53 protein-coding genes and 1 tRNA gene are annotated in these 52,228 nt (G+C 42.3%); 23 read left to right on the top strand and 31 right to left on the bottom strand.

Annotation, left to right across the window (positions count from 1 at the left end; all coding sequences use genetic code 11):
* Positions 1-119 precede the first annotated feature (119 nt).
* Positions 120-578 carry a hypothetical protein gene (locus tag AC1DRQ_RS14995; RefSeq protein ID WP_477425508.1) on the top strand — a complete coding sequence of 153 codons (459 nt, stop codon included), beginning with the start codon at positions 120-122 and terminating at the stop codon, positions 576-578.
* A gap of 165 nt (positions 579-743) precedes the next feature.
* Here the strand turns inward: AC1DRQ_RS14995 and AC1DRQ_RS14990 are convergent, their stop codons facing one another.
* Positions 744-2,546 (bottom strand): DNA polymerase III subunit gamma/tau, encoded by a 1,803-nt coding sequence (locus AC1DRQ_RS14990; protein WP_477425507.1) that lies wholly within the window; start codon positions 2,544-2,546, stop codon positions 744-746.
* A gap of 76 nt (positions 2,547-2,622) precedes the next feature.
* On the bottom strand, positions 2,623-2,838 hold the full coding sequence (locus AC1DRQ_RS14985; RefSeq protein WP_477425506.1) for a hypothetical protein: 216 nt from the start codon (positions 2,836-2,838) through the stop codon (positions 2,623-2,625).
* A gap of 158 nt (positions 2,839-2,996) precedes the next feature.
* On the opposite strand from AC1DRQ_RS14985, the gene rpsF reads away from it, so the two are divergent.
* The 4 genes from rpsF (at position 2,997) to mtgA (ending at position 4,956) form a co-directional block, all read left to right on the top strand.
* Positions 2,997-3,362, top strand: a complete 366-nt coding sequence (rpsF, locus tag AC1DRQ_RS14980) for a 30S ribosomal protein S6 (protein WP_429398600.1) — start codon at positions 2,997-2,999, stop codon at positions 3,360-3,362.
* Entirely contained in the window at positions 3,362-3,625 is a 264-nt protein-coding gene (gene rpsR, locus AC1DRQ_RS14975) for a 30S ribosomal protein S18 (RefSeq protein WP_022833472.1), read from the top strand. Before rpsF ends, rpsR begins: the two co-directional genes overlap by 1 nt.
* A 15-nt stretch (positions 3,626-3,640) precedes the next feature.
* Positions 3,641-4,084, top strand: coding sequence for a 50S ribosomal protein L9 (gene rplI, locus AC1DRQ_RS14970; RefSeq protein WP_429398602.1), 444 nt, complete (start codon positions 3,641-3,643; stop codon positions 4,082-4,084).
* A gap of 113 nt (positions 4,085-4,197) precedes the next feature.
* On the top strand, positions 4,198-4,956 hold the full coding sequence (gene mtgA, locus AC1DRQ_RS14965; protein WP_477425505.1) for a monofunctional biosynthetic peptidoglycan transglycosylase: 759 nt from the start codon (positions 4,198-4,200) through the stop codon (positions 4,954-4,956).
* A gap of 74 nt (positions 4,957-5,030) precedes the next feature.
* On the opposite strand, the gene AC1DRQ_RS14960 is transcribed toward mtgA, so the two are convergent.
* Positions 5,031-5,636, bottom strand: coding sequence for a YdeI/OmpD-associated family protein (locus AC1DRQ_RS14960; protein WP_477425504.1), 606 nt, complete (start codon positions 5,634-5,636; stop codon positions 5,031-5,033).
* A gap of 95 nt (positions 5,637-5,731) precedes the next feature.
* Between AC1DRQ_RS14960 and AC1DRQ_RS14955 the strand changes: the two genes are divergently transcribed.
* Positions 5,732-6,820: an alpha/beta hydrolase gene (locus AC1DRQ_RS14955; RefSeq protein ID WP_477425503.1), complete on the top strand. Its 1,089-nt coding sequence runs from the start codon at positions 5,732-5,734 to the stop codon at positions 6,818-6,820.
* A 176-nt stretch (positions 6,821-6,996) separates the two neighbouring features.
* On the opposite strand, the gene AC1DRQ_RS14950 is transcribed toward AC1DRQ_RS14955, so the two are convergent.
* The 3 genes from AC1DRQ_RS14950 to AC1DRQ_RS14940 form a co-directional block, all read right to left on the bottom strand.
* Entirely contained in the window at positions 6,997-7,647 is a 651-nt protein-coding gene (locus AC1DRQ_RS14950) for a hypothetical protein (RefSeq protein WP_477425502.1), read from the bottom strand.
* A 129-nt stretch (positions 7,648-7,776) separates the two neighbouring features.
* Complete coding sequence (locus AC1DRQ_RS14945) at positions 7,777-8,067, bottom strand: YciI family protein (RefSeq protein ID WP_477425501.1); 291 nt, start codon at positions 8,065-8,067, stop codon at positions 7,777-7,779.
* A 74-nt stretch (positions 8,068-8,141) separates the two neighbouring features.
* On the bottom strand, positions 8,142-8,624 hold the full coding sequence (locus AC1DRQ_RS14940; RefSeq protein ID WP_477425500.1) for an ABC transporter ATPase: 483 nt from the start codon (positions 8,622-8,624) through the stop codon (positions 8,142-8,144).
* A 45-nt stretch (positions 8,625-8,669) separates the two neighbouring features.
* On the opposite strand from AC1DRQ_RS14940, the gene AC1DRQ_RS14935 reads away from it, so the two are divergent.
* Positions 8,670-9,155, top strand: coding sequence for a hypothetical protein (locus tag AC1DRQ_RS14935; protein ID WP_429398616.1), 486 nt, complete (start codon positions 8,670-8,672; stop codon positions 9,153-9,155).
* Here the strand turns inward: AC1DRQ_RS14935 and AC1DRQ_RS14930 are convergent.
* The gene (locus AC1DRQ_RS14930) at positions 9,150-9,953 is read right to left on the bottom strand and encodes a (Fe-S)-binding protein (protein WP_477425499.1); all 804 of its coding nucleotides are present in this window, start codon (positions 9,951-9,953) and stop codon (positions 9,150-9,152) included. The two genes, AC1DRQ_RS14935 and AC1DRQ_RS14930, sit on opposite strands and share 6 nt — an antisense overlap.
* A gap of 114 nt (positions 9,954-10,067) precedes the next feature.
* On the bottom strand, positions 10,068-11,369 hold the full coding sequence (locus AC1DRQ_RS14925; protein ID WP_477425498.1) for a 4Fe-4S dicluster domain-containing protein: 1,302 nt from the start codon (positions 11,367-11,369) through the stop codon (positions 10,068-10,070).
* 217 nt (positions 11,370-11,586) lie between these two features.
* Between AC1DRQ_RS14925 and AC1DRQ_RS14920 the strand changes: the two genes are divergently transcribed.
* Together AC1DRQ_RS14920 and AC1DRQ_RS14915 are read left to right on the top strand one after the other, a co-directional pair.
* Positions 11,587-11,659: transfer RNA gene (locus AC1DRQ_RS14920), tRNA-Phe, on the top strand.
* Between the two features lie 189 nt (positions 11,660-11,848).
* Positions 11,849-14,206, top strand: coding sequence for a tetratricopeptide repeat protein (locus tag AC1DRQ_RS14915; RefSeq protein WP_477425497.1), 2,358 nt, complete (start codon positions 11,849-11,851; stop codon positions 14,204-14,206).
* Between the two features lie 454 nt (positions 14,207-14,660).
* Here the strand turns inward: AC1DRQ_RS14915 and AC1DRQ_RS14910 are convergent, their stop codons facing one another.
* Positions 14,661-17,336: a carboxypeptidase-like regulatory domain-containing protein gene (locus AC1DRQ_RS14910; RefSeq protein ID WP_477425496.1), complete on the bottom strand. Its 2,676-nt coding sequence runs from the start codon at positions 17,334-17,336 to the stop codon at positions 14,661-14,663.
* Positions 17,333-18,265, bottom strand: coding sequence for a GLPGLI family protein (locus tag AC1DRQ_RS14905; RefSeq protein ID WP_477425495.1), 933 nt, complete (start codon positions 18,263-18,265; stop codon positions 17,333-17,335). Before AC1DRQ_RS14905 ends, AC1DRQ_RS14910 begins: the two co-directional genes overlap by 4 nt.
* 233 nt (positions 18,266-18,498) lie before the next feature.
* Between AC1DRQ_RS14905 and AC1DRQ_RS14900 the strand changes: the two genes are divergently transcribed.
* The 3 genes from AC1DRQ_RS14900 (at position 18,499) to AC1DRQ_RS14890 (ending at position 20,985) form a co-directional block, all read left to right on the top strand.
* Positions 18,499-19,647 (top strand): sensor histidine kinase, encoded by a 1,149-nt coding sequence (locus AC1DRQ_RS14900; protein ID WP_477425494.1) that lies wholly within the window; start codon positions 18,499-18,501, stop codon positions 19,645-19,647.
* Positions 19,644-20,333 (top strand): LytR/AlgR family response regulator transcription factor, encoded by a 690-nt coding sequence (locus AC1DRQ_RS14895; protein ID WP_477425493.1) that lies wholly within the window; start codon positions 19,644-19,646, stop codon positions 20,331-20,333. Before AC1DRQ_RS14900 ends, AC1DRQ_RS14895 begins: the two co-directional genes overlap by 4 nt.
* Positions 20,334-20,559: 226 nt before the next feature.
* Positions 20,560-20,985 carry a DUF1801 domain-containing protein gene (locus tag AC1DRQ_RS14890; protein ID WP_477425492.1) on the top strand — a complete coding sequence of 142 codons (426 nt, stop codon included), beginning with the start codon at positions 20,560-20,562 and terminating at the stop codon, positions 20,983-20,985.
* 253 nt (positions 20,986-21,238) lie between these two features.
* On the opposite strand, the gene AC1DRQ_RS14885 is transcribed toward AC1DRQ_RS14890, so the two are convergent.
* From AC1DRQ_RS14885 to AC1DRQ_RS14865, 5 genes are read right to left on the bottom strand one after another with little or no spacing between them, the layout of a single operon-like run.
* Entirely contained in the window at positions 21,239-21,679 is a 441-nt protein-coding gene (locus AC1DRQ_RS14885) for a hypothetical protein (protein WP_477425491.1), read from the bottom strand.
* Positions 21,680-21,694: 15 nt separating this feature from the next.
* On the bottom strand, positions 21,695-22,102 hold the full coding sequence (locus AC1DRQ_RS14880; RefSeq protein WP_477425490.1) for an SRPBCC family protein: 408 nt from the start codon (positions 22,100-22,102) through the stop codon (positions 21,695-21,697).
* Positions 22,071-22,484 (bottom strand): LIC_13387 family protein, encoded by a 414-nt coding sequence (locus tag AC1DRQ_RS14875; RefSeq protein WP_477425489.1) that lies wholly within the window; start codon positions 22,482-22,484, stop codon positions 22,071-22,073. Before AC1DRQ_RS14875 ends, AC1DRQ_RS14880 begins: the two co-directional genes overlap by 32 nt.
* Entirely contained in the window at positions 22,481-22,939 is a 459-nt protein-coding gene (locus AC1DRQ_RS14870) for an SRPBCC family protein (protein ID WP_477425488.1), read from the bottom strand. Before AC1DRQ_RS14870 ends, AC1DRQ_RS14875 begins: the two co-directional genes overlap by 4 nt.
* 2 nt (positions 22,940-22,941) lie before the next feature.
* Positions 22,942-23,274 (bottom strand): ArsR/SmtB family transcription factor, encoded by a 333-nt coding sequence (locus AC1DRQ_RS14865; RefSeq protein WP_477425487.1) that lies wholly within the window; start codon positions 23,272-23,274, stop codon positions 22,942-22,944.
* A gap of 138 nt (positions 23,275-23,412) precedes the next feature.
* Between AC1DRQ_RS14865 and AC1DRQ_RS14860 the strand changes: the two genes are divergently transcribed.
* Positions 23,413-24,078, top strand: a complete 666-nt coding sequence (locus AC1DRQ_RS14860) for a DNA alkylation repair protein (protein ID WP_477425486.1) — start codon at positions 23,413-23,415, stop codon at positions 24,076-24,078.
* A 2-nt stretch (positions 24,079-24,080) separates the two neighbouring features.
* On the opposite strand, the gene AC1DRQ_RS14855 is transcribed toward AC1DRQ_RS14860, so the two are convergent.
* Positions 24,081-24,581 carry a VOC family protein gene (locus AC1DRQ_RS14855; RefSeq protein ID WP_477425485.1) on the bottom strand — a complete coding sequence of 167 codons (501 nt, stop codon included), beginning with the start codon at positions 24,579-24,581 and terminating at the stop codon, positions 24,081-24,083.
* 321 nt (positions 24,582-24,902) lie between these two features.
* Between AC1DRQ_RS14855 and AC1DRQ_RS14850 the strand changes: the two genes are divergently transcribed.
* Positions 24,903-26,039, top strand: coding sequence for a YncE family protein (locus AC1DRQ_RS14850; RefSeq protein ID WP_477425484.1), 1,137 nt, complete (start codon positions 24,903-24,905; stop codon positions 26,037-26,039).
* Positions 26,040-26,328: 289 nt separating this feature from the next.
* Positions 26,329-28,224, top strand: coding sequence for a patatin-like phospholipase family protein (locus AC1DRQ_RS14845; RefSeq protein ID WP_477425483.1), 1,896 nt, complete (start codon positions 26,329-26,331; stop codon positions 28,222-28,224).
* A gap of 453 nt (positions 28,225-28,677) precedes the next feature.
* On the opposite strand, the gene AC1DRQ_RS14840 is transcribed toward AC1DRQ_RS14845, so the two are convergent.
* Genes AC1DRQ_RS14840 through AC1DRQ_RS14830 form a run of 3 tightly spaced genes read right to left on the bottom strand, consistent with a single transcriptional unit; the run spans position 28,678 to position 31,985 of the window.
* The gene (locus tag AC1DRQ_RS14840; RefSeq protein ID WP_477425482.1) at positions 28,678-30,831 is read right to left on the bottom strand and encodes a xanthine dehydrogenase family protein molybdopterin-binding subunit; all 2,154 of its coding nucleotides are present in this window, start codon (positions 30,829-30,831) and stop codon (positions 28,678-28,680) included.
* Positions 30,832-30,861: 30 nt separating this feature from the next.
* A complete protein-coding gene (locus AC1DRQ_RS14835; protein ID WP_477425481.1) occupies positions 30,862-31,515 on the bottom strand; it encodes a hypothetical protein in 654 nt (217 codons plus the stop codon).
* Positions 31,512-31,985 carry a (2Fe-2S)-binding protein gene (locus tag AC1DRQ_RS14830; RefSeq protein WP_429400526.1) on the bottom strand — a complete coding sequence of 158 codons (474 nt, stop codon included), beginning with the start codon at positions 31,983-31,985 and terminating at the stop codon, positions 31,512-31,514. Before AC1DRQ_RS14830 ends, AC1DRQ_RS14835 begins: the two co-directional genes overlap by 4 nt.
* 130 nt (positions 31,986-32,115) lie before the next feature.
* Between AC1DRQ_RS14830 and AC1DRQ_RS14825 the strand changes: the two genes are divergently transcribed.
* Positions 32,116-32,679, top strand: a complete 564-nt coding sequence (locus AC1DRQ_RS14825) for a dihydrofolate reductase family protein (RefSeq protein WP_477425480.1) — start codon at positions 32,116-32,118, stop codon at positions 32,677-32,679.
* 48 nt (positions 32,680-32,727) lie between these two features.
* Here the strand turns inward: AC1DRQ_RS14825 and AC1DRQ_RS14820 are convergent, their stop codons facing one another.
* From AC1DRQ_RS14820 to AC1DRQ_RS14780, 9 genes are all read right to left on the bottom strand, one after another.
* Complete coding sequence (locus AC1DRQ_RS14820) at positions 32,728-33,723, bottom strand: helix-turn-helix transcriptional regulator (RefSeq protein ID WP_477425479.1); 996 nt, start codon at positions 33,721-33,723, stop codon at positions 32,728-32,730.
* Between the two features lie 103 nt (positions 33,724-33,826).
* Positions 33,827-34,387 carry a biliverdin-producing heme oxygenase gene (locus AC1DRQ_RS14815; RefSeq protein WP_477425478.1) on the bottom strand — a complete coding sequence of 187 codons (561 nt, stop codon included), beginning with the start codon at positions 34,385-34,387 and terminating at the stop codon, positions 33,827-33,829.
* A 27-nt stretch (positions 34,388-34,414) separates the two neighbouring features.
* On the bottom strand, positions 34,415-35,689 hold the full coding sequence (locus AC1DRQ_RS14810) for a S41 family peptidase (RefSeq protein ID WP_477425477.1): 1,275 nt from the start codon (positions 35,687-35,689) through the stop codon (positions 34,415-34,417).
* A 10-nt stretch (positions 35,690-35,699) separates the two neighbouring features.
* Entirely contained in the window at positions 35,700-36,710 is a 1,011-nt protein-coding gene (locus tag AC1DRQ_RS14805) for a hypothetical protein (RefSeq protein ID WP_477425476.1), read from the bottom strand.
* A gap of 169 nt (positions 36,711-36,879) precedes the next feature.
* Positions 36,880-37,518 carry a hypothetical protein gene (locus tag AC1DRQ_RS14800; RefSeq protein WP_477425475.1) on the bottom strand — a complete coding sequence of 213 codons (639 nt, stop codon included), beginning with the start codon at positions 37,516-37,518 and terminating at the stop codon, positions 36,880-36,882.
* 243 nt (positions 37,519-37,761) lie between these two features.
* Complete coding sequence (locus tag AC1DRQ_RS14795; protein ID WP_477425474.1) at positions 37,762-38,727, bottom strand: hypothetical protein; 966 nt, start codon at positions 38,725-38,727, stop codon at positions 37,762-37,764.
* A gap of 17 nt (positions 38,728-38,744) precedes the next feature.
* Positions 38,745-39,539, bottom strand: a complete 795-nt coding sequence (locus AC1DRQ_RS14790; RefSeq protein WP_429400518.1) for an HmuY family protein — start codon at positions 39,537-39,539, stop codon at positions 38,745-38,747.
* 31 nt (positions 39,540-39,570) lie between these two features.
* A complete protein-coding gene (locus AC1DRQ_RS14785; RefSeq protein WP_477425473.1) occupies positions 39,571-40,242 on the bottom strand; it encodes an HmuY family protein in 672 nt (223 codons plus the stop codon).
* Between the two features lie 4 nt (positions 40,243-40,246).
* Positions 40,247-42,604 (bottom strand): TonB-dependent receptor, encoded by a 2,358-nt coding sequence (locus AC1DRQ_RS14780; RefSeq protein WP_477425472.1) that lies wholly within the window; start codon positions 42,602-42,604, stop codon positions 40,247-40,249.
* A gap of 362 nt (positions 42,605-42,966) precedes the next feature.
* Here AC1DRQ_RS14780 and AC1DRQ_RS14775 point away from each other — a divergent pair, with 362 nt between their 5' ends.
* From AC1DRQ_RS14775 to AC1DRQ_RS14755, 5 genes are all read left to right on the top strand, one after another.
* Positions 42,967-43,485 (top strand): HmuY family protein, encoded by a 519-nt coding sequence (locus tag AC1DRQ_RS14775; protein WP_477425471.1) that lies wholly within the window; start codon positions 42,967-42,969, stop codon positions 43,483-43,485.
* Positions 43,486-43,551: 66 nt separating this feature from the next.
* Positions 43,552-44,427 (top strand): heme/hemin ABC transporter substrate-binding protein, encoded by an 876-nt coding sequence (locus tag AC1DRQ_RS14770; protein WP_477425470.1) that lies wholly within the window; start codon positions 43,552-43,554, stop codon positions 44,425-44,427.
* The gene (locus AC1DRQ_RS14765; protein ID WP_477425469.1) at positions 44,424-45,464 is read left to right on the top strand and encodes a FecCD family ABC transporter permease; all 1,041 of its coding nucleotides are present in this window, start codon (positions 44,424-44,426) and stop codon (positions 45,462-45,464) included. Before AC1DRQ_RS14770 ends, AC1DRQ_RS14765 begins: the two co-directional genes overlap by 4 nt.
* A gap of 1 nt (position 45,465) precedes the next feature.
* The gene (locus AC1DRQ_RS14760; RefSeq protein ID WP_477425468.1) at positions 45,466-46,284 is read left to right on the top strand and encodes a heme ABC transporter ATP-binding protein; all 819 of its coding nucleotides are present in this window, start codon (positions 45,466-45,468) and stop codon (positions 46,282-46,284) included.
* Between the two features lie 2 nt (positions 46,285-46,286).
* On the top strand, positions 46,287-47,321 hold the full coding sequence (locus AC1DRQ_RS14755; RefSeq protein ID WP_477425467.1) for a hemin-degrading factor: 1,035 nt from the start codon (positions 46,287-46,289) through the stop codon (positions 47,319-47,321).
* Here the strand turns inward: AC1DRQ_RS14755 and AC1DRQ_RS14750 are convergent.
* From AC1DRQ_RS14750 to AC1DRQ_RS14740, 3 genes are all read right to left on the bottom strand, one after another.
* Complete coding sequence (locus AC1DRQ_RS14750; RefSeq protein ID WP_477425466.1) at positions 47,298-47,609, bottom strand: hypothetical protein; 312 nt, start codon at positions 47,607-47,609, stop codon at positions 47,298-47,300. The genes AC1DRQ_RS14755 and AC1DRQ_RS14750 overlap by 24 nt on opposite strands.
* 106 nt (positions 47,610-47,715) lie before the next feature.
* Positions 47,716-48,726 (bottom strand): class I fructose-bisphosphate aldolase, encoded by a 1,011-nt coding sequence (locus AC1DRQ_RS14745; RefSeq protein ID WP_429400509.1) that lies wholly within the window; start codon positions 48,724-48,726, stop codon positions 47,716-47,718.
* A gap of 117 nt (positions 48,727-48,843) precedes the next feature.
* Positions 48,844-49,554: a helix-turn-helix domain-containing protein gene (locus AC1DRQ_RS14740; RefSeq protein WP_477425465.1), complete on the bottom strand. Its 711-nt coding sequence runs from the start codon at positions 49,552-49,554 to the stop codon at positions 48,844-48,846.
* A 279-nt stretch (positions 49,555-49,833) separates the two neighbouring features.
* Between AC1DRQ_RS14740 and AC1DRQ_RS14735 the strand changes: the two genes are divergently transcribed.
* Both AC1DRQ_RS14735 and AC1DRQ_RS14730 read left to right on the top strand, forming a co-directional pair.
* Positions 49,834-50,574, top strand: coding sequence for a tetratricopeptide repeat protein (locus tag AC1DRQ_RS14735; RefSeq protein ID WP_477425464.1), 741 nt, complete (start codon positions 49,834-49,836; stop codon positions 50,572-50,574).
* A 419-nt stretch (positions 50,575-50,993) separates the two neighbouring features.
* Positions 50,994-52,228: glycoside hydrolase family 95 protein (locus AC1DRQ_RS14730; protein ID WP_477425463.1), on the top strand; the 1,235-nt coding region annotated here is incomplete at its 3' end.

Below are 52,228 nucleotides of genomic sequence, written 5' to 3'. Positions count from 1 at the left end.
GTGTAACATCATACAGAAAGCAAATACATTATTAATATCGCATTTAACCGGTTTTTAAATTGGTTTATTTGCTTTTTTTGGCAAGGTTTTTAAGGTATATTTATGTAAAATATACTCCTATGGACAATCAGCATATAACCCCCGAATTTGATGATGACGAAAACGATGACGCATTAAATGATAATAGTGCTGACCGTGACAGAACATTAAAGGATGAATTAGGTGAAACTATTGATAAAGAGGATCTTAATTACAATCCTGATGATAACAGCTTTGAATATGATGTAAAAAGTGATGACCCGGATTATGATCATCCTGATCCATATGATACCTCAGTAAAAAACGGGAATGATATGAATTCAACTTATGATGAGGCCAACCCTTATGATACAGCAAATGAATATACCGAAAAAAGATCGCTCGAAACAGATGTAGACGACCTTGGCATGCATATTGACGATGGCGATATTGTAGAAGTTGACCCAACAGATGCTGCATTAGCACACACTCCTGAAGATGATCGTGATGATCTTGACGATGAAGGTTATCCAAAAAATGATACTGAATTTCTTAAATAGTTTTTAATGATGAGTAATCCCTGTGGTCATCCTGAACTTGTTTCAGGATCTCTCAGGATAGTTAATGAAGTATAATAACTTAGCTTATGAGATGCCGAAACGAGTTCGGCATGACAAATATAACGAAACAAGGCAGGCTTTAACCTGCCTTGTTTCGCCTCTCATTCAATCAAAATCAAGATTAAAGCGGTTTCTTAAATCAACAAGTTGTGGGTTCCTGGCAGCCATGTGCTGAAACTTTTCCATAGCGGTGTAAGGTTTTCTGATCACTTCCTGCTCATCAACACGTGCATTTACCTCAATACTGAAATTATTTAGTTTACTGCGCAAAAAATTATGCATTTCAGGTCGCTCCTCCCTAAATAAGTTTTCCTGTACTTTATTCCCTACCAAAATCTCAAATTCATATGGCTTTAGCATACGCGGCGCGTTGGAAGTAAAGATCGTAACCAGATTTTTCTTACCCTCGGCCTTTACTTTTGCTGCAAAATCGCTCCAGTACCTTAAAAAACTATCCATGGTAAAATCCTCGCGGGCATCACCCTTTAAATAAGGGTCTTCCTCTTCTGCAATCTCTTCCTCGGTTTTACCGGTATCAGTAAGCGAAGGGGTTGATAATCCTAAACTTGGCTTAGGTATAAATACCGCGGGCTTTTCGGTAGCTGGTGCCACCGCTTTTACCTGAGTTGCCTGATTATTTTGAGGCTGGGGCGCAGTCTTATTATAAGTAAGCGGCGTATCACTTAATACAGGGACCTCATTACTGATCTTATTTTCCTGAACCGGAGCTGTTATTGCTGCGGTATCAGGTTTTTTTTTTAATGACCCGTCGGTAACGGGCGTTGCGGCAAGTGGTGAAGTTGCCATGTTAAATGCCGAGGGCAAATGGCACATCTTGAGCAACGCCAATTCAACCTGCAATCGCTGGTTTTTACTCAGCTTGTAACTAATATCGCACTGATTGGCAATATTCATGGCCGAAAGTAAAAAAGATACCGAGCCTGTTTGTGACTGCTGCAGGTATTTATTTTTTATGCCCTCGCTTACTTCCAGTAATTTTAAGGTCGACTGATCTTTACTTACCAGCAGGTTACGGAAATGCTCGCTCAGGCCGGCAATAAAATGAGCCCCGTCAAACCCCCGGGCCAGTATCTCATCAAAAAACAACAATACTTTGGCTGTATTTTCCTGAAGTAAACTATCGGTTATATTAAAATAATAGTCGTAATCAAGTATGTTCAGGTTATCAATTACCGACCGGTAGGTTACCTTACCGCCCGAAAAGCTAACGATCTGATCAAACATGGATAAAGCGTCCCTTAAACCACCATCAGCTTTCTGGGCTATAATATGCAAGCCATCGGGTTCATAGCTTATATTTTCTTTCCCGGCGATGGAAGCCAGGTGACCGGCCATATCATCAACCTTGATACGGTTAAAATCAAATATCTGGCAGCGCGAAAGTATGGTGGGCAATATTTTATGCTTCTCGGTAGTGGCCAGTATAAATATGGCGTAGTGCGGAGGTTCTTCCAGCGTTTTTAAAAAGGCGTTAAAAGCCGCCTGCGACAGCATGTGAACCTCATCAATAATATATACCTTATAACGCGCGGCTTGTGGTGGTATGCGCACCTGCTCAATCAGGCTGCGGATATCATCAACCGAGTTGTTTGATGCCGCGTCAAGTTCATGAACGTTAAATGAGTTGCCATTTTCAAAAGCTTTGCACGAAGCACATTCGCCACAGGCTTCGCCATTGGGCTGTAAATTTGTACAGTTAATGGTTTTTGCAAGTATGCGCGCGCAGGTGGTTTTGCCCACACCGCGGGGGCCGCAGAATAAAAATGCCTGCGCCAGCTGATTATTTTTAATAGCGTTTTTGAGCGTATTGGTTATATGTTGCTGACCAACAACGGTTTCAAAAGTAGCCGGGCGATATTTACGAGCCGAAACAATAAAATTATCCACAGCTACGAAGTTAACAAGAAAATGCTTTAAGTTAAAGTACCAATGAAACGATTATGTAATTAAAAACTACGTTGCTTTATTGCAGGTCATCATCAGGGAGATGATCATCATCTTCTGGATCGGGTATACCGGGAATAAATTCGGCGTCGAGCCTGTCGTCAAAATCTTCGTCATCTTCGTCGTTCCAATCCCCTTCTATCGGTCTATCGCCGCGGGGCGCAGACAGTACAACTGAATCCGATGTAAATAACTGAAATTTAGAACTTTCAATTTTGCAAGGTGTAATCAGCATAACAAAGTATCTGTTTAAATCCGGTAATTAGCAAAATAAGTATAATTCAGCTAAAAATACTGCTTTTTATCATTATAATTGATTTGATTAATCCAAATTTCTTCTTACATTTGCAGCCCCGTAATAGCGGGTAATTAATTAAAAATCAAAGTATAATAATGCAACAGTACGAAATCGTGATCGTTCTAACCCCGTTGTTATCAGAAGAAACAGCTAAAGAAGGCATTGCCAAATTTAGCAAGATCTTAACTGATGGCGGAGCCGAAATTGTCCAGGAGGATAATTGGGGTTTGAGAAAATTAGCGTACCCTATTCAAAAAAAGACTACAGGGTACTATCACTTAACTGAATTTAAGGCTCCAGGTGATTTAATTAACAAATTGGAGGTAGAGTTAAGGCGCGATGAGCGTGTTTTGCGTTTCCTGACCATTGCTTTGGATAAACATGCCATTGCTTACAATGATAAAAAACGCAGCGGTGCTTTTAACAAAAAACCAGCGGCTAAAGTGGAGGACGCAAACTAATGGCTAACGAACAAATTAAATACGTTACCGCTCCCAAAGTGGAGGATAACCGTAAAAAATACTGCCGTTTTAAAAAGAATGGTATTAAGTATATTGATTACAAAGACGCTAACTTTTTATTAAAGTTCATTAATGATCAGGGTAAAGTATTACCACGCCGTTTAACCGGTACTTCATTAAAATTTCAGCGTAAAGTGGCTCAGGCTGTTAAACGTGCCCGTCACATCGGTTTATTACCTTACGTTACAGATTCATTAAAATAATAGGAGATTTAAGAAATGGAAGTTATTTTAAAACAAGATGTAAAAAACCTGGGCGATAAAGACGATGTAGTAAACGTTAAACCAGGTTATGGCCGTAACTACCTTTTACCAAAAGGCTACGCCATATTAGCTACTGAAAGCGCACGCAAAGTTTTAGCTGAAAACTTGAAACAAGCTCAGTTTAAACAAGAAAAGATCCGTAAGGATGCTGACGCGATAGCTGCCCGTTTAGAAGGTGTTAAACTTAACATTGGCGCTAAAGCCGGTGAAAGCGGTAAAATTTTCGGTGCCATCAACACTATTCAAATTGCTGATGCATTGAAAAAAGAAGGCTTTGAAGTTGACCGTCGTCGTATTACTTTTGATCAGGAGCCTAAGTTTGTTGGTGATTACATCGCAAACGTAAACCTGCACAAAGAAGTAAAAGTACAGGTTCCTTTCTCAGTAGTAGCTGAGTAATTTATATTTCGAAATTCGGATTTTTGATTTCGGATTTTGAATAAATTTTAGAATTTTTAAAAGGTGTTTCGCTAAAGCGAAACACCTTTTTTTATAGATAATTATTAGTTTTCGTGAAACGGACATCACCATCAAACAAAAAACCAAATCAGAGATCAAAAAACAGAGGTTCCCAATCAATGTTCGGCGGTATATTTAAACTGATCTTCAGGGCATTTAAACTCGCGTTTTTACTTTTTGTAGGCTTAAGCCTGTTGGGGGTGCTTTTTTACCGTTTTGTACGCCCGCCTTTTACCTGGCTCATGATTGAACGCGGTTTTCAGCAAAAGGCACGTGGTAAGGAATGGAAGATAGATAAACAATGGGTAAGTTTTGATGAGATATCTGATAACATGAAACGTGCCGCCGTAGCCGCTGAGGACCAAAGCTTTCTGGAACATCATGGTTTTGATTTCAGGGCCATTGAAAAGGCCATTGAAAAAAACGCGCACAGCAAAAAATTAATTGGCGGCAGTACCATATCGCAGCAGGTAGCTAAAAATGTTTTTTTATGGGAAGGGCGCTCCTTATTAAGAAAAGGGGTTGAAGCTTATTTTACCATACTGATAGAGGTTTTTTGGAGCAAGAAACGCATCATGGAGGTTTACCTGAATGAGATTGAAATGGGCGATGGTATTTATGGTATTGAAGCTGCCTCACAAGCCTATTTCCATAAACCGGCAGCCAAACTAACTAAACATGAAGCAGCAGCCATCGCGGTAATATTCCCAAGTCCGCTAAAATGGTCGGCCACCCACCCTACCCGGTATTTAAGGCACAGGCAATATTTGATCATGAAAAACATGAAAAGGCTGGGGCCATTGGATTTTTAGAAGCCCCCTACTCTGAAGGGGGAACAAAAGTTTATATACTCGCGATACTTCCCCTTTAGGGGATTGAGGGGTTTCTATTTATACTTCCACATCCTGGTTTTACCTTCAGATAGCCATTCAATAGCAGTATCTAATCGCTTTTGGCGGGTGGCATCGGTTTTGGCTTCGGTGAACCACTCTACGTACTCCTTTTTATTGGAATAGCTAAACCCATCAAACACTTCTTTAGCTTTAGGATAACCAGTTAAAAGATCAGTAAAATAATCCGGGATAACTAATTCGGCTTTTGCGGCAGGGGCTTTGGGGGGTGCTTTAACACCTTTTTCGTTCAATGCAATACACTGCAATATGTAATCAGTCAGTATTTCTTTTGAAGGCAAATCGGCAATGCTGGTAAGGCGGCCAAAGCTCCCCATGGCAGGTTCTTCGGTATTGTTCAAAACAAGGTATGGATCCTTAATAAGTGATGATCTCCAGAAACCGAAAGCGCAGTGCTGCTTAAAGGCAGCCATATTACATATGGTGCCTTTATAATCAAAAAAAGGCATCCCCCATTTTATTGCTTCCCCAATAAGCGGTGAGGCTTCATGAACTACCCACCTGATATGTTCCAGTATTGGCTTTGCAAATTCGGCAGACTTAGCAATATATGCATCTATCCGGCTATCGTATTGTCCCATACAATAAATTTATACATATTGTTTTCAATTACCAATATCCCTTAATATAATATTAACTTTTTAATTAGTTTTATAACAAGTTAAGCCACAACGACATGATATCATATTTATCAAAATTTACATTTGGTTTATTAGCTATTACAATACTTGGTACCATATCAGGATATTGTCAGGTTAAAAGCGTTTCGCCCAATCCATTTTGCGAAAAAGAGATAGTATCGTGGGATTATAGCTCAAAGGTTATTGGTGAAGATTATACCATATATATTCATTTCCCACCCGGATATGATACCACTAAAGCCAAGTATCCGGTATTGTATATGACCGATGGAGATTGGAACATGACTGTAGCCATGAATTGCTTTAATATGCTGCGACAGGATTATGAAACAACAGAACCGCTTATTGTTGGGATTGGCTATGGCTCCCGGCCCAATAAACGGGGGAGAGATTTAAACCCAGGCACCGGTGGCCCTAAGTTTTTAGATTTCATTCAGCAGGAAGTGATGCCATTTATACAAAGCAAATACAGGGTAAGCGATAATAAAGCACTATATGGCTATTCATTGGGCGGTATGTTTACCACCTATGTTTTATTTGAGCATCCAGATTTGTTCAATATGATCTTTATAGGTGCTCCCGGCAATGGTGGCAGTGAATTGATACCTGCAGCGCAAAAGTATTTTACTACCCATAAGGATCTTAATTGTAAAGTTTTTGCAGGCGTAGGCTCCTACGAACACATGGGAGTAAATAACATTGCACAGTTTAAAGCTTACATGGAAAAACAAAACTGCAAAAACCTTGAAATCGCTACAGGTGTTACCCCTAATGCCGGACATGGAGCGGCGCTGGCCCAGGTAATGCAAAATGCCATAGCATTTGCCTATTGCAAAAAACATAAACCTATTACCTTAGCGGCAGCAGATCTGGAAAAATACACAGGAAGTTATACTATTGCTGGTGATACCAAAAATAAATTCAAGTTATACGTAGATGATAAAATGCTTTATTTTAAACAAAATGAAGAGTCTCCCATTCAATTGGTTCCTTATACTAAGGATGGCTTTTTTATGTATGAAAGCGAGAGAGCAGACATATCATTTAAGGAAGAAGGCAGCAGGAAATATATACTTTTCGCTTTCCCTAACGAAAAGCCTACACGGTTGGATAAGACCAATTGATCAGTTAACTTCATCATTAGCTCATCCCTAACAGGCTTTTGTTCTAATCGCATATTTCAATAACAATTACTACCTTTTCTTTCAATCATAATGGAGAAAATATCGCTTCAATTGTTCCCTAATAGAATTTTAAAAAATAAATCAATAAACAGGCATTTCTGTTTGCCCTGGAAATATCAAAAATCAACAAGTTTATTCTTACTTCTTTGCTGAAAATATCTAATCCAAGCCACCGAAAGAGATAGATTAACACTAATTGGCAATATCATAAGTGGCATGTGTGTAAAGCAAAAACCAAGAATCACTAAAACTGTCAGCGTACATAAAATATATAATGTTTGCTTTCTCGCGAATATCGTTTCTAAGTGAACAATGTTAACTTTATTTTGAGCCTTATAGCTTTCTATAGCCGACTGAAAATCAGATAAAAATGTCTTTAGCAAATCATTGTTGCAGAAATTATTGTTAGCCCCTATTTTGAATTTAGTACCATCTAAAAACCCCAGGGTAAACACAATCCCATTTTTTCCATCGTATATATAATAATACTTCAAATCACTAAAGGGAATATGGATTGTTTGATTCAACTCTATTGTCAAATCGGTCATAGAGAGCTTTGCAATTCCTATTCTTTTAATTCTATGCTTATTTAACAAAAAGAATGCTATCGCTAATCCTATCAGTGCTATTACCCCTATACCTGGCGATATGATGCCCGTAAATAAAATTCTAAAAGGAAATAAGCCTAAAACTATAATTGCAAATGATAATCCAAACAAAAGATAAACAAGGCCTTGTCTAGTATATTCGAAGGTATAATCTTTCATGCATTATAAAAAGCGAAGGTCGAAGTGTGGTAAGTATAATAAATTACTGCTGACTTTCAGAAAATCAAACAGTCCTTAAAATTATCAATTAAAGTAACAAAAATGTTTTTTACATAAAATCTGGATGCTTCAAAGCCCTAGAATACCTTTGAGTTCGGGACGATATTTAGAAGTTAAAAATTCTGTTACTGTGATCTCCGCCAATCCATGTATGTAAAACGGATCTTCGGTAATGATTTTTTCTACCTCCTGTTTGGTAGCAGCCAAAGCCAGGATAATACCGCCAGTACGCGGCTCTTTACGTCCCCATATAACAAATATTCCTTTATCGTAATATTTTTCCAGGTGTTCAACGTGCGGAGCCATATATTTATCCACCTCCTCAAGCGGCACAATATAATTAAGATCGATGATGAACATAGTTTTAATTATTAAGCTATTACCGTTATTGTTTTCATAATTAATTGAATGAGCCAACTAATTATAATGATTTGTTAATTAACAAGATCCCTGAACAATTGTATATGCCAGCTGTTTTTAAATGGCACCTCCCATTTGCTTTCCAGTTCGGTTATATTTTGTACCATGTTGTTGTAAACAATCGTTTCGGTATTTATCTTTCCTTGCTTCAACATATCCTCAAAAGCATGGCGGGGTAGTGATTTCACCTCTTCCCCTTCACGATAGGCCAGGTTAAACCTGTCGAACAGGTTAACATTAAAACGCTGCTCTATCTGCTTCATAAAATGAACTGATTTATCAATGGAACATCCGCTGGCACCAGCCTGACTTTCATCAACTATCAAAATAAAAAAACGGTTATATCTAATCTCGGCCCGGGCTTTTAACTGGTTGTTATGGGCTGTCCAGCCGATGGTAAAATTATCCAGTTCAGGCTGTATCTGCTGCACTTCCTGGTCAGATAGTTTTCTATCGGCCTGGTATATCCAAACTCTTGAGTGTTGAGAAAATTCCATTTACAAAAATATCAATTTATTAACTTCGGGTTACATTTTGTTGTCATGAAAAAAACACATCTGTCGCAAACAAAAAAAATGCTGTTAGTTGTCTGCATTTTGCTTGCAGGTTGGCTTAATTATAGCTTCAGACCACAAACAGACGATCAGGAATGGCTGGATTGGAGTAACAAATGCCTTTCAGAATCGTACAACCCGCTGCCTGATGTTAAATTAAAAAAGTGGGAACTCACCCTTACAAACGATTATTTTTTACGGCTCCGAAAAACTTATCAACATGGTAAACAGGTGTATTACTCCTTTAATTTGCACCGCTTAAACGATGTAGGATACCAGGGCGACGACAAAGCAGGAACTCTGCAATTGAGCACCGCTGCCGATGATATTATTGTGCAAACTTATGAGGATCCAAAGGGGGATATCGACTCCATGTCGACCGTGCTTGACCTGCCCGTTAAGAACATGAGCACAGAGCGATTGGACAGCCTGAAAAGCGCGTTGAACTACTTTAAAACAAAAGCCGATTTATAACCCATTTGCCCTAACGGTGATCTCGGCAATATCCAGCACGCGTATCTCCTGCTCTTTATCCTGATGTTTTACGCCGTCGGTAAGCATGGTCATGCAAAACGGACAGGCAGCAGCCACAACCTGTGCATTAGCTTCCAGAATATCCTCCATGCGCTCCATATTGATGTCTCTTTTACCTGGTTCGGGTTCTTTAAACATTTGCCCTCCCCCTGCACCACAACACAAACCGTTTGATTTGCAGCGTTTCATTTCCACCAGTTCAGCATCCAAAATTTCGAGGGCAGCACGCGGCGCCTCATAAACATTATTACCCCGGCCCAGGTAACAAGGATCATGAAAGGTGATCTTTTTCCCCTTAAAACTTTCACCACCTTCGGCCTTCAGCTTCCCTTCATCAATCAGTTGTTGAATGAGCTGGGAATGATGGATCACCTCATAATTGCCCCCCAAACCCGGGTACTCGTTTTTAATGGTATTAAAACAATGCGGACAACCGGTTACTATCTTTTTGATGTTGTAGCCATCAAGCACCTGTATATTGGTCATGGCCAGCATCTGGAACAAAAACTCATTACCGGCACGCTTGGCGGGGTCGCCGGTACAGCTTTCCTCCGTGCCTAAAACGGCATAACTGATGCCTACATGCTGCAGGATCTTGCAAATATCACGGGTTATTTTCTGTGCTCGTTCGTCAAAACTACCTGCACAGCCCACCCAGAATAATATCTCCGGTTCTTTTCCCTGTGCAGCCATCTCGGCCATGGTAGGTACTTTTATTTCGGATATCGAGTTTTCCATATCAGATTTATTATTGGTAGATGGTCAATAGTCCATAAACCATAGTTTCCTTTATTGTTTTATTATAATTGGTTATAAGCTATCGTCTATGACTATTGACCATCGACTACGGACTTAAGGCTTCTCAGCCCAATTAAACCTGTCTGCCTGGCTGTATTTCCATGGAGCGCCATTATTCTCTACATTTCCAAACATATTGTTCAGACTTGCGGGAGCCTGCGATTCTTCCATTACAATATAGCGGCGCATTTCGGTGATGATCTCCAACGGATTAATATTTACCGGGCAGGCCTCCACACAAGCATTACAGGTGGTGCAAGCCCAAAGTTCTTCGCGGGTAATGTAATTATCCAATAAGGTTTTACCATCGTCATGATCTTTGCCGTGCTTATCCAGGTTATTACCCACTTCGGTGATCCGGTCGCGGGTATCCATCATAATTTTACGGGGCGATAATAGCTTGCCGGTAATATTGGCCGGGCACACCGAAGTACACCTGCCGCACTCGGTACAGGTGTAGGCTTCCATCAGATTTTTCCAGGTAAGGTCTGTAACATCCTTAACCCCAAAACGTGCTGGTTCGCCCGTGTTTTCAGGTACAAAAGAAGGATCAAGCATAGCTTTTACCTCGTTGGTAACCGATGCCATGTTGGTAAACTTCCCTTTTTTATTCAAGTTGGAATAATAGGTATTGGGGAAAGCCAGCAGGATATGAAAATGCTTGGAATAAGGCAGGTAATTTAAAAATGCCAAAATACCAACAATATGAAACCACCAGCATACCCGCTCAACAAGTACCAAGGCACCTGAACCATCAGGCAGCAAAGGGGCTATCAGTGAGCTTACCGGGAAGCTGCCGGCTTTAACGTAGTGACTAAAATGTAATAACTGTAATTTATAGTCGGCCGCGTTCATGGTTAAAAAGGCGGTCATCAGTAAAATTTCGGTAATAAGTATATAGTTGGCATCTGACCGTGGCCACTGTGTCATCTCGATACCGCTAAAGCGTTTTAAACGCACAATATTACGCCTGCACAGGAAAACCACACAAGCAACAAGCACCAGCACAGCCAGCCCTTCAAAGCCACCTATCAGCAAACCATACAAACCACCAAGCGGATGAGAAAATATACGATGCGATCCGAAAATACCATCAATCATGATCTCGAGCACTTCCAGGTTAATGATCACAAAACCTATGTAGATAAAAAAATGCATAATGGCCGCTACCGGACGTTTTACCATTTTAGTTTGTCCCAGGGCTATTTTTGCCATTACCTTCCAGCGTATGGCTGGCTGGTCAGAACGGTCAGTATCTTTTCCCAACAATATGTTGCGCCTTATTTTACCGGCGTTTTTGGCGAACAGGTAAATAGCCGCTCCTAAAATGATAATAAATATAGCCTGTGCAATCATTATGCGTGCATAGTAAGTTTTTCAAAGTTAATTGAATTGTTGAAACAGAAAAATGTTTTGAGGCCGAAAAATCCTATAGCAGCTAAGTAACTGATTAAGTGGATAATTGTTTAAGTTTATAATTAATACCTTACTCAATCATGCTTTTTTGAAAACTTTTTTCAAAAAAAACTTTTCAAACATAAAAAAAAAGTTACATTTGCACTCCCCAAAAGGAGGTATCATAGCTCAGTCGGTAGAGCAAAGGACTGAAAATCCTTGTGTCGCTGGTTCGATCCCAGCTGATACCACAAAAAATTCACACTGTGTTATATATAGTGTGAAATTGTTCAAGAAGTTTTTATAAAGCCTTTAGATGAAAATCTGAAGGCTTTTTCTTTGTCGGTTAATTCATAAACGCTATTTCTGCATTGGTATGAATTTCTTATTTTTAGGCGGTTTATCATGACCAGTTCAAAAATCCTAAGACCTTTTTACTAATGAATTTCAAACCTTTATCATTAAAATACACTTTGGTGGGCTTACTTATGTTGATTTCGCTAAGCGTTTCAGCTCAAAAAAAAGAGCAGACACGTATCGATTCGCTGCTCAAACAGCTACCGCCCGCCAAAGAAGACACCAATAAAGCTAACTTGTTAATAAATCTGGGGCGAACCTATTCAACGCTCAAAAAAGCAGACTCTGCCGTTTATTATCTGCAGCGTGCCCGGTTACTGGCAGAAAAGCTTCCATGGCAAAAGGGGGTGGCCAGATTATATTATTATCTGGGAGACCACTACTATAGCCAGACAGATTACGTCAAAGCGCAAAACTATCTGAAGGAAGCTACTGAACTGAGTTTTAAGATCGGCGATTACCAGTTTGCCTTTAAATCGGTTAGCTACCTTGCCGGCGCGATATATGCGCAGAAAAAAGGTTCCGCGGTGATCAGCTACCTGTTGCCTGCCGCCGGGCGTTTTAAAAAAAACAACCAGACGGGACTACTGATAAATACGTATGTGCTGATAGGGAATTGCAGCCTGCATGAATTTAATTACAATGCAGCCATGGATTACTTTGATAAAGCATTGAAACTGCAGGCAGCCACTCCGCATAACTATTTGAGTACATACGATTTGGTTGTGGTAGCCAACTTCTATTTTCGGCTGCACAATATCAAAAAAGCAAGGACGATCTTTCTGAAAGCCGCCAAAATGGCTGAGCAGACCGGCGATGAGGGCGGCATTGTCGATGTTTACATTGGTCTGGCGCATTGTGCCGATGTGGAGCATGATTATTCCAGGGCAATGGTCTATTATAATAAAGCGATACAAGTAGCTCAAAAAGCAAATAACTACAACAGTTTGTGCGCGACAGAAAATGAGATCAGCTGGGATTATTTTGTAATGAAAGACTATGACAAGGCCTGGCTGCATTCTAAACGCGCGACATCGTATGTAAAAGCCGACTCATCAATATTAGCTTATGCATTATCTACTTTGGGCAGTATTTACAGGGAAGCGCCAAATTCTGTTATGGAGAAGGCAGGCTTGAAACCTGGCCAGCAGTATGAGAAATCGCTTGCTTTATTATCTGAAGGACTCAACTATGGCGAAGCGCACCGGGATTTTGATTTGGTGAACGAAAGCTGGAGGGAGTTAAGCCTGACCTACGAAAAAATGAACCGTTATGCCGACGCTTTTAAAGCCTACAAAACCTATATAACCCAAAGGGATAGCACAGACAGTTTAAAGAACGAAAAGGCTATTTTACTGAAAGAGGCGCAACTTAACTATTCGCATAAAGAAGATTCGCTTAAATATAATCAGAACATCACGAACGCTCAACTGAAACAAAAAAAGCAGCAAAGTTATTTTTTTATAGGAGGGATAGCCGCATTATTGGTTTTATCGCTGTTTATCGCGCTGAATTACAATAACCAGCGCAAGTCGAACAAATTGCTGGCTGCCGCCAATGACCAGGTCACCAATGCCAATCATGAACTGAGCGAGCAGCGCGAGGAAATAACCGCCCAGCGTGATCAACTGGAGCATACTCTTGCCAATTTAAAAACGGCCCAGCAACAACTCATTCAAACAGAGAAAATGGCATCCCTTGGTGAACTTACGGCAGGTATAGCGCATGAAATACAAAACCCGCTGAACTTTGTAAACAATTTTTCGGAGGTAAGTATTGAATTATTAGATGAATTAAAAGAAGAAGCGCGGGCTGGTAATCATGAGGATGTGATAGCCATAGCCACTGATCTTACCCAAAACCTGGAGAAAATAAATCACCACGGCAAGCGTGCAGACGGCATTGTCAAAGGCATGCTGGAGCATAGTCGCCCCTCAACCGGCCAGAAAGAACCAACCGACCTGAACAAGCTGGCTGACGAATACTTACGACTGGCCTATCATGGTCTCCGGGCAAAAGACAAAAGCTTCAATGCCGAACTGATCACTCATTTTGAACAAAGCCTTCCACGGGTAAATATCATCCCGCAGAACATTGGTCGTGTTTTGCTCAACCTATTCAACAATGCTTTTTATGCGACACAACAAAAGCGAAAAATAGCTAACGAGGATTATAAGCCGACAGTTGAAATCACCACTTTACTGTCCGTAGATAATATCGTTATTCATGTAAAAGATAATGGCATAGGCATCCCCGATGCTATTAAGGACAAGATATTACAACCATTTTTTACTACAAAACCAGCCGGCGAAGGCACAGGCTTGGGATTGTCACTTAGTTATGATATTGTGGTAAAAGGACACGGAGGAAATATTGCCATAAATAGCACAATTGCGGAAGGGGCCGAATTTATTGTTCAGATACCATACTTTGTGACATAGATCACCCCGGATCACTTAACTACAACAATTTGAACCAATAAATTTATTGGTTCAAATTTGCAATTAGCTGCAAATCCGAAAGAAAATAGTTCGAGATTTGTACAGTAGCCACCACAAAATAAAAAACAAAAGCCTTAACTTATTAAAAGTTAAGGCTTTGTTTTTTACATCAATGCCAGATTTGATGTCGGTTCTGATTATAAAACCACTCCTATCTTTAAGTAAGGCCATTAAGCTTATCAATCTTTATTCTCAATATAATCTTCGAATTCACCCCACTCAATTCTTTCTTCGGCTTTATCATCTACTGTAATAAACGTGACACTGAGGTATCCTGTAGCCATTATAACCTTGTTGAAAGCGCATATTCCCACGTGGACAAACTTGAATTACGTTTCACATAATCATGTACTATCGAAAGCTTACGTTTGTGAATAAAACCAACCAATGCAAATCAAATATTAAACAGCAATTTGAGCAGTATAATCCTTCCCGGCAGGGTATATGAACTGGCTGTCAACGTATTGGCTGATAAGTAAAGCGCGTTGTACGTTTTTATATTCAGGAAGTTGACCGCACTCAGCTCCAGGTCGGTTTTCCATTTTTCGATCCTGAATTTTGCTACGGCGTCCGCAAAAAAATATTTCAGATCGGGGTTGCCTTGTTGGCGGGTGAAGTAATGCTCACCCGATAATTTGAACTGCAAATTGGCAGTAGGGTTATAATTGATTGAGGCCTGCTGAAGCAACTGGTTGATATGAAAAGCTGATGCCCCCACTGCCGAATGACTGTCTGTTTGGGTAATGGTCGCCTTGTAGCTAAAGTTTACCTGCTCGTTCACTTTGGTATCGGCGCCTACATTAACGGTTTCCGAAATGGTGTTGAAAGGCAGCAGTGCATTATTCTGTATCTGCACCGACCTATTACTTTGCCATTGCACGCCACCGCTAAAAGTGGTCTTTAATATAAAGGAATATTTGCTCACGGTACCGTTCACCGTCCACGAATCGGTGCTGTTTGGGTATGGCAGCACCACGCGCTGCTGCAGGCTGTTGGTGATCACTTGCGAAGCAATATTATTGGAAGCGATATGGTTATAAAGGATGTTCAAGCTGGCGAAAAACAGTGTAAGCGCCTTCCGGTAGTTAAACCCAACAGCTGCCAACTGGTTCCGCCGTTGGGTCAGGTCGGCATTATTGGCGTAAAGCGTCCGGTAATCCTTCAGGATATAGCCCTGGTACACATCTTCTATCGTACCCGTTTCATTGCGATAACTGTATAGGAAACTCAGATAATTCTCGATCCCGGTTTGATATTTCACCTTTAACTGCGGGTTGAAATATAACCTTGATAAACGCCTGCTCAGCGCATACAGGCTATCCGAATAATTGATCTGCTGCAGGCTTACCGGCAAGGTCAGGTTCACTTTAAGGATACTGCCTGGCAGATCGTAAGCCGCTTCGGCATACAATTTTTTCCTGGTCCAGTTCAAATGGTTGATGGAGCTGTCCGATTCCTGGTTAATCCTGTTATTAGCCTGCACAACGCTCAGGTTTGATGTTAATGTTTGCGATTGTATATTAAAACCCGTTCTGAAACTTTGCGTGATGAGGTTCGACGGTATTTTGAACGAAACATAGTTATTGGTGAACCAGGTAGGCACATTCACATTTTGCACCAACTGAGCGTAGGGAATGTTGTTGTTAAATATCGCATTGTTATAGTCAAGCCCAATTGTCCTGCTCTCCGGCTCGGCCGAATGACTGATATAAGAATAGGCCTGAATAATGTTGTTCGATCTTAACGATTTGATCAGGTTAAATTCATTGGAGAAACTCAGCTTATTATCCTTGAATACTTGGTTCACGCCAGTGCCGTTGGTGTTCAGGTCCGAATAATTGATTGACCGGTTATTATCCATCAGCAGGGCATCGTTCAGGTAATATTTATCCTGATTAATGTTCAGCGTAAATTGAGTATGCAGTATATCCGGGTGGAAACGGTTGTACTGGGTTTCGTTATAGCGCACAGTGTCGCCGGGCAAAAAAATGGTGGTGCGCTGGCTGTAATCCTGCCGCTGGGTATCATGCAAATACCAGGCGTTGATCTTTAGCTGCACATTCTTTTTAAAGTTGACCAGGTTATTGAGGTTGAGGATACCCGACCGATCGAACAAATACCGGTTACGCGATAAAGCCGGGTCGCTCACCGAGCCAAGTGATAGCACGGTGGCCGGTACATTGTTATCAATCTGCTGCATATAATCAGCAAAATTGTGCGATACCAGGTCCTCCTGCAGGTCGTTACCTGTGTTATTGCCTTTGAGGTAATTAATTGCCTTATACTTATCCTTAAACATCATGGCGTTCAAATCCACGTTATAATTGCCCGGCAATCCCGCGCCGATGCTCTCCTGCCCTACCATCTGTAATTTAGCGCCTTTTTTGAAGCTGAGGTTGAGCGCCACATCGTCACTCATTACTTTATTTTGGAGCGCTTTAATAGGTTGATGATTTTCGATCACCTGCACCTGGTCTACCGCGCCCTGCGGAATAGTGGTAGTAGCGATATTATATTTATCATCCAGCAGGTTATCGCCGCCGATGTACAGGCTTGAGATCGGTTTATTATTATAGCTGATCTTACCATCGGCAGCAACCGTTATACCCGGCAGTTTTTTGATCACATCGCCAATAACCCTGTCCTGTGCACTGCTGAAATCGGACACCTTATAGCTCAGTGTATCGCCGCTCGTCCGCAGCACCGGCCGGCTGCTTTTGATCACTACCGCCTGTAACTGGTTAATCGAAACAGATAAAATAAAATCGACAGGTGCCTGCACATCCGTAATGCTTTTGCTCTGATTTTTATAACCCACGCAGCGCACCTCGATCACCAGGCCGTTCACAGCCATATTAGCCGGGAGCGGCAAAGCATAGGCGCCTTTGGCATCAGTAATGGTATAACTTACGATACCGTTAGTGGCGGGATTTTTCAGATTAATGCTGGCGTAAGGCACAGCTTTCCCGGTAGTGTCCTTCACGATACCCTTGACACTTTGAGCAAAGCCCGGGGCCGAAAATAGTAACGTAATAACCAGTAACCCCACATATCTTATAGCCTGGCTCATTTCTTTTCGGGCAATTCGATTGGGTTATTAATAACAGGCTGCGGCCCTACTTTTATATTGATTTTCGGCGCCGGCCTGCCACCGCCCTGACTCGCCGCTTGTGCATTTACCATCGACTGTGCAAAAGCGTTAGGGTCTTTGCGCATGGCCTCCTGCAGATTGGCAAACTCCTTTTGGGTAGTTTTGATGGCCTTGGTAGGGAGCTGGATGATATTAGGATCGCTATCCTGGTCGTCCATGCCAATCATGACGGCCATTCGCCCCTGGTTATCCGACGCTTGATTGGCTGGTCGGTCATCCTTTTTTGTGGAAATGACCGCTTTTTCAATCCCGTCGAACTTAAAATCGACTTCTTTTTTAGTATCATAAGCCTCCACGATCACACCCGGCAGTCCGTTGAGTTTCCACGGGCCTATATGCAGCGGCAGATCAGGACTAAACCAAGCGGTATAATCCCTTCCCTTAAAATGAGTTGTCGCTTTCTGGCAATGCAAACCGCCAAACGTGGCAGTATCGCCGCTTATTTTCCAGTCGATGGCGGGCAAAGCGTCTGTTATGAGATAATTATTGAACAGCAGCGGTTCTTTCCTCACCATTTTTTTCCCGTTCGGAAACTGGTAATATTCTGCACCCGAACCCGACGACCTTCGCTGGATGTTTACATGTCCGTCGACAGAATTGGCCTCTTGTTCCTGCATCTGTTTTTTGAATAACGCATCCTGCAACTGCTTGTCATAACTTTTGTAAGCGCCCGCGTTTTTACCTACAATCAAAACCATGTTTTCGGTATAGGGGTGCTCCCGGTTGGTAGTATCCCTGATATGGGAAAACTTGTAATGCACCAGTAATTGCGCGGTATCAGGCTTTTGCGCCCGGGCCATAACGTTGCATGATAATAGAGCTGTACACAATAAAAATTGCTTTTTCATATTTTGGATATTTTTAAGCAATAGTACTTTGCCCTTTCAACCAAGCGAAAACTATGTTACGAACACCACCTTCATACAAGCGAAAAATAGATATTTGTTATCCGTGGTTCTATCAGGAACAAATTGGTGAAGGGCGGGAGCCCGGATTTCAAAAATTGATAGTTTACCCGCCAAATCACTATATTGACATCAATAGTTTATGAATAAACCAGGCTTAATATACCTTTGACAGAATGCGCCGCATCAAAGCCAAACATATCATCGAGATACTGATCCACCTGGCATTCTGGATAGGTGTTTACTATACATTGAACTCGTTAACCAGTTCAACTATTAAAGTGCGGGTAAATCACAACGGAAAGATCATAGAAAAGAGCGCGGTGGATACCATTTTCCCTTATTCGCGCTTCACACTCGCGTTTCTGGCCATGCTATTCTACGGCAATATATTTTGGATATTTAAAAAGGTGCTCCGCTATAAAAGCTTAACTGCGGGCATCGCTATAGCCGTCGGCTGGTTTATACTGATCTTTATGGCCAACTATATTTTAGTTGGGTCTAAATTAAACCATAATCTCCCCTTTGGGGCTCCACCTCCTGGTTTTGATCAAGGCAAGGGCAGTTCTGACCATTTTATGCTGAATCGGGACGCGTTTTTTGCAATGGGGAACTGGGTGCATATGCAGCTCAGCATGCTGCTTATTTTTTTAACCGCAGCCGGGCTTTCTATAGCTTATTTCTTTCTGAAGGAATGGTCACGAAATGAACTGGTACGCAACCAACTGGAGGCTTATCAATTAAGCACGGAGATCAAATTCCTTAAATCGCAGATCAATCCACATTTCCTGTTCAACACACTCAACAACCTGTTTTCAATGGCCCAGGAAAAGGGGAATGATGAGCTTGCCGATGGTATCTCAAAACTCTCGGGTATGATGCGCTATATGATCTATGATAGCAATGCCGGCAGCGTGCCGCTGGGTAAAGAAATAGCCTACCTCGAAGATTGTATCACCCTGAATAAACTGCGTTATGCTGATGATGAGGTAAAAGTGACATTTGATTACCCGGCACAAACCGGAAGCGCCACCATTGCCCCGATGCTGTTTATCCCTTTCGTGGAAAATGCCTTTAAACATGGCGTTTCTATCGGCCAAACTTCCGGGATCGATATTGCCATCACGGTTTCAGATCATACATTGATCTTTACCTGTGTGAACACAAAATATAGCGCTATCAAAAAAATGGAAGACGAAAAAAGCGGCATCGGGCTCGAAAATGTAAAGCGACGGCTCGATCTGTTGTACCCCGGCAAGCATAACTTGCTGATAAGTGAAGATGATGGAAAATATATTGTTAAGCTCGAAATTGACCTGATATGATAACCTGTATTGCTATTGATGATGAGCCGAAGGCGCTTGAAGTGATAGAACGCTATTGCAACAAAACCAGCCTGGTTGACCTGAGAGCCACTTTTCGCGAACCAGTAAAGGCGATCGAATTCCTGAACCGCGAAAAAGTGGATCTCATTTTTCTCGACATTAATATGCCCGATATCAGCGGGATGCAGCTGGTGCAAACCTTATCGCCCAGGCCAATGATCATTTTCACCACTGCCTATAGCCACTACGCCGTGGAAAGTTATGACCTGAACGCTCTCGATTACTTGCTGAAGCCCATCACTTTCGAGCGCTTTCTTGCGGCAATAAATAAAGCCGGGGCAATGTCTTCAAAAAATGGTGTAAGCAATGAGGATGAGCCCACCGTTTTCATCAAAAGCGGTCCGCAAACCTACCAGGTTAAGGTAGACGAAATATTGTACCTGGAAAAAGACGGTAACTACATCACCGTTCACCTGAAAGACAGAAATATCCTGATCCGTGAAAATATGGGAGATATTTTTGACCTCGTACCGGCATCGGATTTTTTACGGATACACAAATCGTACGTGGTGGCCATTAAACATATTACCATGATCGAAATACATCAGCTTGTCATTAACGGTGAAAAAATCCCAATTGGCAGCACCTACCGCGATCCTTTGCGCAGCAGGCTGGGGCTAAAATAATGCCCGCTGCTTTATTGTCTTTGTTGTAAAATGCGGCAGCACCAGCCCCCGAATTGACAGAGATTATCACTTCCAGGTTTATTGCGCAACAAACTTTTAGTTTGATGGAAACCAGCAAAAAACTATAACAACGGGCAGCCACAAAATGTATATCCATCACGTTTTATTATTGGTGCTGGAAATTTGATATTTTCGTAACACGAACGCAAACAAAGCATAGTTTCAAATGGCTGAAAAAAAGACAAAATTGGCTGAAATAAAAACAAAACCAACCTCGGCAAGCGTGGAGGAATTTATCAATGCTGTTGACGATGAACAAAAGCGTAAAGACTGTTTTGTGCTTTTGGAAATGATGAAAAAAGCAAGTGGTGAAGAGCCGGTATTATGGAGCAACTCCATTATCGGTTTTGGTAATAAAAGATACAAAAGTCCCACCACAGGCAGGGAAGTTGATTGGCTCCTGATCGGTTTCTCTCCCCGTAAAGCGAATCTATCGTTGTACATTAGTGTGGGTATTAAAGCGCATGAAGATGCTCTTAAAAAGCTTGGCAAGCATAAAACGGGCGTCGGCTGCCTTTACATCAATAAGTTGGAGGAGGTTGATCTGAAAGTTCTAAATGATATGATAACTGCCTCATTAAAACAAAAGTAAAATACTTATCGCTTTTATTGGAGATTTCTGCCACGCGCTATCCGCGCCGACAAAAGATTGAACCTTTCTACAAAATTTGCCGCTAACTTTAGACCGATCTTTGTGTTGTTAAATACAATAAATGGAAAATTCTAAAAAAGATACCCCGGTGTTAAATCTCGATGCAAACCATTGAAGTCGGCATTAATGCAGTTGAAAACGATCATCGGATCAGCGGTGACCTCAATGGCGGTATGGTACCTTTGATCTTGCATTATTCCATTTTTTTTAATGCCTCTTTGATCTTGGCCATATCCGGGCCGCTACCGGCCCCTTCATAAAAGGATAGGTCTTCATCGGTTGCAACCAGGCGCAGGCACTGGGCACCCGGGGCTTGAAAATACAAATGCGGATCGGGCACCTCCAGCTTTCTGACAAGGCCCGAGTCCAGTATTCTCCGCTTTGTTTCTGCCACGTTATCTGACTTGAGTTCCAGCCAAATGGCGCGCGCGCTGCGAAGGAATTCGCTGGCGTCATCCACCTCTCCATAAAGAAAGGCTATAAAGAAATCATCGCCCAAACGGATAAAATCCCAGTCGGGGTCGGCCTGCATGAGCTGTCCGCCCAGTACCCCGCAATAAAATTGACTGATATTCTCCCGCTCTTTGCGGGGAACGAGAACCGATGAATGGTTCCCAAAAATCACTTTTGTCATGATGCTTTGATATAATTAAAATAACCAGTTTTTGATGACCATATCCCAACCCTTGGTACACTTCGTATAACATTCCTTTTCAGGAATCAGACCTTCATGAATAAACTTTAGTTCGGTTGTAGTTCCTTTAGAGATCAATTCAAAGATCATTGTTGTACCTGTCCATTCCGTTTTGTCTTGCTCCAGCCAGTTCAGTTCGCTCTTCGTCACCAGCCAGACTATTTTCTGGCCAGGAATCGCTTCAATGAGCCGTTGTTTGGAATAATGACGGCCGGGATGGTTAATGACAAATTCGTCACCGACTTTGTTGCTGCTGCCTTCAAAGTCTTTCGACCACCATTGGCTCACCTCGGTGAGACGGTTAAACACCTCAGCTGGCGTAGCTTCAACTTCAATGCTGGTATAATAACTTTGATTTTCCATAAGCCAATAATGTGCTTATCCCTGCCAATAACGAAAACGCCGCGGCAAAAGGGAAAAAATAAACGAATTCAATGATACCCAGAAACAATAGAAACAAGCCCAATACCAAGATAAAGCGCCGGTTTTGCTCAGCAGCCAATATCCATAATAATATACTAACCAGTAATAATACACCGATCATACTGAACCCGTAACCATCAAAAAAAGCACCCAGTGATACCGAGCGGCCCATAAAATCAAAATGCTCCTTTTCCATTCCGGTGATGACGGTGCCCACACGGGCATTTGGGGCTTCTTTCCAGGTCAGCGCCCCTATCGTGTGCCCTAAAGTATGCAGCAGCATCAACACTGCCGCGATCCTTAGTAATAGTTTTGCTTTCATTGTTCCACTTGTTTTTTGTAAAGTTCCATGATGGTGCCCCAACCTTCGTTCATGCTTTCTACGGCTTTACCGTTGCCCAGTTTATGGAGGTCCTTATGTTCAAATTTCACACGGGTGGTCTTTGGCCCTTCGGGTATAAATTCCGCTACCACTTCCGTGATCAGGTCCGGGTCGCATTTAAAATCACCGTTGATCTGCCAGGCCAGTACAAACAGGTCATAGGGCTGGTAAGTGAGTACGTAACCGATATTGGCTTCTGTGCCATCGGTGTGTTTAGTATACCAGCGCCCGTTCACGTAAGGCTCTACAACCATTTCGGTCATTTCCGCGCTGCCGATGTGGTGAGTCCGCGGCCACCAGAGATCCATTTTTTTGGTAAATACTTCAAAGGCCGTCTCCTGCGAGGCTTGGACCATGAGCTCTTTTTTGATGGAGGTTAAACTGATAGTTTCCATAATTATTGGTTAAGGTGTTTGTTATTTTCTTTTTCAGTGTTTTCGGCAAGTTTTTTGAAATTGACCAGTGCATTGTCCCAGAATTTGTCGAGGTATTCGCGCATAGCTAAAATACCTTCCCGGTTCACTTCGTAAATATTCTTTGTGCCATAGGTTTTAATGCTGATGAGCTTGGACTCCTTCAACACTTTCAGGTGCTGCGATACGGCAGGGCGGCTTACCGGCAAACCGTTAGCAATGTCGACCACAGCCAAAGGCCGGTCACGTAGTTTCTCGAAGATGGCCCGGCGGGTTGGATCGCCCAGGGCGTTAAAGGCACTGCTGCTTGCACTCATGATCACACTCATTAAAGGTAAGTATTAACTTACCGTAAGTACAAACTTACCAATTATTTTGAAATATGCAAGGCTTTGTAAATGAATATCATTTATTTTTTTTGATAACTTTAATCAGGGATTAATCAATTAATACATATGACCGTTACAGAAACTTTAACCAAACTTGAGGCCATGGGGAACGAAAGAGTGCGTCTCCAAAATATTAAACATGGAGCCCGTACTAACCAATTTGGCGTAATGCGCGGAGACATCCGAACGCTGGCCAATATGATAAAGACCGATCATGAACTGGCCAAGGCATTATGGGAAACCGGGAATATTGATGCAAGGTTCCTGGCGATACTAATTATTGCCCCAAAGCGGTTATCTATTGCCGAATTGAATAGCATGGTTCGGTCCGAGCGGTTTGCCGAGGTGATTGACTGGCTGTATGCTTATGTGATCAAGGAACACGCGGACAAGGAGCAATTGCGACTGCAATGGATGGTAGATGAAGATGTGATGGCAGCCCGCCTGGGCTGGAGCCTCACCAGTGGCCGCATAGCGAGAAACTCAGAAGGGCTTGATATAACGGCCATTCTTGACCGTATCGAGTTGGAAATGCCGGCTGCTACCCCCGAGGTGCAATGGACCATGAATACCACACTGGCGCAAATTGGCATACACCATCCTGCTTACCGGGAGCGTGCCCTTGCTATAGGAGAACGACTGGGCATCTACCGCGACTACCCGGTATCCAAAGGCTGCACTTCGCCCTTTGCCCCTATCTGGATTAATGAAATGGTAAAACGGCAGGGTTGATCTTATTTGGTCGTCATAGTTCCCATTTTCGCGTACTCCGCATCGTTGGGTTCCCATAACTCAATCTTATTACCTTCCGGGTCCATCAAGTGAACAAAACTGCCATAACTGGCTTTTTCAATGGTATCCGTTGGCAGGATGCCCGCCAGTTTCATTTGGGCTAACAGTTGGGTCAATCCTTCCACCCGGTAATTGATCATGAACTGCTTTTCAGACGGCTGGAAATACTTGGTTGTTTCTTTAAAAGGCGCCCAAAGGGTAAACCCCTTCTTTGTACTGTCCATGCCCTGGTGCCATTCAAAATTGGAGCCATACCCGCCCATGCGCATACCAAGATGTTTACTATACCAGGTTTTCAGTGCTGCGGGGTCTTTGGCCTTAAAAAAAATACCGCCAATACCAGTCACCCTCGGGCCTGTATTAGCGGGGTCAGTTAAACGGCTGAAGCCATAGCCCAGCAGGAAAGTAATAATCAGCAACAGCGCGAGTGCAAATCTTTTCATAATGTATGATTTTAAAGCTTAAATATAATCAATTCATTAAATCAGGTCATGCAATTCACTCCCTTATTCATGGTTTGCGATATGCGGGGCCGCCATTGAATGTTTCGATATCAGTGATAAAATATAACGCAATTCTCAATGTTCGGACTTTAGTTCCCTTTAGAAACAGTTTCTTATTTAAATCAATACTAATCAGTTTTTTTACCCCGTATATGTTTCACAGGCTGGTTACAAACTATTTTCCATTTACACATAATAAACATTGCAGGTATTCAAATCACTTGTTAAGTTTGATAGTAATTATACCTAAACAATATACCTATGAGAACACGATTTAATGTTACTATTTTATTTCTATTGGGGATAGTCACGCTGCTTACAGCTATGAGCCCGGTTAATAAATCCCTTAATCACAGAGAAAAAGCACCTCTCTCAGGCCATTATTTGTTTGTAGCAGTGCCTGGAATACGTGACTACCTGGGATACGGTGGTCATGGTTTACTTGTATTTGATATGGATAACAATCATCAATTCGTAAAGCGGATTGAAACACGGGGTTTTCATTCAAATAAAAAGCCTTCGAATGTTAAGGGAATCGCTGTAAGTATTCCCCTTAACAGTATCTATATAAGCACTATTGAGTCACTGCAGCGTATCGATCTCAATACCGGAGAAATTATATGGGAAAAAGATATTGAAGGGGGCGCCGACCGGATGTCTATATCCCCGGATGGTAAAATAATGTATCTCCCTTCTTTTGAAAATAAAACGTGGAATGTTGTGGATTGCAAAACGGGAGCGGTTATTAAAAAGATTCCAGGCTTTATAAGATCACATAATACGCTTTATGGCCTATCGGGCAATCACGTTTATCTGGACGATCTGGCGTCGCCCTGGTTAAAAGTAGCCGATACCAAAACGCATACCGTGGTTAGTAAGGTAGGCCCGTTTGGAAATTTTATCCGCCCGTTTACCATTAATGGAAAAGAAACAAGGGCTTACGTAACTGTTGATAGTTTACTTGGGTTTGAAGTAGGTGATTTGAAAACCGGAAAAAAGCTTGCACGGGTAGTTGTAGAAGGTTGGGATAAAGGGCCTGTAAGGCGTCATGGCAATCCAAGTCATGGGATAGGTCTTACTCCTGATGAGAAGGAGTTATGGGTATGCGATGGATTTAATATGCGCCTGCATGTTTTTAGTGCTGCAGAACCTTATCAGCAATTAACTACCATACCATTGCAGGATATGCCAGGCTGGGTTACTTTTAGTTTAGATGGGAAATATGCCTATCCTTCAAGCGGGGAAGTAATTGATGTTAAAACGCGTCATATACTTTCCATACTTAAGGATGAGTTTAGTAATAGCGTGGGCAGCGAAAAAATGATTGAGGTAGATCTCGAAAACGGACAAGCTGTAAAGGCAGGAGATCAATTCGGCATAGGGCGGGTCACGCAATAATCAAAGTTTTGTATTAAAATATATCAACCCTAAAACGCTTAGATCAATTATTCTAAGCGTTTTTTAAATTTCTATTCCCCCCTCTTTTATCCTTATTTAAGGTCATTTTGATGATCAAACCGTGAAAATATGGGCAAATAAATGTGTTATTATTTTATTCTATAAGAATTTAATAATCAGTGTTTTAATTGTATTTTTAAATAGTATTTCATTAGGCGCCAATTAAGGTGTGGCTTATTGGGTTTTATTGGGCCTGTACATTCTGAATAAAGATAATTAGCATCAGTATATGGAAAGTCAAAGTAAAAACGATACGTTTCATGCAGGAATTTGCATGGCCGGAGCTGTATCTGCAGGTGCTTACACTGCAGGAGTAATGGATTATTTGTTCGAGGCGCTGGAACATTGGGAGAAAGCTAAGAAATTGCAGGAGGAGGGTAAACTGAAAGGAATACCAAAGCACAACTTTATTATTGAAACATTAGGCGGAGCATCTGCCGGTGGAATGACTGCTGCCATTACCGCGGCGGCGCTACAAAGTAATTTTGAACCGGTTAAGCAAAGTGATGCAACAAATGATGCTGTAACTCAAAAAAATCCATTGTATAACTCCTGGGTGAATTTGATTGAAGATGATAATAATGACATGATGAGCTATATGCTTGATACAAGCGATATAGAAAACGATTCGGAAACAAATGTGTGTAAGGAGGTAAGGGCAGGCTTTAATTCGTCGTTTATAAAAAAGATTGCCGGCTCGGTACTTGATACACGTGTAGAAAATATTTATGACCGTCCTTACCTGGCCGATGACCTCGATTTTTTCACAACCATCACTAATCTTAGAGGGTTCAGTTATATGATTTCTTTTGATACCGCCAGTGGTACAAGGGAATATTACATGAAAATGCATCGCGATTATGCTTTTTTTAAACTGAGCGAAAAGCCTTATGAACAGGATGGTCGTATTCCCATCAATTTTAAAGCATCAACGGGTGGTACGGTAAACGACCAGAATATAGAGATCCTTAAAGCCGCAGCCATGTCAACCGGGGCATTCCCGATAGGTTTGGAAAGCCGTACCTTAAGCCGGCAAAGGGAATATATTGAAGACAGCAAATATTTGAACCTGCGGATTGCGGGGCAGGACGATAACCGGGTTAAATATCATTTTTTACCCGAAGGTAATTTTGTTTCACTTAACGTTGATGGCGGCGTGATTAATAATGAGCCGTTTGAAGTGACCCAGCAACTACTTGACGACCGCCGGCGGAAAACGATGCCGGCGAAGGAAGCGGAAAATTACACGCCTAAAACTTCGCCTGCTGAGTTTGATAGCCTGGTGCTCATGATTGACCCTTTTCCCAGTGAGGATACGCCAGCGTCAACTGTTTTTGTCCCGCAACAGGCCTGGAAAAATGTAGTACCATCGGTCTTGTCAGCCATGTTAGGGCAGCTGAGGCTGAAAGATGAGCAGGTTAAACGCGCGTATCTTGATGATGATTATACCCGTTTTTTGATTATGCCGGTCCGCTCTGTAAATGGCGAAAATCAACCTTATACAATTGCCTGTGGGTCTTTAGGCGGATTTGGAGGCTTTTTTTCCAAGGCTTTCAGGAAACATGACTTTTACTTAGGGCGCAGAAATTGTCAGCGTTTTTTACAGGCCTACTTTACGGTGCCGGAAGAAGCGAAAAATCCAATTTTGGAATATGGATACGAAGGCATTACCGATTTTAGGTATGTTGTGAACAAGCCGGATAAAAGCACTACCTATATACCACTAATACCCGATCTGCGGGTAGCAGAAGATGTAGCTTCAGGAACTTTTAAATATATAACGCCGCCGGTAGAATCGGAATATCCGTATCCCCAAATCAGCCTTAGTTATTTGTTGGGTTTAAAAGATAAAATAGAGAAGCGCATCCAATGTATATTGAATAATGTTCAAAACGCTGTGGCGTTTCAAACAGCCGTACCTAAATGGGAAAGCATCATTGTACCCCGGATCCGTAAAAAATCATGGTTTGGGAGGATATTTTCAAATGTGGTAACCAATAACCTCGCTAAGGGGTACCTGAGTTTAGGCAAAACGTTTGGTAAAGGCGCTGCTGCAGATATGGCCATTGATACAATAATAAAAGATATGGAACAACGCGGGTTAATAAATGATGATTACAAGTAATCGATAAATTAAAGCTCACTCTGGCTTATTTAAAACCCGGAGTGAGATTATCTGATCTTATTACGGTTATTGCCATGAAGTCCCATAACTGGCTCGGTGAATTTATAGGTCTTTGATGTCCTTTGCTACCAAATTTAGATTGTTACCGAGCTGGTGCCCGCCGCTTTCAATTTCGCGAAAGGTTGCCACTGGAAGCTTATGCCTGTAAGATGCAAGATGATCAAACGGTATCTCTTCATCGTAGCGGCAATGGTAAAAGAAGATTCGACTATTTTTTGGAAGGCTTTCGGCGAAATCTTCTTGAAGTTTTAATCCCTGCACCCATTCCTCATTACGGCTTTTCTGTACTACAAACCATCTGCGTGCACAATCGTTGCAAGCGCAGTTTGCTTACCCGCCTCCTGTGCGTTATCATACACCCACAATGTCTTTCAGCTCTTTCAAATCCTGCTTTTATACGGTTGCCATATCAAACGGTAGTTTCCTGATCCGCTTACCTGTGAGGTCAAAAATGGCAGCAGTTAAGGCAGGTGAAAAAGCAGGCAAGCCCGGTTCGCCAACACCTCCCGCGTCCGCATCATTATCGATTACATGCACCTCTATAGGCGGGATATCCGTTATTCTCGGCATCGGGTAATCATAAAAGTTTCGCTGCTGTACGAGCCCGTCTTTAAAAGTGATCTCGTGAATAGTAGCTGCCCCAAGGGCCATAACGATGCTTCCTTCAACCTGAGCCTGTATAATGTCGGGGTTCACATACCAACCGCAATCCATCACCGCCCATACTTTATCGATCTTCACTTTCCCGTCTGCCTTTCTGGATACCTTTACGATCTGACCAACAGTACTTGCAAAGCATTCCGTTATCGCCACACCGTAGCCTTCATTCTTTTTCCGGTTTTTCCAGCCGGATACTTCCTCCATTTTATCTATCAGTTTTTGGCAACGATCCTCCTTCAGATAGGTTCTTCTGAAGTCAAGCGGATCCTTTCCCGCTTCGTGCGCCAACTCGTCGATAAAACTTTCGTAAGCAAAGCCATTTGTTGATGCGTATACCGATCGCCACCACATGTTGGGAATAGGTATTTCAAACGGAACATCGGCAAAACTTATATTTTTTATGCTTTCAAAATACGGCGCTAAAAAACCTTCGGTTGTGCTGCTATTGGCTTCACCACGCTTGGGACCGCTCCAGTGATCTATATTCTGTCCCGCCATTCTGAATTTAACCGCAGTGATCTGACCATCGGCAATTGCACCCTGTGCCCTGTACGACATACCTGCGCGGTAAGGCCCTTGCGTTGTGTCATCCTCCCGGCTCCATATCACCTGCACAGGGCCACCGATTTGTTTGGAGATCATGGTGGCTTCATACGGATAATCCAAAAATGCTTTACGACCGAAACCTCCGCCTAAAAAGGTCATGTTAACTCTCACGTTATCTATGGGTACGTCAAACTTTTTACTGATATCACCCTGTACCCAATCCGGTGCCTGGATAGGTCCCCATATCTCCACCTTATCTTTCTGGTAATGAGCGATACAGTTTACCGGCTCCATAGCACTGTGGGCCTGGTAAGGCGTTTGGTAAACAACATCAAGCGTTTTTGCAGCTTTTGCAAGGATGCCGTCCGGGTCGCCCTGCTTTTTAAAGGAAAGCCCCTCTTTTTTAAGCTCCTGTTGCTGGCGCAGATAAACATCGGCTATATTGATATGCTCAAAACCGGTATCATCCCACACCACTTTTAAAGCTTTTCTACCTTGCATAGCTGCCCAGGTACTGGTTGCCACTACCGCAACACCCTCACGAATGGTATTAAAAACCTCCATTTTTACCACAAAGACGTGCTTAACACCAGGTACCTTTTTGGTCGCGGTAGCATCAAAACTTTTAACCTTACCGCGAAACCGTGGGTTACGCTCAACAACTGCATAAAGCATACCTGGCAGTTTTTTGTCCAAACCAAATATGGCAGCACCATTTGTTTTTAAAGGCGTATCCTTGCGGTGCAACGGTTTGCCAATCAATTTATAATCCGACCGCTTTTTGAGTACAATGTTCTTTGGCGCTTCCAGTTTAGAAGCATCGGCAACCAGTTCGCCATAATGGAATTTCTTACCCGACGACCGGTGAATAACATTACCTGATTGGGCAAAGCAATCTGTAGCCGGAACATTCCACCTGGCTGCCGCGGCAACAATAAGCACCTCGCGTGCCATAGCACTTAACTTTAACAGATTTTTGTAGGCGCTGCGCACGGTTGAACTGCCGCCGGTTATCTGCCCGCCGTATTTTTTTGGGTCGCCCTGGGCAAAAATAACGTTCACATCTTTCAGGTCCACTTCCAGCTCCTCGGCAATGATCTGTGATACCGATTGATAAGACCCCTGCCCCATCTCTGCCCGGTGGTCTACTAAGGTAACTTTACCGCTGGCATCTATTTTGATCCAGGCGTTCATTTCGATAGCCGACTGATCCCCATCAGCAGCCACGATAACTTTAGCTTCTTTTCCATCTGATGAAAAAGTGAAGCCCAAACAAAGTGCAGCCCCGGTGATACCGGTAGTCCGCAAAAAATTTCTTCTGGATATCGTACTTGTACTCATAAATCAACGAGTTGAGTGGTGATTGATTGTTTATTTCCCTCTAGGTGCGTAGGCACCGGTCGTCAGCCAGGTGACCCAGGCTTTTTTAAATGCTGCATGGCTCATTGGCGGGAGTTTACGGCCTTCACCCGGGTTCCAAGCGGCCAGTACTAAACCATCATCGGCATGCGCTATCAGTTTCTTCATGTCCTTATGGCCGTTTTGCTTTGGATCGATGAGTTGTTTAGCCAGCTGGCGCGGCGTCCTGCCCTGAAACACCATTTTCATATCAGCTGGTGGTAAATGCCAGTTAGGATTACCCGGCGGCGTATGCAGCCCGGGCGTATTGGTTGGTTGGTGACAATTGGAACATTTCATGGCATACACGCCTTTACCATCAATACCGCGCTTTGGCAACATGGTATGCAGGTGGTTGTCATCGCCCTGAAGCGGTACATCTCCCGAAGGATGACAATTCATACAGCGTGAACTCATCAATACCGTATAAACCTGCTTAAAAGCCTTAACAGATGCAACGCTGTCTTTCTTAACAACCGGTAGTGGTGATCCGGAATCAACTTTTGCACCATTACTATCGTTTATTACGAAGGCCATTATACCTATCATGGATAATAACACGCCGATAACGGCGAATGCCTTCAAAGGAATCCGGTAAATCCATTTGTTTTTTAGCTGCTGCTTCATTGACTTGCACTCTCCTTTCTCTGCAATTCCGCAGCCAGGTGAATAGCCTTCCTGATACGCAGATAAGTACCGCAACGACATATATTACCAGCCATAGCACTATCAATGTCGTTATCAGTTGGGTTAGGGTTTTCCCTTAACAGAACAGCAGCCGACATGATCTGTCCTGAATGGCAATACCCGCATTGCGGGACATTTTCTTCATTCCATGCCACCTGGGCCGGATGGTCATTATCTTTCGATAACCCCTCAATGGTCACTATCTTCTGGCCTTCGGCACGGCTCACCTTAGTGACGCATGAACGGACTGCTTCTCCATTCAAATGAACGGTGCAGGCACCGCATTGTGCTACACCGCAGCCATATTTGGTTCCGGTCAGGCCTATTATATCCCTTATTACCCATAACAACGGCATGTTTGGATCGGCATCTACCTGATAGGTCTTTTGATTTACATTTAGGGAAATCATAATGATTTTCTTTAAGTGATGTATGTCATAAAGTTAACAAAAAGAAATGTTTGTTTTTACAAATTTCAATCAAACTCTTTTTTACCTTCAATATTTATTTTTAACTAAATTACTTCACAGTAACGTATAAATGGCGACAGACACATTTAAAGTAACCATACATATGGTTTCAAGTCTTGACGGCTATATTGCCAAAAAAGACAATAGCGTTTCGTGGTTTGAGACAGCAGACAACTACGAGAAAGGAGTTAATGTTACTGAGCAAGATGCGCAGGAATTTCTTAAAAAGATAGACTGCTATGTAATGGGGGCCCGCACATATGAACACGCTTTGGAACTTTCAAAATCTTATGGGTGGGTTTACGGAGATGTGCCGACTATTGTATTAACGCACAGAAAACTGCCGATTGACAGACAGAACATTGAAACTTATTCGGGCGATCTGAACAAATTGGTGAATGAACGACTAAAACCAAAGTACAAGAATGTTTGGCTTGTAGGCGGCGCTAAACTTACTAAGGATTTCATCCGTTTAAACTTAGCAGACGAAATAAGACAGTCAATTCTGCCTGTTATTTTGGGCGACGGAACACCGTTTTTTGATCAAATAGGTCAAGAACAAGCATTACACCTAAAAGACGTGACAGCCTACAAAAGCGGAATGGTGGAGCTACATTACGAAATAAGAAAATAATAGAATGTTCTGCAAAACAAGGTAATCTTTAATTGCAGCTACCTAAAATTATGCAGTTAGCTTGACCTCGCTTGGCAAGATACCAAAATATTTCTTAAACGCCTCCGTTAAATGCGCCTGGTGCTTAAAGCCTACCGCCTGGGCTACCTCACCAATGCTTTTACGGTCATAAAGGATCATTTTTTTAGCGGTTTCCATTCTAAGCCTGGTGATGTAACCATATACGGTAGTTCCATAATAAGCCTTAAACCCTTGTTTCAACTTAAACTCATTTAAACTGATCTGCCTGGAAAGTTCCCTGATCGTGGGAGGATTGGCGTAATCCCTGTCGAGTAATTCTTTTGCATGGTAGAGTTTTTCCATATCCTCTGCCCTAATCAACGTTCTTCCGGTTTCTTCTCCACCCAACTGCATCTGTTCAAGCTGCAGCATTAACAATTCCAGTATTTTTGACTCTGTAAATAACCGCTTAAGCTCCCCGGATTTTTTGCACTCACAAATATCATTGATCACCCGCCTCATTTCCATAGTAACGGCAAGGTCTTGTGCGGCAAGAGAAGTGTAACGCCCTTCCATAATGGCCATTACAAAGGCTGAATGGATGAGGGAATGCCGGTCAACCAGGTGGAAATAATATTCCTTTGAAAGCACCATCAAAAAGTAATTGTACTCCACGTCGGGTACCACTTCATACTTTCCTTTTGACGAAGGGATATACCGGATATTGTGACGGTTGCTGCTATGGATGCTTTTTTGATGTGGTATTTTCAGGGGCATATCACCACCCTCATAAAATATAAACTGTGAGGTAACTGTTTCTCCTTCTATATCAGATAAGATACGGACAGGCTCATTGAACTGCATATTAGCATGCATTAAGAACATTCCTCCTGAACTGATCTGGTAACAGAGCAGTTTTTTAACCGGTTCTTTTTTGATGGATATATGCTTTTCGGATAATTGCCTGACTGCCGAATATGCGTCAGGCAATTCCTCTATAAACAACCATTCATCCATTCCTTCTATTTTAGATTTGATCTTCATTTGTAATTCGGTTACAGGTTATAATTAATGCCCTTGTTTATAAAGGATGATCTTGTTGCTTTCAGAATTATAGGTTAGCAGGGTTGTTCCAATTGATCATCAACTAAGCAGCTTCTACCTGCTCAAACATTTCGGCGAAACGGGTAAACGTTTCATTGGCTGTCTTGATCATCACCGCTTCCTCTTCTTCGTTATCCGCCAGTTTATCCAATATGGCCACAAATGTTCCCCACTTTTGCCCGGTTGCAGGACCATAGCCTGAAAAGAAGGAAACGCCTTTTGTTATACCAGCTTTACCCAGCATTTGTACAATGATGCTGCCACCCATAATGGAGCCTTCCATAACGTATAAAGCACCCAAAGCCTGTAACGTACTATGGATATCGGGAACAGTTGCTACTGGCAGATTGCCGGTGTTTCCTCCTAAAGCCTCGATATCATTTTTGAGATAAGAAGAATTTCTGCGCTCGCTATAATCAGGTAATAATTCTGCTGTAATAAAAGGATCAATTACCTTTTCGAGATTGTTGAAATAAGCATAAAAATAGCTTAGCAGGTCAGCATAATCCGCATTGTTTCGGATTGCTTTTAGTTTTTTTACAACCTTTTTTTCTAATTCCTGGTGAGCCGATTTTGTGGCCTCTCTGATTGCTGTACTTAACATATTTTTGTTTTAATGTGATTATTTAATTTATTGTTTTTTAAGTTTTAACCTGTTCTCGATCATAATTTTCGATACTGAAGCTGTATTTGGGGAGTTTGATTTGAAGGCGGACTCTGTTTGTGTAGCCTGCCTCTTTACTATTTTTGCAGTAGTATTTACCTGTGAACCATTGATCAGGTTCAAAACGGCGTTGAAACAGGATTCAGCGGGGCTTCCCAGCACCGGATCACTATCCGCTGTTACCAGTACATCTGCCGGGATTCCCTGGAAATAGTCTGACCATCCTTGTGAATTACGAATCAGGAAACCGGATAAATAAACGCTGTACACATCTATATTAACTGGGAAAAAACCCACCGGCTTACCGTAAGTGGTGTCACCCACCAGTTTAATATTGAAGTAAGGTTTCATGCTGCTGATCAGCAACTCGCTCGCTGAGGCCGTATTGGATGAGGTAATGAAATAGATGTCTTTTACCGATTCCAGGTTTCCTTTTTTGCTAAATCGGTGGGTATTTCCTGCAACTGTATAATCTACATCGGCCAGGGTCGCGTTACGGCCTTTATAGGTTACGGTATTGCCATTGGCATCAAGGTAAAGCTGGTTCTTCAAAATAGTAGCCTGGCTGGCCTGTAGTAATGAATTGTATTGTTCTGAAAACATCACCTTACCGTTCAATGATGACAGTGCTATTAAATCAGCTACATATTCTGCAGTTTCCACAAAGCCACCACCATTGGAGCGTAGATCGACCACCAGTTGCTGTGGATATGCAGCAGCTAATTTTGTAAATGCCCCATCAAGTGCCGCCTGGCAGATGCCCAATTCCGGGAAAGAACCTAAGGCAATATAGGCGACCGGTTTATTATTATTAATTATTATTGTATCCTTTAACACCGCCGTCAGTACAGGTGCACCGACAGCAGCCAGGTCGCCACTGTTGCTGTGTTCTGTGAGGAATGAATATTTGGGTGAACCGGGATTTAAAGAGGCTTCGTATCTAAGTCCTGTTTGGGTATTAATTTTTAATTGCGAGATATCAAAAAGTTCAGTTTCAAATGCATTTACCGCAACGGGATTTGAATCATATTTTCTTGGGTTGAAGGCGGCATAGGAAGGGATCACATCATTCCAGAGGTAAATCTGTTTGGCATATAAAAAAATAGAATCCAGCGTAAACTGCGTACGTGTGCCGGTTGTTGGTGAAACAGGAGTTTCTGTGGGTATTTCACCACCTTTCTTACATCCCGATATACCGGTCAGTAATCCTATAATTCCTATGATACTTAACAACTTGTTCATACCCACCTGATTAATTGGAGATTGGAGTAGCAGGTTCTGTCGTAGCGTCCCATACATAGGCGGTTCCTACTTCTCCGTTATTCAACTCATAGGATAAAATGGCCAGGCTGATCTTTCCATTCGAAATGTCTGCCGGTAGTTTGTAATGAGCTACACTTTGATCAAGGCTGGTTAATGGTATATCATAGAAAACATCCTCAGAACCGTCTTCCGCGCCATTCACCGGCCTAACCAAAAGCTGAACGTTGCCGATTTTTCCGGGATAATATTTCTGGGCTAATTTGGATATAGCATAATTGAAGCTGATCTCATCTCCGGCTTTCAGTGTTTTGCCTGCCTGGATAAAACTGCAGGTAAATAAACTTGAAGTATATTCCGGACGGCCAAAGTTATACGGACCTTTAACAATCGTATTCACCCCGCTTTTCAGTTTAATCTTGTAATAGCCGGTATCTATACTTCCGTCCATTGGTAATGTAACGGATATGGAAAGTGAATTGAAACTTGACGGGTTCTTTAAACTAATGGGTATTTCTTTGTTGCTGGCATTGATCAGGTATAATTTAGTTTGCAGCGTATCGGCGATAAAATATTGTCCCTGGAGGGAAAGATAGGGGATAGTGAGCGACTCGCTGTTCCTGACCTCAAAAACCGGTGCCGGCTGGTTGATCATCGGAATAAGAAAATAAGTCTTTTTACTACCATCCTGTGCGGTAACAGTATAAACTGTTCCGTTTTTAAAGGGAACACTCGCGCCGGAAGCAGGGCTGATACCGGCTCCGAAAGAAAGACTGATTTGTGGTGCAATATTAGCAGGAACCTTTTGAAATGGCGGCCAGTATACCCTGATGCTGTCACCAACTACAGATCCTTTTAATTTATTCCCTGCCGAATCTGTTATTGTAAACGCTTCGATATCCTTATATGCTGTTTTGGTGTATTCCTTTTTGCAGGAAACCAGGCACAGCAGAAAATAAGAAGCTACAAAATATAAGTAAAGGCCATGTTTTATTTTAATCATCTTTTTAATATTGAAAATAGATAAGGATCTATTTGATCCGTATCGGTAAGATAGGGGCAGCCCGATCCAAATCACATTAAGACCGGGACTGTCCCATCTTTGTTGTCGGCTTTAAAGTCTCATTAATCACTCTTGCCAACGATGTTAGTTACTATTAAAAATCCCGGGCTTAATTGATCAATGTCCCTCTGCGGAACCAGTAACGGCCCCTGTTCAGCGTAGCTGTACCCTGACCAGCGGCAGCGTAGCATTGGAAAGCATAAGTGGTAGTCCCAACTCTTATAAACAGCACAACGTTATGGGTGTAGTTTACAGCATGCGTGGTACTATTATAATTCAACCAGCCATTTGCACCTAAACCGGTATTAAGTGAATCAGTCAGCGTGTTTAAATTCAACGTGCTGCCTGTAGCTACAGTGGTAGCCGCTGTATAATCTGCGTTGTTAACTGTTGCCAGTGATTTAGTTGTATTTAAATATTTAAACGTGTAACCTGCACCAGCTTTTGGCGCAATGGCCAGGTTATTGGTTGAGGTAAATGTTAAATGATAGGTAATTGTCCCGGTAGAGTCTTGTGCGCCTGTGGCTATATTTAGGTATTTTGTACCATAAACCCCGGGAGCAGGTGTTGGGCTTCCGTAGTTACCGGTCAACAGCGTTGTGGTAATACCAGTTACTGTCGCGCTCTGGTTTGTCGCGGTTAATGGTTTAGAACTGTCGCTGTTATCTTTTGTACAAGATGTAAATGCTATTGAAACTGCGATTACAGCTATTGCTGTTTTTGATAGGTTTTTGATTATTGAAATCATGGTATTTGTGTTTTTAAATTAAAATTTATTTAATTCGCATGTTGAATGCCGCTAAGGCCTTCATTATCTTCCAGGATAATGATTTACAAGGCCTGCGTTTTGAACTTTAGTTGGCAGGTGGTTTGCGAGAATTTACCTGCCAATTTTTTGTTTTGTGACTTTGGTATTTACATAGGCTTGGTTTTTAATGTGAAACATAAGGTTGATTATTAAATCGCTTGAGTACGCGAAGCGTTTAATGCTTTAACCAGTCTTGGCTTTAACAACGAGTGGTACATTGCTGATAACCGGCTGCCAGTTACCAAACCGGAAGCTAAAGGGTGTGCTACCCCAGTTACCAACAGGAAAGCCATCAGGAACCTTTACAACAATTTTAGTGCGTGTGCTGGTTTGTATTGCCCAATCATAAGTATGGCCATTTACGGTTACTTTCACCGTTTTCAGGTCGATAAACACATCGTTATTATTTATAAAAGTGATCGAATCGCCCGCTGCTACGGTTTGGGTACTAAATGTGGTTGCAACCTGGGGTATATTATAATAAACTTTCAAAGGCTTATTCATTTTTACAGAATGCCCAAGAAAATCAACCTGAACATTATATGACCCGCTATCAATATCAAGGGGCATTTTAATATCCATTAAATAGGTATCCCCAAAATTATCTGCATTGGTATAAATCTGGGCGGTGGTCATGTCAGGTAACACCGTTTTATTATTAGCAGAATTTACCAGCGTTACTTTCAATGTGGCTGTGCTCTTACTGAGGAAATTTCCGGTGATCAGCGTGATTGCTCCCGTAGGGATTGCCCGTGGATTAGTATCAAACCAATTCAAAGAGAGATCTGGTGTATTTTGTGACACAATGCTCAGCTTATAGGTGCGTTTTGTACCATCGCCGCCTGTTACAGTATAGGTTTGATCGGTTGCATTAACGCTTACCGGCTGTGGTGTAGCGGCCAGTGATGCATGAGCATCCAGCGTAATCTTTGGTTCAATAACCGATAAGCCATAATAATATGGTATATATACGGTTATGGTATTTTCTATATTATCAACCGTGCCATAGATCACCGTATCCTGCACGTTCACAATTCTATATTCCAGGATCTTGTTTTGAGGGAGCGGATCTGGATTGATCGTTTTTTTACAGGCAGTGAAGGTGGCGATTAAGCCGGCAAGCAAAAAGTAAAAGTAGCTGATTTTCATTTTATAGTTTTGGGGATTTATTTGATCTCGAACTTTGTGCTTCCCGCAGGTACAATCACATATTCAAAGGTGAAATACATGTGCGGCGTGTTGGTGAACATCTGGTCGGTGGTGAATACATCCTTATAACAGCTGATCATTTTGATCTTTGCATAATCGCCCGATGCCATTTTTAAAATGATTGTCCGCGCGGGTAAAGTACTTCCATCAGCAAGTTTTAATGCACTGCCCAACGCATAGGCTACATGTACTTTTGTGGCACTGCCGTCACCAACAGTAGTGCCTCCAAAATCATACAGGTACCAGCCTGTTCCTGCCCCAAAGCTTCCTTTATCATCTGTCCCGATCAGGCCTTTACCTGTTTTAAAATCGGCAGCTGACGGAATACTGGTTACATCATCAAAAGCCTGCTGAACAATGGTTATTCCGCCTTTACCGGGGCCCTGGTAGCCTGTATTTGTTTGATCGGCATTATTGTTACCACCCAGAAAACTGTTATAAAGACCGCTGAATGACAGATCCCAAAAGCTTGTTTTTGCATAAGATGCCGGTTGCTCTTTTTTGTAGTCAAGACTGAAAAGAAGTTCAGTTTTGGGCGTTGTAGGGTTCTGATCATCTGTTTGAGCTGCAAAATTTTCTACCCGCTGCAGTTTGTAATAAGGGACTTTATCTGCATCCCTTGTTGGTGTTTCAGGTGTTGGGTCTGGAGTGACATTATCTGTTTTAGAACAGGAGCTTAGCAATAGGACAGCCATAGCAAGCATCGAAATACAACTGAGGAAACGTTTTTGTAATATGGGTATGATTTTCATTGTAATTAATGGTATTGATTTGAATTGTTGATTAATTTTTGGTTGATAGGTTCCTGCTGCCATCCTGTTGTACATAATATCGGAAGGTAAAATATGGCGATGGCCAGTTTAGGTCGGTCACTACTGCGGGAGCGCCTTTGTACATACTCAGCAATTCCAGTTTGGCATATTTGCCATCGGCGGTACGTAAAACGAAAGTGCGGTTCTTAACAGGCACCGCGATGTGTGTTTTCAGGTCGTAAAAATACCAGCCGGAGCCGCTGCCAGAATCCCAGCCAACGGCGGTTACCCATTTATTGGTAAATTCGGCATCAGCAGGAGCTTCCTTTACCTGGTCATAGGGCTGGTTAATAATTACCATAGCGCCTTTACCCGGTCCGCCGTAACCATAACTGGCTAAATTGCTACCGCTGTTTACACCCACGTAGGAATTGTATTCCCTTGCAAAAGATATATCCCAGGCAACTGTTTTTTTCTGGCTGGTGTCTACCCTGGCATTTGTATTAAAGCTGAAATAAAAGGTTTTAAAGCCAGTGTTGATAGTGCTGCCTACATCACCCGGCAAATCATTAACCACCGTACTGCTGCCATCTTCTAATTGTGGTTTTACCTGCTCTTTGGTGCAGGAGCTAAGTGCTGTTATTGCCGTTAAGGCAATGAACAGCATTCTATAGCAGGAGTGACAGGTTTGTTTCGAATTCATAGCGTCAGATTTTATTTTTAAAAAAGCGGTAGTTAAGCCCAAGCATGATCGTTCGTCCGCTTTGGGCGGGCATCAGCTGGTCGCGGTAGTTCATGAAATTATCGGCGGTTACCTGTATCGAAAAATGCTTATCCATTAAAGTTTTTTGAAGCGAGGCATTCAACAGGAAAAAGCCTGATACATAAGTGTCGTAAGGATCAAGAAAACCATTTGGCCGGTTGGCTTCCTGGAAACCGTATTTGCCGCGGTAGTTTACCCTGAATGTTGCAGTTATGCCTTTAGGCTCATATTCATAAGTGAATTTAATATTGGCCATGTGACGCGAGCGGTTATTAAGCCCGAAATAATCAGACACTTTAGAACGGCGGGTTTGGCTGGTATTAGGATCGTAAACCTGTGCATAATTCCCGGTTCCGGCTTTAATAGAATCAATTACTCCCCTATCCTTTGCATAAAGCAACTGGTAGCCTGCAGATATATTTAGCCCACGCGCTGCTTTCCAGTTAAGGCCGATATCGGCACCGGTAAGGAGGGCCCTGTCGATATTGAAATAGGAAAATACCTGTTGGCCACCCGTTTTTGACGCTACCTGATCGGTATTGATAAAGTTGCGCACATCGTTATAAAAGCCGTTAACGTCGGCTTTCAGATTAGCATTTAATTGCACCGTAAAACCTGCGCTATAAGCTACAGATCGTTCGGGTTTTAACGTAGTTACCCGGGCAGCATTGGCAAATACGGCCGAGATTTGCCCCGCGTCCTGTAATTTCTGAAGCTCGGCTGCAAATACATCCGTTCCAAGCACGGTATACCCTCCGCCAGCCAGATTGGTAAAGTTGAGGTACAGCTGCCTGAAATCGGGCGTTTTAAAACCTGTTGCAACAGCCGCTTTTAAAGTAAGGGCTTTTACCGGCTGATATTTTAAACCAAAGCTTGGGTTGAGACTGCTGCCATACCGGCTATGATGTTCTCCCCGTATCCCACCGGTGATGCCTAATTCGTCCGAGATCTTCCAGTCGGCCTGCCCGTAAATAAAAGCGGTTGACTGGCTTTTGGCTCCGCTGTACAGGTTATTGTTCATGGTTTCATACTGAATGCCGGTACCACCTGTAAGCACCATAGTACCAAAGTAGGTTTGTGCAGCCTGTAATTCGCCGCGGTGCAGGTACTGCACAAAATTATTTGAGGGGATAACATAGCCGCCGGTCAGGTTGGTTATGTTTTGGTCGGTAGCGTACCGGGTAAGATAATACTGGGTTTTTACCCGCCAGCCGCTGTTAAAGTTGGTGTTTAAAATGGCTGACGCGTTGAGGTCCTTTTCATTTAATACATCGCGGGATGGAGTAGTGTTGTAAGCTGTTTGGTTAACCGAGTTTCGTACGGCGTACCTGCCGGTAATGTTCAATGCATTCATTTTACTAAGGGTATACCGCGCCCTTCCCTGCAGTGTATGGCTGTTATAAGGCGGCGCTGTTTTACCTTCGCTTAAATATGGATTGGCATTAAAGCCATCGGTACGGTAATAATTACCAGACAGGTAGCCAGATCCTTTACCGCCAGCAAAAGGTGTTTCACCTTCCAGCGTTGCATCCAAAGTATTAAAACTACCGTACCGCACACTGGCCAAACCCTGGCTTTGAGCTATATTTTGCCTTGTTACTATATTAACCACACCCGCCAACGCTTCGCTGCCGAACAGGCAGGATGATGCGCCTTTAATGATCTCTATCCGCTCAATATTGGCCACGGTTATCCTCGACAGGTCGAAATTGCCGGAGTTACGGCCGGTCATCGGCTGTCCATCAATCATGATCATGGTATAACCGCTATCAAAACCCTGTAACTGAAGGCCAACGGCCCTTGCGCCAGATCCAATGTCATTTACAATGGCCAGTCCGGTTTGTTCCTTAAGCACTTCATCAAGCCGGCGGCTGCCCATCATCTCTATCTGCTTACGGGTAATAACCGTTGCCGGCATTGGTGTACGGATAAAATCTATCAGGTTATCGTGGCTTTCCTGTTTACCCAGAACGTTTACTTCTTTAAGATTTTGTGCTAATCTTTTCAGGCTAAGATTAATGTTGTTTACAGATGTCTTATTGATGCTGATCCGTTGAAATTTCTTTTCGTAACCTACAGCCGAAATGATAAGCGTGTATTCGCCGGGTTTTAATTTATCAATCACAAACCTGCCTATAGTATCTGTTTGCGTACCCAATAAATTTTCTTTGATAAGAATGCTAACTGCTATCAGTGGTTCGCCCTGCTCGTTATGCACTTGGCCCCTGATGCTATAAAGCGGATCGGCGGCAGCTATTAAACCAAAACAGGACATTAAAAGCATCAGGTAGATTTTAAACATTAAACGATAATTTATTTGCTTATTTTTATTCAGTCTAAATAAACACAACAAAAGTCGTTCATTGATTTCGAAAATCCTTTACGCAATCGGGATTTTCTTTTACTGTTTTAGTATAAACTTTTACCCTTTTTGCAGATAACACCTCAGGATAAATCCCTTAATAACATCGCGGTTAATAACAAACAAAACACAATTAACTATTTATCAATAACATACAGCTATATAACATAACATTTACCAGCCCCTGCGTATTAACTTTTACTTAAATCCCGATTGCGTAAACGGCATTTCCTTATTTTGAATGATTCTAATTAAATGCTTGATTTGCGCATTCATTATCGTACTTAACTCATTTTACACTCATGGCAATCATTCAAAAATTAAGTTATAAACTGCTTTTTATCGTTTTATGCAGCCCGCTTTTTGGCGCATTTGCACAGCAACAAGACCTAAAAAAAATCCAAAACCTTAATGCCGCTGATAATACAACCTACTTTAACCTGGAAAAAGGCATTGTAGTAAATGAAGCGGATACCGCTAAAACCGGATGGGATATTTCTTTTCAGCATACCGGCATCATGGTACAGGCATCTGCCGGGGGACAGATAATTGGCAACACTTCTATTGATAAAATAACAGCCGCGCCAGCCGGAGGCTATAAAAAAGGCAAGCAGGCTATTCCCTGGGGAAGTGGTAACGGTTGGTATACTTATAATATGGAAAATCATACCATTAGCCCTATTGCCGGCAAGGTGATCCTGATTCACACGGCATCGGGTAAATATTTTAAACTGGTTATTGATAGTTATTACAAAGATGGTGCCGATGGCGCGGGAGGTTACTATACTTTCCGGTACGCTGATATCGATCCGGAAAAATAAGGATCAATTACAAATTACCGCTATCACACCTGTTTTATTTAAACAACGATCCCTACATCGTACATCATGAAAACAAACATCAAATACAACTCTCTCACTAAAAAAACCGGGCTTATAAAAGGAATATTCCTGCTGTTGCTTATCGGTTTAAGCATCCAGACTTTTGCAGTAACACCAAAACGCATTATCACCCTTAGCGGGGCGCTAACAGAAACAGCAGATGCCCTGGGTTTCGGTAAAAATATCGTGGCCGTTGATGTAACCAGCATTTACCCGGCGTATGTTGGCAGTTTGCCCAAAGTGAGTAAAAATCGTTCGGTATCTGCCGAAGGGCTGATCTCTTTCAGGCCCGATCTTGTGCTGGCGCCAGAGGGTAGTGTTTCTAAAGAAATAGCTTACCAGTTAAAATCGGCAGGCATTACACTGGTAAATATCAAACAGGAATATTCGGTTAACGGCTCAATTGCTTTTATTAAAGCTGTAGCAGCAGCCTTACAATCAACAGAAAAAGGGGAGGCATTGGCTAAGCAAACGCAGGCAAAAATAGATAAAGCGCTTGCAGCGGTAAAAAAGACAAGCAAAATGCCAAAAGTGCTGTTCATTTATGCCCGCGGCACCGGGGTCATGCTGGTTGCCGGGCAGCATACCAATATCGATGCGATTATAACGCTTGCCGGAGGCAGGAACGCTGCACAGGGCTTTAACGATTTTAAGCCCTACACAACCGAAGCGCTGATTGAAGCCAACCCCGATGTGATACTGATGTTTGATTTTGGCCTTAGTAGCCTGGGCGGCGCGGATGGTGTTCTGAAAATGCCGGGCGTAGCGCAAACCACCGCCGGTAAAAACAAACGTGTTGTTCAAATGGATGGCGAACTGCTCATCAACTTCAGCGTAAGGCTCGACCAGGCAATTACCATGCTGAATAAAAATCTGCAATGAAGAAAGGACTTATTTACATTATATTGGGCTTAGGCGTTTTTTTGGCAGCAGCTTTTTCATTAAGCATGGGCGCCATGAAAATTCCGGTTCAGGATGTACTGCTGATACTGGCAAAAAAAGCAGGTCTATTCCACAACAGGCCGGTAGATGAGCAGTATGATACCGTACTCATGATTGTAAGAATGCCGCGTGTAATTATGGGTCTGCTTATTGGCGCTGCATTGGGAATTTCGGGCGCCGCTATACAAGGCATTTTCCGTAATCCGCTTGCCGAACCCGGACTTATCGGTATTTCATCTGGCGCTTCCCTTTTTGCTGTATTGATCATTGCTTCCGAAGTTTCCCTGATGGCAGGCTTAAGCAATCTTTTAGGTTATTATCTGCTTGCCTTTGGCTCGTTCATAGGGGCCGGTATTGCCGCCTTTGTGGTTTACCAGATTGCCCGGAGTGACGGTAAACCTAATGTAGCAACCATGCTGCTGGCAGGTATTGCTATTAACGCGCTGGCCGGTGCATTAACCGGCCTGGTTACCTATATGGCGAATGATCAGCAATTGCGTAATATAACTTTTTGGCTATTGGGCAGCCTGGGTGGCGCTACCTGGCAAATTGTATTATGCCTTTTACCGTTCATCCTCATTCCGCTTGCATTTTTACCAATGATGGGAAAAACCCTGAACGCGTTTGCTTTAGGCGAAAATCAGGCGCAGCAGCTTGGCCTGCCGGTAGGCAGGGTAAAACGCTGGGTGGTGATACTTGCTACAATGGCCGTGGGTGCTTCTGTTGCAGTATCGGGCATCATCAGCTTTGTTGGCCTGCTTGTTCCGCATATGGTAAGGTTGTTTTTTGGGGTCGATAACCGCCGTGTATTACCGGCTTCGGCACTGCTGGGCGCATTGATCCTGACATTGGCCGACATGATTTCCAGGAAGCTGGTTGCACCTGTTGAATTACCTATAGGGGTTATTACAGCATTATTGGGCACTCCCGTATTCCTGTATATTTTGATAAAAGATAAAAAGAAAATTACCCGATAATATGCTGACCGTTGAAAATGTAACTTACAAAGCCGGAAGCCGCGCCCTGGTGAAAGCTGTATCATTTGCAGTGCATCCGGGCGAGATCATGGTTGTGCTGGGTGCAAACGGGGCTGGAAAATCGTCCCTAATGCGTTTGCTTAGCGGAGAAAAAAAACCATCGGAAGGCTCAATTTATTTATCGGGCAAGCTATTAAAAAGTTATCCTGCAAAAGAGCTGGCGCTTAAACGAGCTATTATGAACCAGCAAAACATCATCAACCTTGATTTTTTGGCACAGGAAATAGTGCAGATGGGACGCTACCCGCATTATCGTAATCAGCCATCGCTGCATGATTGGGATATTATTAACCAGGTAATGGCCGTTACCGGAACAGCCCGCCTGGCTGAACAATCATTTTTAACCCTCTCTGGTGGCGAACAGCAGCGCGTTCACCTGGCAAGGGTACTTGCACAGATCTGGGACAGCCCCGGAGCCTTGCTTTTACTTGACGAGCCAGTATCGGGTATGGATATTCAATACCAACAGCAAACCCTGTCACTGGCAGCTATGCTGGCAAAGAAAGGATTTATAGTTGTTGCTATCCTGCATGATATTAACCTGGCCGCGCAATATGCCGATAACATACTGATGCTTAAAAACGGCAGGAAATGGTATCACGGTACTCCTGCAGAAGTATTGAATACCAAAAGCATATATGATGTGTTTGAAACAGAAGCGGATGTTTTTACCAATCCTCATACACTTAAGCAGCTCATTATGCCTAAAGACATAACTCACCAGACCCTTGAACTCAATTTAAAAACCCTTACATCATAAATATGGAAACGATCAGCCTAAAAGAACAATACCTTGCTTTTAAAGTCCGGAACCCAAAGATGCGTATCCGCGATATTGCCGCCGCGTTGATGGTTAGCGAAGCAGCGTTGCTAATGACCGGGCTTGGCGAGAACACCATTTTACTGGAAAATTCATTTGAATCCATCCTTAAAGAAATCCCATCATTGGGTTACGTTATGGCCCTCACGCGTAACGAATACTGTGTGCATGAGCGTAAGGGCGTTTATCAAAAAGTTTCCTTTACTCCACATGCCGGTTTGGTATTGGGTGAGGATATTGACCTGCGCTTATTCATGAACCAATGGAAACTTGGCTTTGCTGTGGAAGATAACGGCCATAAGAGCCTGCAGTTTTTTGACGGTAACGGTGTAGCCCTGCACAAGATTTACCTTACTGAAAAAAGTGATACCGAAAATTATAATAGCCTGGTTAACAGGTTTCGCAAAGCAGATCAGCAGGCTGTGCCTGTATTACCAGCCAGTGTAATTGTTAAAGCAGAAAAGCCGGACAGTGAAATTGATGTCCCCTCGTTTCAGCATGCATGGAAAACCATGCAGGATACGCATGAGTTTTTTGGTATTTTAAAACGCTTTGGCCTAAGCCGCACGCAGGCCTTAAGGTTTGCCCCAACCGGTTTTGCTAAACAGGTAAATGTTGATGACTTTAAAAAAGTGATGCAAAGCTGTTCTGAGCAGCAGGTACCGGTAATGGTATTTGTAGGCAATCATGGCTGTATCCAGATCCATACCGGAACAGTCAGCAGGTTGGTTGAACTGGGAAAATGGTTTAATGTGCTCGACCCTGAGTTTAACCTGCACCTGCGCGAAGAGGCGATAGCAAACGTATGGCATGTGATTAAACCATCGGCAGATGGCGACATTAATTCCATTGAGCTTTTTGACAAAGATGGCGAAATGATAGTTCAGCTATTTGGCAAGCGTAAACCAGGCTTGCCTGAACTAACTGAATGGCGAAATGTGTTATCACAAAATCTACCCGAAAAACTCTTCGGTTGATGCGACCAGGGAAAGCAGCTCTAATTGGGGTTCTACTTCAAGCCCGCTCGCCCAAAGCTGGGTGTCAAATTTTTTGAATGATTCCAATTCCGTCAACACCTGGTGGCACTCCTCATTTTCAAATTGATCAAAGTGCATAAATGTTTTTCCGTCGGGCAACAACCAGCAGCCGTATTTAATTCCCGGATGATTGAGTTCTTTTAATTCCTTCACGATCCCGGCGATGTTTGCCTGATTGATTGGAGCGAACTCCGGCGTAGTGGTATATTGTACTCTTACTATTTTCATGGCTATCAGCTAAGTTATTGTATGAATAAAGGTAACAGCTAAACAGCGATAATAGAGGGCTCAAATGAGACTTTTTAAGGGGTGTTTTGCGACAAGAAAAACACTTTTATATCCCGGTGTATTTCCCGGCGCGGGCTGTGTTGTTAAGTGCGGCCTGCTTAACGAGCAGCTGTTGTGCGGCAGCTATATTACTATCGTTGCCCCTCCATTGTTCTAATGCAGGTTGTTGTACGGCCCTGGAAAAAGAAAACGTTAAAGCCCAGGGCATCCTGCCGTTAAACCTGACGTGCATGGCATTTAGCCGTTCGGTTGCCAGTTCTGGCGATTGTCCGCCTGATAAAAAAGCGATACCGGGTACAGCCGCTGGTACACATTTCAGAAAACAAGTGATGGTTGCATCTGCCACAGCTGCCACGTCATCCTGTACCGGACAGTTTAAACCAGGCAGGATCATATTAGGTTTTAATATCATACCCTCAAAATGCACGCGTTGCTGATACAACTCATTAAAAACAGTGTGTAAAACTTCGTGTGTTACTTCGGCACATCTTCTTAGTGAATGATCTCCGTCCATTAATACTTCAGGTTCAACAATAGGTACCAACCCGGCTTCCTGGCACAAAACTGCATAGCGCGCCAACAAATAGGCATTAGCCTTGATACAGGCATTGGTGGGGATATGATCACCAATAGTGATCACGGCTCGCCACTTGGCAAAACGCGCCCCCTTTTGATAATAAGCCGCCAAGCGTTCACCCAAGCCATCCAATCCCTCTGTTATTTTCTCCCCCGGAAAACCATCCATAGGTATGGCACCTTCATCAACCTTTATGCCCGGGATAATTCCTTTTTCCTTCAGGATATCAATAAACAATGTCCCATCCTCCTTAGTTTGGTTGATCGTTTCATCAAATAAAATGGCACCACTGATATATTCTTCCAAATGGGGTGCGGTTACTATCAATTCCCGGTATTTTCTGCGATACTCTTCTGTTTCCGGAATATTTAGCGCTTTAAAGCGCTTGTTGCAGGTAGCGATACTTTCATCCATGGCCAGCAAGCCCTTGTCACCTGCCATTAGGCTGTGGGCTATATTTTTAAGTTCCTGGAGATTCATGATAATTTCCTTTAGATTGAAAAAATGAGTAATAGGGGAACACTAATAACTTACACTTGTTTTTAAAATCAACTTATATCAGTTAAACTTTTAACTTAACAGACCCATGCTATCCATTTAGTCTGCATGATCAAATACCGAGGAAATATTTTCAGCAAGCGGGGGTGAATTTTTAAAGAAAGAACAGGGCGTTTCACCGGCAAATTCGGTAAAATCTTTAATAAAGTGGTTTTGGTCATAATAACCGGTTTGGTAACAAATATTTGTCCAGCTTAATTTGGGTTGACCTATTTTTATGTCCAATGCCATGTTAAAACGTCTTATCCTTTCAAATAGCTTCGGGCAAATCCCTACCTGTTCTATAAATTTCCGCTCAAGGGTTTTCAGGCTCATGCAGGTTTGATAAGCAAACTTTTCAATGGAGAAGGCAATCGGTTGCCGAATCAAAAATTCTGAAATTTTTAATATACTGCAACAACCTTTTCTCGTTTTTTGACGCTGTAACCTTTCTATAAGAAATTTTTCAGTTAAACTAAACATCTCCATCGACGTTTTGGCTTCCTGCAATTGTTCGTGCAGACTTATAACATGTTCAGAAAATAAATCAGAAGAGGCTCCCAGACGGTTGGTGATTTCTGCAGGAGAAATATCAAACAACCAATAAAAGCCTGTTGGTTTAAAGTGAATGGTGAGTAGTTTTACATGTCCCTTAAAAACAATAGAACCTTTGCTGGATGTAAGCAAGCCAGAAAAAATGCAATCGGGCCCTGTTGTTTTATTAATGACATACATAGGTGAGTTATGCGTATTATTAATAAAATCGTGCATCTTGCAATTGATCATGAACATCATAATTATTTCATGTTTGGCATGCATTGGTTTTAACAGTTCTTCTTCAAACGAGTCGAATTCCTGGACCGCAAAATAACATACATAATCATTTAAAAGACCGGTAGGTTTAGCAATTATGGTTTGTATCATAATACCATACTTTAATTCGGTAAAAATTGTCTGTTTTTTACTATTTCAGAAAAATGAATGCGTTTAGCTTTACCTGTAATAATCTAAATCTTAATCATTTATATTAAAAATATTAAAATTAAGATCATGAAAAAAGCCCTGTTGTTGATTGTTACCTTTTTGTGCAGCGTTATACAGGTTATTATGGCTCAAACAACCGAAGAAGCACTCAAAAAAGTATTACGCTTAGAAACCGAATCATATTTAAAGGGTGATTCTGCTACCTGGAAGTCCCTGTATGTACAAGATGAAACAACAAGCCGCATTTATGCGGCAAACGGTTTTTATCAAAGCAACATTGGCTGGAATAAAATTGCCCCAATCGTGCTGCAATGGATGAAACAACGGGGCAAACCATCACGTTATACTGACATACAACAAACTAATTTCATCATAAAATACTCCGATAAACTGGCCTGGGTAGGATATGATCAAAATTTGAGTGCACCATCAACTGACACTTTACCCCCATACAGTTCGCGGGAGGTAAGGACGCTGGTAAAAGCTAATGATCAATGGAAAATCAGTTCCATAATTTCCGTTGATACCTTATCATTCTCATCTACCAAACCCGCGGATGTCGAAAACGTGTTTAACGCTGCCGGTTATAATTTTTTAACCGCTAAAAAAATAACTGAGGCCATTGAAGTATTTAAGTTTAATGTTAAAAGGTATCCGGGTGCATGGAATACCTATGACAGCCTCGGTGAGGCTTACGCGGCGTCGGGAAATAAAAAACTGGCTATAGAAAATTATGAAAAATCGATAAAACTTAATCCAAAAAACGACACTGGCATAGCCATACTTACAAAGTTAAAAAAAGAATAAGATCAGCATCTTGAGTTGCTAGTTTCATCCCGGTTAATACGACTAAAGCCTTCAGATTAATTTCTGAGGGCTTTTTAATTTACACCTGTTAGGTATATTTTTTAATTATATCTGGTTCACCTTATATATTTAAAAATATGAACTTTTGTTCAAATTAATTACACACAGTTTAATCATAGAATTATCCATTTAAAATGCTTTAGTCCATCATTATGGTTAAAAAAGCAATATGACTAATCTCTAAAAAGTCGTTTTTGTGCAAAATAAAGTTGCATTTGTGAAATGGAATTAAATAGTATAAAAGTAGTTTAGAGCAATTATAAACCGATTGATTTTATTAATGTATGCACCTGTATTAATATCWATGCTTATACTTAATTAGCCTGATTAACCATACTATTATAAACCTTTAACCAGTTATGATCAAATACTTCTACACCTTACTTTTTTTTATTCTACCGCATTCAGTCCTCAGGGCTCAAACCACTTCCTTAAAAACCTGGTATACAAAGCCAGCCGTGCAATGGGAAGAAACCTTGCCATTGGGTAACGGAAGGTTGGGGATGATGCCTGACGGTGGCATTTCGCACGAAAACATTGTGTTGAATGATATCACCTTATGGTCTGGCGCGCCACAGGATGCCAACAATTATGAAGCTTATAAAAAGCTCCCCGAAATAAGGAAACTACTTTTGGAAGGTAAAAATGCCGACGCCCAGGCCATCATTGATAAGGACTTTATATGCACGGGCCAGGGTTCGGGAGGTGTAAATTATGGATGCTATCAAACATTAGGCAATCTTGACCTTAAATTTGATTATAACGGTGTTACAGACAAAGATGTAAAATATGAAGATTACTATCGCGAACTATCGCTTAATAACGCCGTGGCCATAAGCCGCTATCGTGTAAATGGCATAAACTATAAACGGGAATACTTTACCAGTTTTGGTAATGATGTTGATGTGATTAGACTTACTGCCGATAAGCCGGGGCAGTTGAACTGTAAGATTGCTATGAACCGGCCAGAACGATCTGCCACCACTGTGCAGGGAAACGAACTGCAAATGTACGGGCAACTGGATAATGGTATTGATGGCAAGGGCATGAAATACATTGCCCGTGTTAAAACGCTGCTAAAGGGCGGCAGACTTACAACAGAAGCTCACTCCCTGATCGTAAAAAACGCGTCAGAAGTTATCATTTATCTTTCGGCGGCTACTGATCTTAAAAACCCTTTATACAAAGAGAAAAGCGGACAGATCCTTGATGCTGCGATGAAGGTTTCCTATGCTGTTGAAAAGCAGCACCATATTACCAATTATCAAAAACTATTTAACCGGGTAAGCGTAAATTTAGGAACCGATAACGGTAATACTGTTGCAACTGACATAAGGTTAAAAAACTTTCATGATAACCAAAAAGCCGACAACGGCTTACCCGTACTGTTTTACCAGTTTGGCAGATACCTGAGCATTTGCAGTACCCGGGTTGGCTTACTGCCACCCAATTTACAAGGCTTGTGGGCCAATCAACTTGTTACCCCATGGACGGGCGATTATCATTTGGATATTAATGTACAGATGAACCACTGGCCGGTAGAAGTTTCCAATCTTTCGGAATTGAACCTGCCGCTTACCGAACTGGTAAAAGG

Source organism: Mucilaginibacter sp. P4_E8 (assembly GCF_056401495.1).
The sequence above is the reverse complement of the archived record's forward strand: the minus strand, read 5'-3'. Positions and strand labels throughout refer to the sequence as shown.

What these genes read in the sequence shown, in the direction of transcription:
- AC1DRQ_RS14985 (WP_477425506.1), bottom strand. Translation starts at nt 2,838, where the DNA reads ATGCTGATTACACCTTGCAAAATTGAAAGTTCTAAATTTCAGTTATTT.
- AC1DRQ_RS14890 (WP_477425492.1), top strand. Translation starts at nt 20,560, where the DNA reads ATGGCTGAAAAAAAGACAAAATTGGCTGAAATAAAAACAAAACCAACC.
- rpsR (WP_022833472.1), top strand. Translation starts at nt 3,362, where the DNA reads ATGGCTAACGAACAAATTAAATACGTTACCGCTCCCAAAGTGGAGGAT.
- AC1DRQ_RS14915 (WP_477425497.1), top strand. Translation starts at nt 11,849, where the DNA reads ATGAATTTCAAACCTTTATCATTAAAATACACTTTGGTGGGCTTACTT.
- AC1DRQ_RS14770 (WP_477425470.1), top strand. Translation starts at nt 43,552, where the DNA reads ATGAAAACAAACATCAAATACAACTCTCTCACTAAAAAAACCGGGCTT.
- AC1DRQ_RS14995 (WP_477425508.1), top strand. Translation starts at nt 120, where the DNA reads ATGGACAATCAGCATATAACCCCCGAATTTGATGATGACGAAAACGAT.
- AC1DRQ_RS14795 (WP_477425474.1), bottom strand. Translation starts at nt 38,727, where the DNA reads ATGAAAATCAGCTACTTTTACTTTTTGCTTGCCGGCTTAATCGCCACC.
- AC1DRQ_RS14790 (WP_429400518.1), bottom strand. Translation starts at nt 39,539, where the DNA reads ATGAAAATCATACCCATATTACAAAAACGTTTCCTCAGTTGTATTTCG.
- AC1DRQ_RS14830 (WP_429400526.1), bottom strand. Translation starts at nt 31,985, where the DNA reads ATGATTTCCCTAAATGTAAATCAAAAGACCTATCAGGTAGATGCCGAT.
- AC1DRQ_RS14900 (WP_477425494.1), top strand. Translation starts at nt 18,499, where the DNA reads ATGCGCCGCATCAAAGCCAAACATATCATCGAGATACTGATCCACCTG.
- AC1DRQ_RS14955 (WP_477425503.1), top strand. Translation starts at nt 5,732, where the DNA reads ATGATATCATATTTATCAAAATTTACATTTGGTTTATTAGCTATTACA.
- AC1DRQ_RS14855 (WP_477425485.1), bottom strand. Translation starts at nt 24,581, where the DNA reads ATGAAAAGATTTGCACTCGCGCTGTTGCTGATTATTACTTTCCTGCTG.
- AC1DRQ_RS14780 (WP_477425472.1), bottom strand. Translation starts at nt 42,604, where the DNA reads ATGTTTAAAATCTACCTGATGCTTTTAATGTCCTGTTTTGGTTTAATA.
- AC1DRQ_RS14740 (WP_477425465.1), bottom strand. Translation starts at nt 49,554, where the DNA reads ATGCACGATTTTATTAATAATACGCATAACTCACCTATGTATGTCATT.
- AC1DRQ_RS14895 (WP_477425493.1), top strand. Translation starts at nt 19,644, where the DNA reads ATGATAACCTGTATTGCTATTGATGATGAGCCGAAGGCGCTTGAAGTG.
- rpsF (WP_429398600.1), top strand. Translation starts at nt 2,997, where the DNA reads ATGCAACAGTACGAAATCGTGATCGTTCTAACCCCGTTGTTATCAGAA.
- AC1DRQ_RS14885 (WP_477425491.1), bottom strand. Translation starts at nt 21,679, where the DNA reads ATGACAAAAGTGATTTTTGGGAACCATTCATCGGTTCTCGTTCCCCGC.
- AC1DRQ_RS14935 (WP_429398616.1), top strand. Translation starts at nt 8,670, where the DNA reads ATGAAAAAAACACATCTGTCGCAAACAAAAAAAATGCTGTTAGTTGTC.
- AC1DRQ_RS14775 (WP_477425471.1), top strand. Translation starts at nt 42,967, where the DNA reads ATGGCAATCATTCAAAAATTAAGTTATAAACTGCTTTTTATCGTTTTA.
- AC1DRQ_RS14810 (WP_477425477.1), bottom strand. Translation starts at nt 35,689, where the DNA reads ATGAACAAGTTGTTAAGTATCATAGGAATTATAGGATTACTGACCGGT.
- AC1DRQ_RS14815 (WP_477425478.1), bottom strand. Translation starts at nt 34,387, where the DNA reads ATGTTAAGTACAGCAATCAGAGAGGCCACAAAATCGGCTCACCAGGAA.
- AC1DRQ_RS14840 (WP_477425482.1), bottom strand. Translation starts at nt 30,831, where the DNA reads ATGAGTACAAGTACGATATCCAGAAGAAATTTTTTGCGGACTACCGGT.
- AC1DRQ_RS14930 (WP_477425499.1), bottom strand. Translation starts at nt 9,953, where the DNA reads ATGGAAAACTCGATATCCGAAATAAAAGTACCTACCATGGCCGAGATG.
- AC1DRQ_RS14835 (WP_477425481.1), bottom strand. Translation starts at nt 31,515, where the DNA reads ATGAAGCAGCAGCTAAAAAACAAATGGATTTACCGGATTCCTTTGAAG.
- AC1DRQ_RS14805 (WP_477425476.1), bottom strand. Translation starts at nt 36,710, where the DNA reads ATGATTAAAATAAAACATGGCCTTTACTTATATTTTGTAGCTTCTTAT.
- AC1DRQ_RS14850 (WP_477425484.1), top strand. Translation starts at nt 24,903, where the DNA reads ATGAGAACACGATTTAATGTTACTATTTTATTTCTATTGGGGATAGTC.
- AC1DRQ_RS14875 (WP_477425489.1), bottom strand. Translation starts at nt 22,484, where the DNA reads ATGAAAGCAAAACTATTACTAAGGATCGCGGCAGTGTTGATGCTGCTG.
- AC1DRQ_RS14860 (WP_477425486.1), top strand. Translation starts at nt 23,413, where the DNA reads ATGACCGTTACAGAAACTTTAACCAAACTTGAGGCCATGGGGAACGAA.
- AC1DRQ_RS14765 (WP_477425469.1), top strand. Translation starts at nt 44,424, where the DNA reads ATGAAGAAAGGACTTATTTACATTATATTGGGCTTAGGCGTTTTTTTG.
- AC1DRQ_RS14825 (WP_477425480.1), top strand. Translation starts at nt 32,116, where the DNA reads ATGGCGACAGACACATTTAAAGTAACCATACATATGGTTTCAAGTCTT.
- AC1DRQ_RS14845 (WP_477425483.1), top strand. Translation starts at nt 26,329, where the DNA reads ATGGAAAGTCAAAGTAAAAACGATACGTTTCATGCAGGAATTTGCATG.
- AC1DRQ_RS14735 (WP_477425464.1), top strand. Translation starts at nt 49,834, where the DNA reads ATGAAAAAAGCCCTGTTGTTGATTGTTACCTTTTTGTGCAGCGTTATA.
- AC1DRQ_RS14905 (WP_477425495.1), bottom strand. Translation starts at nt 18,265, where the DNA reads ATGAAAAAGCAATTTTTATTGTGTACAGCTCTATTATCATGCAACGTT.
- AC1DRQ_RS14820 (WP_477425479.1), bottom strand. Translation starts at nt 33,723, where the DNA reads ATGAAGATCAAATCTAAAATAGAAGGAATGGATGAATGGTTGTTTATA.
- AC1DRQ_RS14785 (WP_477425473.1), bottom strand. Translation starts at nt 40,242, where the DNA reads ATGAATTCGAAACAAACCTGTCACTCCTGCTATAGAATGCTGTTCATT.
- AC1DRQ_RS14800 (WP_477425475.1), bottom strand. Translation starts at nt 37,518, where the DNA reads ATGATTTCAATAATCAAAAACCTATCAAAAACAGCAATAGCTGTAATC.
- AC1DRQ_RS14880 (WP_477425490.1), bottom strand. Translation starts at nt 22,102, where the DNA reads ATGGAAAATCAAAGTTATTATACCAGCATTGAAGTTGAAGCTACGCCA.
- AC1DRQ_RS14910 (WP_477425496.1), bottom strand. Translation starts at nt 17,336, where the DNA reads ATGAGCCAGGCTATAAGATATGTGGGGTTACTGGTTATTACGTTACTA.
- AC1DRQ_RS14940 (WP_477425500.1), bottom strand. Translation starts at nt 8,624, where the DNA reads ATGGAATTTTCTCAACACTCAAGAGTTTGGATATACCAGGCCGATAGA.
- AC1DRQ_RS14925 (WP_477425498.1), bottom strand. Translation starts at nt 11,369, where the DNA reads ATGATTGCACAGGCTATATTTATTATCATTTTAGGAGCGGCTATTTAC.
- AC1DRQ_RS14945 (WP_477425501.1), bottom strand. Translation starts at nt 8,067, where the DNA reads ATGTTCATCATCGATCTTAATTATATTGTGCCGCTTGAGGAGGTGGAT.
- rplI (WP_429398602.1), top strand. Translation starts at nt 3,641, where the DNA reads ATGGAAGTTATTTTAAAACAAGATGTAAAAAACCTGGGCGATAAAGAC.
- AC1DRQ_RS14745 (WP_429400509.1), bottom strand. Translation starts at nt 48,726, where the DNA reads ATGAATCTCCAGGAACTTAAAAATATAGCCCACAGCCTAATGGCAGGT.
- AC1DRQ_RS14750 (WP_477425466.1), bottom strand. Translation starts at nt 47,609, where the DNA reads ATGAAAATAGTAAGAGTACAATATACCACTACGCCGGAGTTCGCTCCA.
- AC1DRQ_RS14870 (WP_477425488.1), bottom strand. Translation starts at nt 22,939, where the DNA reads ATGGAAACTATCAGTTTAACCTCCATCAAAAAAGAGCTCATGGTCCAA.
- AC1DRQ_RS14960 (WP_477425504.1), bottom strand. Translation starts at nt 5,636, where the DNA reads ATGGGACAATACGATAGCCGGATAGATGCATATATTGCTAAGTCTGCC.
- AC1DRQ_RS14755 (WP_477425467.1), top strand. Translation starts at nt 46,287, where the DNA reads ATGGAAACGATCAGCCTAAAAGAACAATACCTTGCTTTTAAAGTCCGG.
- AC1DRQ_RS14950 (WP_477425502.1), bottom strand. Translation starts at nt 7,647, where the DNA reads ATGAAAGATTATACCTTCGAATATACTAGACAAGGCCTTGTTTATCTT.
- AC1DRQ_RS14760 (WP_477425468.1), top strand. Translation starts at nt 45,466, where the DNA reads ATGCTGACCGTTGAAAATGTAACTTACAAAGCCGGAAGCCGCGCCCTG.
- AC1DRQ_RS14865 (WP_477425487.1), bottom strand. Translation starts at nt 23,274, where the DNA reads ATGAGTGCAAGCAGCAGTGCCTTTAACGCCCTGGGCGATCCAACCCGC.